This window comes from Micromonospora coxensis (genome assembly GCF_900090295.1).
Lineage (GTDB): Bacteria > Actinomycetota > Actinomycetes > Mycobacteriales > Micromonosporaceae > Micromonospora > Micromonospora coxensis.
On the sequence record NZ_LT607753.1, the window covers coordinates 2,159,901 to 2,217,181 of the forward strand.

The window sequence follows — 57,281 nt, forward strand, 5'->3', positions numbered from 1 at the left end:
TCGAGCCGACGCCGGACGGCACCCGGGTCGACCCCGAGCCGCCGCCCGCGCCCCGCTGGAGCGGCTCCGCGCCGGTGCCGCCCCCGCCGCCGCGCCGCCGTGGCTGGGGCGAGTCGGCCGAGCCCACCCCGGTCCCGCCGCCGGCCCCGACCGACCTGCCCGAGCACCGCGCTCCGGTCGACCCGTGGGCGGGCGCGGACACCGGCTCCTGGGAGCTGGACCACCCGCTCCCTCCGCTGCCGCCGACGCTGTCCTACCCGGCGCCCCCGGCCACCCGCCCCTACCAGGCCACGCCGCACCACCAGGCCACACCGCCGCCCGCGCCGCACCACCCGGTGTCGCCGCCCGCGCCGCACCGGCCGACCCCACCGCCGCCGCCCCGACCGGCGCCGGCACCGACCCGGCCGTACCCGGTCCCGCCGGTGGCCCGTCCGGTCTCCCCGCCGCCCCGGCCGGCGCCCGCCCCTCCCGCACCGCCGGCGACCCGGCCGCCGAAGCAGCGCAAGGCCCGCCGTCCGGAGCCGACCACGCCGCCGCCGGGCTGGCAGGCCCCCAAGGGGTACGTCCCGGTACGCAAGCGGCGGCGCTGGCCCTGGGTGCTGCTGCTCAGCCTGGCCTGCTGCTGCGGCTGCCCGGCATGGTTCGGCAAGCCGATGTGGGAGCAGTACCCGGTCGACGCCGCCCTGCCCGGCCAGGTGGCCGACCTGACGCTGCGCGACGACACCGGCAGCGCGGCGACCGTCAAGCGCCTCGAGGCCGAGGTGCGCGGGGCGCACCTGATCTCCGAGGACGTCTTCGCCGGGGTCTACCGCACCGGCGACGGCAAGCGGGTGACGGTGTTCGGCGCGACCGGCTTCCGGATCACCCCGGAGTCGGACGCCGACGACGAGATGACCCGGCTCACCGGCACGTACGGGCTGGGCAGCCCGGAGCAGGTGGACACCGGCGTACGCGGCCGGCACGGCCGCTGCGCGACGGGCCGCGCGGACGGCGACGACGTGGTGGTCTGCACCTCGGTCGACCACGGCAGCATCACCACGGGCGTGTTCACCCGGCTCTCGGTCGACGACAGCGCCCGCCTGCTGGACACCCTGCGCGCCGAGATCATCGCCCCGAGCCAGGGCTGACCGGGTCGGGTCAGGAGGGGGACTCGCCCGGGGTGGGCTCGCCGCGCCGGGGCGCGTAGCGGTGGACGTACTCCTGGCCGGTGAGCTTCTGGATCTCGGCCATGAGTTCGTCGGTCATCGCCCGCAGCGAGGTGCGGTCGTCCGGACGGCCGGTGAAGTCCAGCGGCTTGCCGAACCGCACGATGATCTTCGCTCGGCCCGGTCGCGGCACCCGCGCGCCGATCGGCTGGGCCCGGTCGGTGCCGATCATGCCGACCGGGATGATCGGTACGCCGGCCGCCACCGCCAGCCGGGCCGCGCCCGTGCGCCCCCGGTACAGTCGCCCGTCCGGGGAGCGGGTCCCCTCCGGGTACACGGCCACCAGATCGCCGCCCCGCAGCGCGGGGATGGCGGCGTCGAACGCGGACAGCGCCGCGCGGCCGCCGGCCCGCTCGACCGGGATCGCGCCGAGGCCGGTGAGGACGAACTTGGAGAACGCCCCCTTGGGCCCGGTGCCCTTGAAGTACTCCGACTTGGCCCAGAACGCCAGGTGCCGGGGGACCACCGTGCCGAGGAAGAGTTCGTCGGCGACGGAGAGGTGGTTGCCGGCGAAGATCGCTCCCCCGGTCTCCGGGATGTGCTCCAACCCCTCCACGGTCGGACGGAAGGCCAACCGGAGCGCGGGCGCCACGGTGAGCTTGCCGATGGTGTAGAGCAGGGGCACTGGTCCTCCGGCGGTCGTACGTGAACAGGCGGTGTCACGGTAGCGGACGGGCGCGCCCCCTACCGAGGGGGTGGCGCGGGATCACAGCAGGTGGTCCGGCGGCGCGGACGCCACCGGACCACCTCGCTCAGCAGGTCATACCCGCCGGACGGCCACCGTCACCCGCTCGCCCTCGCCGACCTCGCCGGCGAAGCCGTCGACGCCCTCGGCGAAGTCGACGGTGTCGGCCAGCACCTCCCGGGCCACGAAGTCCCGGTACGCCGACACGGCGGCCCGGACCTCCTCGGAGCCGGACAGCGCCACCACGATCCGGTCCGAGACGTCGAGGTCGGCGTCGCGGCGCGCCTGCTGCACCACCCGGACCACGTCGCGGGCCAGCCCCTCGGCGGCCAGCTCCGGGGTGACCTCGGTGTCCAGCACGACCACGCCCTCGCCGCCGGGCAGCGGCGCGGAGTGCTCGGCGTCGGCGGCGACCAGGCGCAGCTCGTACTCACCCTCGGCGAGGGTGACCCCGGCGGCGACCGGGGCGCCGTCGACCAGCTCCCACTCCCCCGCCTTGACCGCCTTGATGACCTGCTGCACCTGCTTGCCGACCCGGGGGCCGAGCGCGCGGGGCACCACGGTCAGCACCTGCTGGCAGTAGGTCTGCACCTGCTCGGAGAAGTCCACCGCCTTCACGTTGACCTCGTCGGCGACCACGTCGGCGAAGGGACGCAGGGTCGCCGCGACCGGCGAGGCCACGGTCAGCTTCGACAGCGGCAGCCGCACCCGCAGCCCCTTCGCCTTGCGCAGCGACAGCGCCGCCGAGCAGACGTCGCGCACCGCGTCCATCGCCGCCACGAGCTCGTGGTCGGCGGGGAACTCCTCGGCGGACGGCCAGTCGGTCAGGTGCACCGACCGCTCGCCGGTGAGGCCGCGCCAGATCTCCTCCGCGGTCAGCGGCGCCAGCGGCGCCAGCACCCGGCAGAGCGTCTCCAGCACCGTCCACAGCGTGTCGAACGCCTCCGCGTCGCCGGACCAGAACCGGTCCCGGGAGCGGCGCACGTACCAGTTGGTCAGCGCGTCCAGGTAGGACCGGACGCTGGCGCAGGCGCCGGAGATGTCGTACGCGTCCATCTGCGCGCCGACCGTCTCGACCAGTTCACGCGTCTTCGCCAGCACGTACCGGTCGAGCAGGTGCGTCGAGTCGGTGCGACGGCGGGCGGTGTGGCCGTCCGCGTTGGCGTAGAGCGAGAAGAAGTACCAGACGTTCCACAGCGGCAGCAGCACCTGCCGCACGGCGTCCCGGATGCCCGCCTCGGTCACCGGCATGTCGCCACCGCGCAGCACCGGCGAGGACATCAGCATCCAGCGCATCGCGTCCGAGCCGTACGCGTCGAAGACGTGGTACACGTCCGGGTAGTTACGCAGGCTCTTGGACATCTTGCGCCCGTCGGAGCCGAGCAGGATGCCGTGGCTGAGGCAGTTGCGGAACGCCGGCCGGTCGAACAGCGCGGTGGCCAGCACGTGCATGGTGTAGAACCAGCCGCGGGTCTGTCCGATGTACTCGACGATGAAGTCGCCCGGGTAGTGGTGCTCGAACCAGTCGCGGTTCTCGAACGGGTAGTGCACCTGGGCGAACGGCATCGAGCCGGACTCGAACCAGCAGTCCAGCACCTCCGGCACCCGACGCATCGTCGACCTGCCGGTCGGGTCGTCCGGGTTGGGGCGGACCAGGTCGTCCACCGCCGGCCGGTGCAGGTCGGTCAGGCGTACGCCGAAGTCCCGCTCGATGTCGGCCAGCGAGCCGTACACGTCGACCCGGGGGTAGGTCGGGTCGTCGGACCTCCACACCGGGATCGGCGAGCCCCAGAACCGGTTCCGGCTGATCGACCAGTCCCGGGCGTTGGCCAGCCACTTGCCGAACGAGCCGTCCTTGATGTGCCCCGGGGTCCAGTTGATCTGCTGGTTCAGCTCGACCATCCGGTCCTTGAACTGCGTCACCGCGACGAACCAGGACGACACCGCCTTGTAGACCAGCGGGGTGTCGCAGCGCCAGCAGTGCGGGTACGAGTGGGTGTAGGTGTCCTGCTTGAGCACCACCCCCCGCTCCTTCAGCTCCCGGATCACCGGCTTGTTGACGTCGAAGACCTGCTCACCCTGGTACGGCGGGACCAGCGCGGTGAACCGGGTGTGGTCGTCGACGGTCACCACGGTCGGGATGCCGGCCGCGTTGCAGACGTTCTGGTCGTCCTCGCCGAAGGCCGGGGCCAGGTGGACGATCCCGGTGCCGTCCTCGGTGGTGACGAACTCCGCGCCGAGCACCTGGTACGCGTTCTCCCCGGCCTGCTCGACGAGGAAGTCGTAGAGCGGCGTGTAGCGGCGGCCGACCAGGTCCCGGCCGAACACGGAACCGACCTGCTCGTACCCCTCCAGCTCCTTGGCGTACGCGGCCAGCCGCGCGGCGCCGACGACGTGGCGGTCCCCGTCGCGTTCCAGCACCGCGTACTCGATGTCCGGGCCGACGGCGAGCGCCAGGTTCGACGGCAGGGTCCACGGCGTGGTGGTCCAGACGCCCAGCTTCACCGGGCCCCGGACCAGCTCCGGGGCGGTGTCGTCCGGGGTCAGCCCGAACCACACCGTCAGCGTCGGGTCGTGCCGGTCCCGGTAGACGTCGTCCATCCGGGTCTCGGTGTTCGACAGCGGCGTCTCGCAGCGCCAGCAGTACGCCAGCACCCGGAAGCCCTCGTAGACCAGACCCTTGTCGTGCAGGGTCTTGAAGGCCCACATGACGCTTTCCATGTAGTCCAGGTCGAGGGTCTTGTAGTCGTTGGCGAAGTCGACCCAGCGGGCCTGCCGGGTGACGTAACGCTCCCAGTCCTGGGTGAACTCCAGCACGGAGGTGCGGCAGGCCTCGTTGAACCGGGCCACGCCGAGGTCGAGGATCTCCGCCTTGCTGGTGATGCCGAGCTGCTTCTCGGCGACCACCTCGGCGGGCAGGCCGTGACAGTCCCAGCCGAAGCGCCGCTCGACCCGCCGCCCGCGCATGGTCTGGTAGCGCGGCACCACGTCCTTGACGTAGCCGGTGAAGAGGTGGCCGTAGTGCGGCAGGCCGTTGGCGAACGGCGGGCCGTCGTAGAAGACGTACTCGTCCTTGCCCTGGTCACCGGCGGGACGGGCCTCGACGCTGGCCTCGAAGGTCTTGTCGGCCGTCCAGTGCTCCAGCACCCGGCGCTCGACCGCGGGCAGGTCCGGGCTCGCCGGGACACCGGCGGCAGTCGGGTCGTGCAACGGATAGGCCATCGGGGGTCGCTCTCCTCAGCAGCTCTCACGGTGTCGTGGGTCTGCGAGGACGAGCCGTTTCCGGGTACGCCGTCCGGCGCCCCCGGGGCAGGCCCGCGGTACCACCCCGCTTGGCGGTCAGGATCGACCGCCCGCTCGTTGGCCGGCTGTGACGGGCCGGACCCGTCCGGTTCTACTGGGCCGGTCACCCGGCTGTTCTTCCGGAGGCTCACCGGTGATGGCCGGGTCGTCGCCTGTGCGATCCAGGGTACTCGACCGGGTGGTCGGCCCGCCGCCGAGTATCGCCGGGACACACCCGCCCCGGAGGGTGGCCGGAGCCCGCGACGCTGTCGATCCGGCCCGCACCGGCGGTAGCCTCCCCGGGTGATCCGGATCCACCTGGACGACGCGACGGTGGCCCGTACCCGGCTCGCGGTCAGTCCGCTGTGGGAGATCCAGACCGGCTTCTGGATGCTGTGCCGCAACCCGGGCGAGCTGCCGTGGCCGTACACCGAGTGGGCCCGTCAGGCCCGGCGGGTGCTGGCCGGGCTGCCGGCGTCGGCGCCGATCCGGGTCTATCTCGACGCCGGGGCGGACCTGCCGGACTTCCTCAGCCCGCTCCCGCCCACCGCCGCGCCCAGCCTGGACGAGGAACTCACCGCGCTGCGGGAGACCCCGGAGGAACTGGTCGCGGAGCAGCTGCGCCGGCACTGGCCGGACGGCGGCCCGGCGTGGCTGCGCCCGTACGCCACCGATCCGCGCGGCACCCTCGACCGGGTCGCCGACGAGCTGCTCGCCTGGTGGGACGCGACGCTCGCGCCCTGGTGGCCGGCGATGCGGGCGGCCCTGGACGAGGAGGTGCTGCACCGGGCCCGGTCGCTGGCGGCCGACGGGCCGGATGCGCTCCTGGCCGACCTGCACGTGATGGCCCGGTGGGAGCGGCCGGTGCTCACGGTGGCCAAGTCGTGGGAGCAGGAGGTGCACGCCGTCGACCGACGACTGCTGCTCGTCCCGCTGATCTTCTCCGGTACCGGACTGGGCCTCTACACCGACCACCCGGGCGTGCTGGCGGTGTCCTACCCGGCCCGGGGGGCCGGGGTGCTGGCCGGCGGGTCGGCCGACGCCCCGGGGGCCGGTTCCGACCGGCTGGCGCTGCTGCTCGGCCGGGGCCGGGCCACGGTGTTGCGGGCACTGGTCCGCCCGGCCACCACCGCCGGCCTGGCCGGTGCCCTCGGGCTGGCCCCGAGCACCGTCTCCGAGCATCTGTCCGCGCTGCTCGCCGCGGGCGTCGTGCACCGCCGCCGGGTCGGCCGCCGGGTGCTGTACGGGTTGGAACCCGCCGGGACCGCGCTGCTGGGTCTGCTCTCCGGCGAGCAGGTCCGGACCACCGCCTGAGGATTCGGCCGCTCCCGAATCGATGGCGTCGCCCGGCGGTGGTGCCTAGCGTGGTTCGCGCAGCACCGCCCGCCCGGTGGCCGCCCCGCGTCCGCCCGGGCCGGCCCGTCGCGTGGAGCGGGAGCGGTCCGCAGCGTCGGCACGGCCGACACGGGGAGCTGCCCGGCCCGTTCCCGCCCTCGCCCGGGCGCGACCTATGACCATCGTCACCGCCCGGGGCCGTCACGCCTGCCGTCGCCGCCCCGTCTGGTCCCTGTCCGAGCCGAACAGGGAGGTTGTCATGCAGCGGATGAACATGGCCGAGGTGGCGCCGGAGGCGTTCCAGGCCGTGCTGGGGCTGGAGAAGTACGTCCGGGCAACCGTCGAGCACGGCGTGCTGGAGCTGGTGAAGCTGCGGGCGTCGATGCTCAACGGCTGCGCGTACTGCGTCGACATGCACAGCCGTGACGCGCTGGCCGCCGGCGAGTCGAGCCGGCGGCTGTTCGCGGTGTCGACGTGGCGCGAGGCGCCGTTCTTCGACGAGCGGGAGCGCACCGCGCTGGCGTTGACCGACGCGGTCACCCGGCTCGGCGAGCACGGCGTGCCGGACGACGTGTGGGACGCCGCCGCGAAGGTCTGGTCGGAGAAGGAGCTGGCCGACCTGGTGACGGCGATCGCCACCATCAACGTGTGGAACCGGATCGCGGTCACCTGCCGCACGCAGCCTCCGGCGCAGGGCTGACCGCCCGGGCGCACGGGGCTTTCCTCTCCCGTGGGATGTCCTAGAGTCGCTTGCGGACACGCCGACGGGGGAGGAAGCGCGTGCGTACCCGATCGATCTCCGCTGCCCTGGTGCTGGCTCTCACGCTCACCGGCTGCGGTTCGCGCACGCCGTCCACGGCGACGGCCACCGCCGACCCGTCGCCCAGCCGCTCGCCCGAGCCGGTCCCCGAACACGACGACACGGCGGTCGCCGACGCGGTCCGCCGAGCCGCGGGCGGCCTGGGCCCGGTCAAGGAGGTGACCGCGCCCGGGTACGTGCCCGACTCCACGACGGTGGTGCAGCTGGCGCTCTGCGACCCGCCGCGACCGCTCAACGGCGGCTACGGCACCCCGGTCGAGGTCCGGTCCTTCTTCCGGGTCGACGCCAGGACCCGACCGGTCGGGTACCGCTCCGGCGGCCAGCGGGCCGAGGCGATCGGCGAACTGACCGTCGCCCCGGTACGGCCGGACGCCACCGGCGGGCCGCAGCGGGTGGAGCGCTACTTCGACACGCTACGGGCGCAGAAGTGCACCGGCGGCGCCGTGCACAGGGTCGACGTGCCCAGCCCGGGCACGATCGGGTACCGGTCCGCCAGCGACACGGCACGGCTCGGCGGCGGCACCGCGGCGGTGGCGACCATGAGCGTCGACGCCGACGAACTCGACGCGGACGGCAGGTACCCCCTGCTCGGGCACGCGCGGGTGATCACCCGCCATCGCGGATACCTCGTCGAGGCGTCCGTGCTCTGCGCCCGCCCCGGCCGTCCCGAGGACGGACGGAAGATCACGGCGGAGGCCCGCACGCGGGCGCTGGCGATGGCGCAGCGCACCATCCGGGAACTGGACAAGCTCCCTGCCCGGCCCGCCCCTTCGGCCACCGGCTGACCCGGGGACCGTCGACCGGCGGCACGATCGGACCGCCGGTCGACCGGAACGGTTCAGCCCAGCTCGGGGAACCAGAGCGCGATCTCGCGCTTGGCGCTGTCGGTGGAGTCCGAGGCGTGCACCAGGTTCTCCCGGTTGGACAGGGAGAAGTCACCCCGGATGGTGCCGGCGGCGGCCTTGCGGCCGTCCGTCGCGCCGATCATGGCCCGGACCACCTCGATCACCTGGTCGCCGGCGAGCACCAGCGCGACCAGCGGTCCACCGGTCATGAACGCCTTCAGCGGCGGGTAGAACGGCTTGTCCACGTGCTCGGCGTAGTGCTGGTCGGCGAAGCCCCCGTCCAGCGTCCGCGTCTGCATGGCGTCGATCCGCAGGCCCTTGCGCTCGAATCGGGAGATGATCTCGCCGACCAGACCGCGGCGGACCGCGTCCGGCTTGATCAGTACGAGCGTGCGCTCGTCCGGGCTGCTGCTGGACACGCTGGGTTCCTCCTGTGCGCGGAAGGCGGCCGGGCTGGGTACGGTCAGCCTAGCGACCCGGTCCCGGCGTCGGCGCGGCGGCTGCGCCTTCCCTCGGCTGCCGATCCGGCCTAGCCTGGCCCTGACCCCTGGGAGGTCCACTGTGGCGAATGGCGGGAACCGACCCATCGCGCCGGTCCGCAAGCTGATCGCCGCGGTGCTCGGCACCGTGGCGACGTTCGTCGTGCTGTTCGGTCTCGGCATGACGAGCTGGGCGATCGTGGCCCTCGGCGTGGCCCTGCTGGTGCTGGCCGTCGCCCTGGCCACCGTGCGCGGCGGTGGACGCACCTGGGTGATCGGTGTCGGGCACGTGCACAGCGCCTCCGAGCCGCCCACCCAGTACGCCTTCGGCCGGTGCGAGCTGCAACTGGTGATCGACGCGCCGGGTCTGCCACCCCGCTCGAAGAAGATCATCGAGCCGCGGGTGCCGGTGGCGAAGTGGCCGTCGCTGGGGCAGACCCTGCCGATCCGGGTGGCGTTGGACGACCAGCGGCACATCCGGGTCCTCTGGGACGAGGTGCCCACCCACTCCGAGTCCGCCGCCATGACCGACCTGCCCCCCGAGTACGCCGACGCCGAACCCGTCGAGGAGGTGCTGATCGCCCAGGAGGCACCGCCGTGGGCCGGTCGCAGCGCCGACGACGACTTCCACGACGACCTGCGCGACGACTTCCGCGACCCGCCGCCGGCCGACCCGCTGGGCGACCCGGTCGGCGACCCGGTGCTCACCGAGGAGCGGGAGCCCGTGGTGGTGCACCAGCGTCCGGGCGGCCCGGTCGTCCTGGAGGGCATCGTCGTCGAGCAGCCGCAGGCCGGGGGCACGCTGCCCCGCCGGGCCACCCCCGCGCCGCGCCCGCCCGCCGAGGAGCGCTTCGACGCCGCGCCGGTCGACCCGATCGACGTCCCGTTGGACGACCCGCAGCCGGCCGACCGGATCAACCCCGACGAGCTGGACGAGGCGATCTTCGGCTACGACCCGGAGACCGTCGCGGACGCCGACGACGAGAGCGCCCCGATCAGCGGCGTCGGGCTGACCCTCCTGGTCACCGACCTGTCCCGCTCGCTCGACTTCTACCGGTCGCTCGGCTTCACCGAGGTGGACCGGGGCTCCGGCAACGCGGTGCTCGCCTCCGGCAGCACCCGCCTGGTGCTGCGGGAGATCACCGAGGCCGCCCCGATCAGCCGCCGCCTGGTGCACGTCAACCTGGAGGTGGACGACATCGACGCGGCCTACCGGCGGCTCAGGGAGTCCGGCGTCAAGTTCACCTACGCGCCCCGAGTGGTCAACCGGGGCAGCCGCCTGGAGGTCTGGGCTGCCGCCTTCCGCGACCCGGACGGGCACGGCATCGCCCTGACCCAGTGGCGGGAGCGCGCCGAGGCCTGACCGCGCCGGGTCAGCCGAGGATGACCCGGCGGACGTGCAGCGCGTACGCCCACACCAGGGCGAAGATGATCCCCAGCACCAGCAGCGACCAGTGCAGCAGGCCGGCGAGCATCAGCAGTCCCTGGAGCACGGTGCCGCCGTGCCACGCCCAGGACCGACCCATCTGGCCGGCCAGCACCACGCAGGCGACCGCGAGGGTCACGATCACCGCGACGGCGCCGCCGCCCAGCTCCCCGCCGACCACCCGGATCGGCTGGATGGCGAGCAGCAGCACGACCGCCTCCAGGGCCAGCGTCCCGGCGCCGAGGCCCCGGACCGCCTTCACCGGGTTGCGCAGCCCGGAACGCCGCCGCCCCGGCTGCTCGCCACCGGTCCCCTCGTCGCCGACCCGCTCGGGGCCGGTCCGCGCGTCGCCGGTCCGCTCGGGGCCGGTCCGCGCATCGCCGGTCCGCTCCGGGCCGCCGGTCTGCGGCGCGGAGTCCCGGTTCGCGGGCCCGACGCCGGGGCCGTCCTCCACCGGGCCGGTCATCGCTTGAGCAGCCGTCGGGCGTCGGCCACGGTCACCACCGAACCGGTGATCAGGACGCCCACCCCGGCCAGCTCGCCCGGGACGTCCGACTCCGCCTCGGCGACGGCCGCCTCGATCGCGTCCGGCATCTCGTCGGTGACCTGCACCCGCTCCGGCCCGAAGACCTCCCGGGCCAACTCGGCCAGCTCGTCGGCCGGCATCGCCCGGGGCGAGCTGTTGCGGGTCACCACGATCGAGTCGAGCACCGGCTCCAGCAGCTCCAGCAGGCTGGCGGCGTCCTTGTCCGCCAGTACGGCGAGCACCCCGACCAGCTTGCTGAACGCGAACTCCTCCTGCAGGGCGGTGACGGTGGCGCTCATCCCGTGCGGGTTGTGCGCCCCGTCGAGCAGGACCGTCGGCGCGGTGCGCACCTTCTCCAGCCGGCCGGGCGAGCTGGCGGCGGCGAAGCCCTCGCGGACGGCCTCGATGTCGAGCTGCCGCCGCGCCCCCGCCCCGAGGAACGCCTCGACGGCGGCCAGCGCCACCGCCGCGTTCTGCGCCTGGTGCGCCCCGTGCAGCGGGATGAAGATCTCCTCGTACACCCCGCCGAGGCCCTGGATGGTCAGCACCTGGCCGCCGACGGCGACGGCCCGGCGCAGCACGCCGAACTCGGAGCCCTCCCGGGCGACGGTCGCGCCGACCTCGGCGCACCGCTCCAGGATCGGCCGGGCGGCCTCCTCCTCCTGCGCCGCCGCGATCACGGTCGCGCCCTGGTGGATGATGCCCGCCTTGTGCAGGGCGATGTCCTCCAGCGTGTCGCCGAGCCACTCGGTGTGGTCGAGGCCGATCGGGGTCAGCACCGCCACCCCGGCCTGGAGCACGTTTGTGGCGTCCTCGGCACCCCCGAGCCCCACCTCGACCACCGCCACGTCGACGGGCGCGTCGGCGAAGGTGGCGAACGCCAGCGCCGTGGTCATGTCGAAGTAGGTCAGCGGCTCGGACGAGCGCTGGTCCACCAGCTCGGCCAGCGGCGCCACCTCGCGGTACACGGTGACGAAGCGGTCCTCGCTGACCGGCTCACCGTCCAGGCTGATCCGTTCCCGGACCGACTCCAGGTGCGGGCTGGTGTAGCGGCCGGTGTGCAGGCCGAACGCCCGCAGCAGCGAGTCGATCATCCGGGCGGTCGAGGTCTTGCCGTTGGTCCCGGTCAGATGGATCGACGGGTACGCCCGCTGCGGGCTGCCGAGCAGGTCGAGCAGGGACTCGATGCGGTCCAGCTCGAACACCATGCGGGTGAAGCCCCGGGCGGCCAGCTCGGCGTCGACGGCGGCGAAATCGGTACGGTCGGTCACGAGGACAGCGCCTCCAGGGCGGCGTCGATCCGGACCAGGTCCGCTTCGGCCACCGCCAGCCGTTCGCGGATCTTGGCGACCACCGGCTCCGGGGCCTTGCCCACGAAGGCCGGGTTGTCCAGCTTCGCGCGGGCCTGCGCGGCCTCCTTCTCGGCGGCGGCGCGGTCCTTGGTCAGCCGGGCCCGCTCCGCCGCGACGTCGATCGAGCCCCGGGTGTCCAGCTCGACGGAGACCTCGCCGGGCATGGCGAGGGTGGCGCTGGCCTGGAAGCCGTCGCCGGGGGCGTCGAGTCGGACCAGGGAGCGGATCAGCCGCTCGTGGGCCGCGACGCCGGCGACGGTCAACCCGTCGAGCCGGGCGGCGACCCGCTGGGTCGGGCGCAGGCCCTGGTCGGAGCGGAACCGCCGGATCTCGGTCACCACCCGCTGCACGGTGCCGATCTCCCGCTCGGCGGCGTCGTCGATCCCGCCCCGGTCGGCGACCGGCCAGGCCGCCGTCATGATCGTCTCGCCGCCGGTGAGCGCGGTCCACAGCTCCTCGGTGACGAACGGGATGACCGGGTGCAGCAGCCGCAGCAGCTGGTCCAGCACGTGTCCGAGCACCCGCCGGGTGGCCTCGGCCGCCGGACCGCCCTCGGCGAGCACCGGCTTGCTCAGCTCCACGTACCAGTCGCAGACGTCGTCCCAGGCGAAGTGGTAGAGCAGGTCGCAGACCTTCGCGAACTCGTACGCCTCGAACTGTTCGTCCACCTCGGCGGTGACGTGCGCCAGCCGGGACAGGATCCACCGGTCCACGGTGGAGAGGTCCGTCGGCAGCGGCCCGTCGGTGTGCGCGCCGTTGAGCAGCGCGAACCGGGTGGCGTTCCAGAGCTTGTTGCAGAAGTTGCGGGAGCCCTGGCACCAGTCCTCGCTGACCGGCACGTCCCCGCCGGGGTTCGCGCCGCGAGCCAGGGTGAAGCGGGTGGCGTCGGCGCCGTACCGGTCGATCCAGTCCAGCGGGTCGACCACGTTGCCGAACGACTTGGACATCTTCTTGCCGTGCTGGTCGCGGACCATGCCGTGCAGGGCCACCGTGTCGAACGGCTGCCGGCCGTCCATCGCGTACAGGCCGAACATCATCATCCGGGCGACCCAGAAGAAGAGGATGTCGTACCCGGTGACCAGCACGCTGGTCGGGTAGAACTTCGCCAGGTCCGGCGTCTGCTCGGGCCAGCCCAGGGTGGAGAACGGCCACAGCCCGCTGGAGAACCAGGTGTCCAGGACGTCCTCGTCCTGACGCCAGCCCTCGCCGCTGGGCGGCTGCTCGTCCGGACCGACGCAGACGATCTCGTCGTTCGGGCCGTACCAGACCGGGATGCGGTGGCCCCACCAGAGCTGGCGGGAGATGCACCAGTCGTGCATGTTGTCGACCCAGGCGAAGTAGCGCTTGGCCAGCTCCGCCGGCTCGATCTTCACCCGGCCGTCGCGGACCGCGTCACCGGCCGCCTCGGCCAGCGGGGCGGTGTTGACGAACCACTGCAGCGACAGGCGCGGCTCCACCGTCGTACGGCAACGCGAGCAGTGCCCGACCGCGTGCACGTACGGCCGCTTCTCGGCCACGATCCGGCCCTGCTCGCGCAGCGCGGCGACGATTGCCGGCCGCGCCTCGTACCGGTCCAGGCCCTGGAACGGGCCGTGCGCGGTGATCACGCCGCGCTCGTCCATGATCGTCAGGGACGGCAGGCCGTGCCGCTGGCCGATCTCGAAGTCGTTCGGGTCGTGCGCCGGGGTCACCTTGACCATGCCGGTGCCGAACGCCGGGTCGACGTGCTCGTCGGCGACGATCGGGATCCGCCGGTCGGTCAGCGGGACGGCGACCTCCGTGCCGATCAGGTGCCGGTACCGCTCGTCGTCCGGGTGCACGGCGACCGCGGTGTCACCGAGCATCGTCTCGGCCCGGGTGGTGGCGACGACGACGTCGTCGCTGTACCGGATCGAGATCAGCTCGCCCTCGTCGTCGGTGTGCTCCACCTCGATGTCGGACAGGGCGGTGAGGCAGCGCGGGCACCAGTTGATGATCCGGTTGGCCCGGTAGATCAGCCCGTCGTCGTAGAGCTTCTTGAACATGGTCTGCACCGCGCGGGACAGGCCCTCGTCCATGGTGAAGCGCTCACGGTCCCAGTCGACGGAGTCGCCGAGGCGGCGCATCTGGCCGAGGATCGCGCCGCCGGACTCGCCCTTCCACTGCCAGACCCGCTCGACGAACTTCTCCCGGCCGAGGTCGTGCCGGGACAGCCCCTGGCCGGCGAGCTGCCGCTCGACGACGTTCTGGGTGGCGATGCCGGCGTGGTCCATGCCGGGCAGCCAGAGCGCCTCGAAGCCCTGCATCCGCTTGCGGCGGACCAGCGCGTCCTGGACGGTGTGGTCCAGCGCGTGGCCCATGTGCAGGGAGCCGGTGACGTTGGGCGGCGGGATGACGATGGTGAAGGGGGGCTTGTCGCTCTCCGCCGACGCCCGGAAGTGGCCGGCGGCTACCCACTGCTCGTACCGTCGCTGCTCTACCTCGCCGGGCTGGTACTGGCCGGCAAGGGTCGGGGCGTCGGGGCGTCGGGCATCCAGTCTCTCGGTCACCCTGAAAGTCTACGGAGCGCTTCGGCGGACCTGACGTGCGCCACCTGTCATTCGCGTACGGTGGCGGACATGTCCGACGCACATCTCAGCGAGCGTGAGCTCATCGAGGGGCCCGAGCCGGTCGACCTGACCGACGAGCCGATCCGCCTGAGCAACCACGACCCGGCGGTCGACCCGGACGCCGGCACCCGGCCGTCGCGCCGTCGGCGGATCGCCCTGACCGTGGCGCTCGTGGTGGGTCTCGCCGGCGCCGCCGCCCTCGGTACGGCCGGCTGGCGCATCATGGAGCAGAAGGACACCCGGCTCAGCACCCCGGACAGCGTCGCCGGGCTGGTCCGCGACGACTCGGACCGGGCCCGCAGCACCGCCGAGTACCTGCGCGACGGTTTCGCCGCCGACATCGACCTCGACCGCAGCTTCGGCACGGTCTACCGCGACCCGGCGCGCGAGGACCGGCCGGCCCTGGTCTTCGGCGGCACCACCCTGCTGTGGCAGCCGGAGCGTGACCTGGACAGCCTCTTCGGGCTGATGGCCGACGAGACGGGCCGGGTGGCCGGCCTGCGCACCGTGTCCGCCGGCCGCTTCGGCGGCGTGATGAAGTGCGGCACGACCCGTGGCGACGGTGGCGACTTCGCGATCTGCGGCTGGGCCGACCACGGCAGCGTGGCGATGGCGATGTTCCCCAACCGCCCCGTCGACGACGCGGCGCGGCTGTTCCGCGAGATCCGCGAGACCATCCAGACCCGGGGCTGACCGGCCCCGTCCGGGCCGCGGCCACCACAGCCCTCCCCGGGGTACGCGCACCCTTGGCTGTCACACCGATCGCCGGCTCCTGGCCGGCGATCGGGTGCTGGCTGATCCGATGACCTGGGGGCCCAGCGCCAGCGGCGTCACCGCCGCCCGCTGGAGGCCGAACTGACCCGGCGCTCACCGCCGAATCTTCGATCCGAACGGGATCTGACCCGCTGATTCCGGCTGCCGAAAGATCTGGGAATGCAGTTAGGGCCACCCCGTGTGGGGTGGCCCTAACTGAATGGATGTCCGGCGGTGTCCTACTCTCCCACACCCTCCCGAGTGCAGTACCATCGGCGCTGGAGGGCTTAGCTTCCGGGTTCGGAATGTTACCGGGCGTTTCCCCTCCGCCATGACCGCCGTAACTCTATGAACATGTCAAAACAACCCGTGGGTGTTTGCGTGTTCAGAGTTGCACAGTGGACGCGTAGCAGCTTCGTAGTCAAGTCCTCGGCCTATTAGTACCGGTCAACTGAACCCGTTACCGGGCTTACATTTCCGGCCTATCAACCCAGTCGTCTAGCTGGGGGCCTTACCCACTCAAAGAGTGGTGGGATACCTCATCTTGAAGCGAGCTTCCCGCTTAGATGCTTTCAGCGGTTATCCCTTCCGAACGTAGCTAACCAGCCGTGCCCCTGGCGGGACAACTGGCACACCAGAGGTTCGTCCGTCCCGGTCCTCTCGTACTAGGGACAGCCCTTCTCAAGTATCCTACGCGCACGGCGGATAGGGACCGAACTGTCTCACGACGTTCTAAACCCAGCTCGCGTACCGCTTTAATGGGCGAACAGCCCAACCCTTGGGACCTGCTACAGCCCCAGGATGCGACGAGCCGACATCGAGGTGCCAAACCATCCCGTCGATATGGACTCTTGGGGAAGATCAGCCTGTTATCCCCGGGGTACCTTTTATCCGTTGAGCGACACCGCTTCCACTCGCAAGTGCCGGATCACTAGTCCCGACTTTCGTCCCTGCTCGACCTGTCAGTCTCACAGTCAAGCTCCCTTGTGTACTTGCACTCAACACCTGATTGCCAACCAGGCTGAGGGAACCTTTGGGCGCCTCCGTTACCCTTTAGGAGGCAACCGCCCCAGTTAAACTACCCACCAGACACTGTCCCTGAACCGGATAACGGTCCGAAGTTAGATACCCAAATCAACCAGAGTGGTATTTCAAGATTGCCTCCACCCATACTGGCGTATGGACTTCACCGGCTCCCACCTATCCTACACAAGCTAATTCGGATACCAATGTCAAGCTATAGTAAAGGTCCCGGGGTCTTTCCGTCCTGCCGCGCGTAACGAGCATCTTTACTCGTACTGCAATTTCGCCGGGCCTGTGGTTGAGACAGTGGGGAAGTCGTTACGCCATTCGTGCAGGTCGGAACTTACCCGACAAGGAATTTCGCTACCTTAGGATGGTTATAGTTACCACCGCCGTTTACTGGCGCTTAAGTTCTCCGCTTCGCCCCGAAGAGCTAACAGGTCCCCTTAACGTTCCAGCACCGGGCAGGCGTCAGTCCATATACATCGAATTACTTCTTCGCATGGACCTGTGTTTTTAGTAAACAGTCGCTTCCCCCTGCTCTCTGCGGCCATACAACGCTCCACCCGCGCGGGGCTTCACGTCTCCGGCCCCCCTTCTCCCTAAGTTACGGGGGCAATTTGCCGAGTTCCTTAACCACAGTTCGCCCGATCGCCTCGGTATTCTCTACCTGACCACCTGTGTCGGTTTGGGGTACGGGCCGCTCAGAACTCGCTAGAGGCTTTTCTCGGCAGCATAGGATCACTGACTTCACCTGAATCGGCTCGGCATCACGTCTCAGCCTCCATGCACCACGGATTTGCCTATGGTGCGGCCTACACGCTTACCCCGGCACAACCACCGGCCGGGATCAGCTACCTTCCTGCGTCACCCCATCGCTTGACTACTACCCGCCAGGTTCCCACGCTCCCCAACCTCGACCCGAAGGTCTCGGCTGGTTCGGGTGGTTAGCACAACGAGGTTCATCAGGGTCGCTCTTTCGCGGGTACGGGAATATCAACCCGTTGTCCATCGACTACGCCTCTCGGCCTCGCCTTAGGTCCCGACTCACCCAGGGCGGATTAGCCTGGCCCTGGAACCCTTGGTCATCCGGCGGAAGGGTTTCTCACCCTTCTTTCGCTACTCATGCCTGCATTCTCACTCGTGCCGCGTCCACAACTAGGTCACCCCGTTGCTTCACCCCCGGCACGACGCTCCCCTACCCATCCACACACCTGCACAAGGAATCAAGTCCAAGCGAGGTTGAAATGTGAATGCCACAGCTTCGGCGGTGTGCTTGAGCCCCGCTACATTGTCGGCGCGGAACCACTTGACCAGTGAGCTATTACGCACTCTTTAAAGGGTGGCTGCTTCTAAGCCAACCTCCTGGTTGTCTATGCGACCCCACATCCTTTTCCACTTAGCACACGCTTAGGGGCCTTAGCTGGTGATCTGGGCTGTTTCCCTCTCGACTACGAAGCTTATCCCCCGCAGTCTCACTGCCGCGCTCTCACTTACCGGCATTCGGAGTTTGGCTGATTTCGGTAAGCTTGTGGGCCCCCTAGACCATCCAGTGCTCTACCTCCGGCAAGAAACACGCGACGCTGCACCTAAATGCATTTCGGGGAGAACCAGCTATCACGGAGTTTGATTGGCCTTTCACCCCTAACCACAGGTCATCCCCCAACTTTTCAACGTTGGTGGGTTCGGCCCTCCACGCGGTCTTACCCGCGCTTCAGCCTGCCCATGGCTAGATCACTCCGCTTCGGGTCTAGGACATGCGACTCGATCGCCCTATTCAGACTCGCTTTCGCTACGGCTCCCCCACACGGGTTAACCTCGCCACATGCCACTAACTCGCAGGCTCATTCTTCAAAAGGCACGCCGTCACCCCGCAAGGCTCCGACGGATTGTAGGCGAACGGTTTCAGGTACTATTTCACTCCCCTCCCGGGGTACTTTTCACCATTCCCTCACGGTACTCGTCCGCTATCGGTCACCAGGAAGTATTTAGGCTTACCAGGTGGTCCTGGCAGATTCACGGCAGATTTCAGGGGTCCGCCGCTACTCGGGAACACCCACAGAAGGTCAGCAACTTTCACCTACCGGACTCTCACCGCCTACGGTCAGCCATTCCAGACTGTTCGGCTAGCCACTGACTTTATAACTCCTCGAACAAGTGTCAGCTTGTTCAGCGGGGTCCCACAACCCCGACCACGCAACCCCTGACAGGTATCACACGCAGCCGGTTTAGCCTCAATCCGCTTTCGCTCGCCACTACTCACGGAATCACTAAATTTGTTTTCTCTTCCTACGGGTACTGAGATGTTTCACTTCCCCGCGTTCCCCCCACACACCCTATGTGTTCAGGTGCGGGTGACACCACATGACTGGTGCCGGGTTTCCCCATTCGGACACCCTGGGATCACAGCTTGGTTGACAGCTCCCCCAGGCCTATCGCGGCCTCCCACGTCCTTCATCGGCTCCTGGTGCCAAGGCATCCACCGTTCGCCCTTGACAACTTGACCACAAAGATGCTCGCGTCCACTGTGCAATTCTCAACAAACAACCAACCCACAACCCACAGCGCGACACCAAACCCGACCACCGCCGGCGGTATGCCACACCAGGTCATGCCTGGCAACCGTCCCCCACCACAGTGGGGTCATGGTTCTGAAAGACAACCCTCGGGTTGTTCCTTCAGGACCCAACAGGGTGCTTAGCGCCTCTTCCCAGCCGCATCAGGAGCCAACCGTTCCCACCACCGAAGTGGCTGTACTAGGCGCCCCCGACCGTTGCCGAGGAAAAACTGGCCAGTGTCTCCGCCATTGAGCACCCCACCATCACGTTCGGATGGCGTGGGCTCCATACCGTCTTTCGACGGATGGTGCTCCTTAGAAAGGAGGTGATCCAGCCGCACCTTCCGGTACGGCTACCTTGTTACGACTTCGTCCCAATCGCCAGCCCCACCTTCGACGGCTCCCTCCCACAAGGGGTTGGGCCACCGGCTTCGGGTGTTGCCGACTTTCGTGACGTGACGGGCGGTGTGTACAAGGCCCGGGAACGTATTCACCGCAGCGTTGCTGATCTGCGATTACTAGCGACTCCGACTTCACGGGGTCGAGTTGCAGACCCCGATCCGAACTGAGACCGGCTTTTTGGGATTCGCTCCACCTCACGGTATCGCAGCCCATTGTACCGGCCATTGTAGCATGCGTGAAGCCCTGGACATAAGGGGCATGATGACTTGACGTCATCCCCACCTTCCTCCGAGTTGACCCCGGCAGTCTTCGATGAGTCCCCGCCATAACGCGCTGGCAACATCGAACGAGGGTTGCGCTCGTTGCGGGACTTAACCCAACATCTCACGACACGAGCTGACGACAGCCATGCACCACCTGTGACCGCCCCCGAAGGACCTCACATCTCTGCGAGTTTTGCGGCCATGTCAAACCCAGGTAAGGTTCTTCGCGTTGCATCGAATTAATCCGCATGCTCCGCCGCTTGTGCGGGCCCCCGTCAATTCCTTTGAGTTTTAGCCTTGCGGCCGTACTCCCCAGGCGGGGCGCTTAATGCGTTAGCTGCGGCACAGGGAACCGGAGAGGCCCCCCACACCTAGCGCCCAACGTTTACAGCGTGGACTACCAGGGTATCTAATCCTGTTCGCTCCCCACGCTTTCGCTCCTCAGCGTCAGTATCGGCCCAGAGACCCGCCTTCGCCACCGGTGTTCCTCCTGATATCTGCGCATTTCACCGCTACACCAGGAATTCCAGTCTCCCCTACCGAACTCTAGCCTGCCCGTATCGACCGCAGGCTTGGGGTTGAGCCCCAAGTTTTCACGGTCGACGCGACAAGCCGCCTACGAGCTCTTTACGCCCAATAAATCCGGACAACGCTCGCGCCCTACGTCTTACCGCGGCTGCTGGCACGTAGTTGGCCGGCGCTTCTTCTGCAGGTACCGTCACTTACGCTTCGTCCCTGCTGAAAGAGGTTTACAACCCGAAGGCCGTCATCCCTCACGCGGCGTCGCTGCATCAGGCTTCCGCCCATTGTGCAATATTCCCCACTGCTGCCTCCCGTAGGAGTCTGGGCCGTGTCTCAGTCCCAGTGTGGCCGGTCGCCCTCTCAGGCCGGCTACCCGTCGTCGCCTTGGTAGGCCATCACCCCACCAACAAGCTGATAGGCCGCGAGCCCATCCCAGGCCGAAAAACTTTCCACCACCAACCATGCGATCGGAGGTCATATTCGGTATTAGCCCCGGTTTCCCGGGGTTATCCCAAAGCCTAGGGCAGGTTGCTCACGTGTTACTCACCCGTTCGCCGCTCGAGTACCCCGAAGGGCCTTTCCGCTCGACTTGCATGTGTTAAGCACGCCGCCAGCGTTCGTCCTGAGCCAGGATCAAACTCTCCAACAAAAACTTGTCGAACAGCAAACCCTGACAACAAAAGTGTTGCCAAAGGAATCCCCACCAGCCAGACCACAGCCTGACCAGCACGGGGTATAAATCAAATTGGCACTGGCTTATCAAGCACCCTGTTGAGTTCTCAAAGAACAACCACACACCGCCCAGAACCCCACAACCGTGGAGCCCCGACCCGGGGCAACCTCTCTAACTTACCCGGTCCGACTTCCGCCGTCAACCTCGTATCCGAGGTGATCAACTTGGTTCGGTCCGTTCCACGCTGACGCACGCCGTATCCGGCGGTCGTTTCTGTCGTGGGAAGCGGCAGACCGGCCGATCGCCGCTCTCACGGCCATCCGCCCGGCTCCCTGCCGGCTTTCGAACTCTACCCGGCCGGCTTCGCGATCGCAACTCCGTCTTCCGGAGTGTGTCGCACCGCCCGATCCTCAGTCTCGCTCGGCGTCTCCGCCACGAGCCTGGTGCCCGCTCTCGGCCGGTTTGTCCGGCCTCCCGCGTGCAGAGAGAAAGTTACGCGGACGGCCCCCAGAAGGCAAATCAATGATCGTCATTGCGATGCGACGAGGGTTCCGCCACCCGGTCCGCGTGTCCCACCGCGATGGGCGGCTCGGTGGCGCCGGCGGCGTGCCAGAGTGGCTGCCATGGATGACGTGTCGCGGTCCCCGGTGGTCCCCCTCGCCGAAGAGGCACTGCTCGGACTGCTGCTGCCCTTCTGGCAGCTGGTGATCGGCGCCGTCGTGCTCGTCGTCGTCCTGTTGTCCCTGGCGCGCCTGGCGCGGCGCGGACGGTCACGCATGGGCACCGCCCTGCTGGTGACCGCCACCGCGATCGTCGGACTCACCGTGCTCGGCGTGCTCCTGCAGGACTAGGACGTCGGCGCCTGGTCCGCCCGGGCGACCGCTCCACGAGGACATGTTCGGGCACCACACCGGACTCCGGGCTCGCCGCCCGACGCTGCCCGGACTCCGTCCGGCGTCGACCGGGCACGCCGGCGCCCCGCCCTGGGGGCGTAGCTACAGCCGGCGGTTGGCCAGGCTGGGCAACTCCGCCCGGATGGTGCGCAGCCGGTCGAGGTCCAGGTCGACGACGGTCAGCCCGGGGCCGTCCGGCACCTGGCCGAGCACCGTCCCCCAGGGGTCGACCACCATGCTGCGCCCGAAGCACGTCCGACCCGGGTCGTGGTCGCCGGTCTGTCCGGCGGCGGCCACGAAGCACTGGTTCTCGATCGCCCGCGCCCGCAGCAGCACCTCCCAGTGGTCCCGGCCGGTGTGCGCCATGAACGCCGCCGGCACGACGAGCAGGTGTGCTCCCCCGTCGGTGGCGAGCTGCCGGTAGAGCTCGGGAAAGCGCAGGTCGTAGCAGATCGACAGGCCGACCCGCACCCCTTCGACGTCGACCACCACCGGCTGGTCGCCCGGTGCGACGGTCGCCGACTCCAGGTAGGAGACCCGGCCGGGGATCTCTACGTCGTACAGATGGATCTTGCGGTAGCTGGCGGCGAGAGCGCCGGATCGGTCGAAGACCAGCGACGTGTTCCAGGTGTGCTCGGGATCCGGGCCGGCCTCGTGGAAGGAACCGGCGACGACCCAGATGCCGAGCCGGGCCGCGACGCCTCCGAAGAACGTCCCCACCGTGCCGTCCACCGGCTCCGGTGCCGGCATGCCCGCAGCGTGGCCGAGGTAGTCGACGTACTCGGGAAGGACCGCGAGATCGGCGCCGGCCGCCGCGGCCCTGACCAGCAGGGCCTCCGCGGCGGCCAGGTTGGCCGCACGGTCGTCGCGGGCGTTGAGCTGGCAGACGGCGACACGCATGGCGATCAGCGTACGACCGGAGCCCGGCCGGCGACAGCGTCAGGTGCGCCCATCGGCTGGGGAGCCGCCGACGGAGGTCGCCCGGGAAGAGACGGGAGCACGGCCCCTGCGCGGTGGCCGTGCTCTCGTCGTCAGCGTCTGCGGTGGTGGCCGGTCAGGCCGACTTCTCCTCGCGATCCCGGCGGGCCCGGCGACCGGTGAACTCGCGCGGGACGATCGTCGGGTTGACGTTCTCCAGGACCACCTCGCGGGTGATCAGCACGCGGGCGGCGTCCGGGTTGCTGGGCACCTCGTACATCACGGAGAGGAGGACCTCCTCCATGATGGCGCGCAGGCCACGAGCGCCCGTGCCGCGCAGCATCGCCTGGTCGGCGATCGCCTCCAGCGCCGGCGGCTCGAACTCCAGCTCCACCCCGTCCAGCTCGAAGAGACGCTGGTACTGCCGGACCAGCGCGTTGCGGGGCTCGGTGAGGATGCGCACCAGGGCGGTGCGGTCCAGGCTGCGCACGTTGGTGATCACGGGCAGCCGGCCGATGAACTCGGGGATCAGCCCGAACTTGAGCATGTCCTCCGGCATGACCTGGCTGAAGATGTCGTCGGTCGAGCGCTCGGAGACCGACCGGAGCCGGGCGCCGAAGCCGGTGCCGCCGTGACCGGTGCGGGCCTCGATGATCTGGTCGAGGCCGGCGAAGGCGCCACCGCAGATGAACAGCACGTTGGTGGTGTCGATCTGGATGAACTCCTGGTGCGGGTGCTTGCGCCCGCCCTGCGGCGGCACGTTCGCCACCGTGCCTTCGAGCATCTTCAGCAGCGCCTGCTGCACGCCCTCGCCGGAGACGTCCCGGGTGATCGACGGGTTCTCCGACTTACGGGCGATCTTGTCGACCTCGTCGATGTAGATGATGCCGGTCTCGGCGCGCTTGATGTCGTAGTCCGCGGCCTGGATCAGCTTGAGGAGGATGTTCTCCACGTCCTCGCCGACGTACCCGGCCTCGGTGAGGGCGGTGGCGTCGGCGATCGCGAACGGCACGTTGAGCATCCGGGCCAGGGTCTGCGCCAGGTGGGTCTTGCCGCAGCCGGTCGGGCCGAGCAGCAGGATGTTGGACTTGGCCAGCTCGACGCCGTCGTTGCCGGAGCCCGGCGCGCCGGCCGCCTCGGCCTGGATCCGCTTGTAGTGGTTGTAGACCGCGACGGCGAGCGCCTTCTTGGCCTGTTCCTGCCCGACGACGTAGTTGTCGAGGAACTGGCAGATCTCCATCGGCTTGGGAAGCTCTTCCCACTTCACCTCGCCGGACTCGGCCAGCTCCTCCTCGATGATCTCGTTGCAGAGATCGATGCACTCGTCGCAGATGTAGACCCCTGGGCCCGCGATGAGCTTCTTGACCTGCTTCTGGGACTTGCCACAGAAGGAGCACTTCAGTAGGTCGCCGCCGTCACCGATCCGTGCCACCTACGTTCTCCCTGCACTCGTCGGCCGGAGCCCGGCCCTGACCTGCGGGCGCGCCGGGCGCCCGTCCGTCTGAATCCCTGCCGCCGGTCCGACCCGGCACAGCGGTACGGACCCGACGTTACCCGCTGGCGGAGGTTTCTCCGACCCCCAAAACGGGTGTGTCAGAGGTCGGCCGGGAACGACGCGCCGACCGACCTCCGACCCGGTCTGGCTCAGCTCGCGGCGTTCGCCGCGAGCAGGCCCTTCTTGCGGCTGGTCAGGATCGTGTCGACCAGCCCGTACTCCTTGGCCTCCTCGGCCGTCATGATCTTGTCCCGGTCGATGTCCTTGCGGACCTTCTCGATCGGGCGGTTGCAGTGCCGGGAGAGCATGTCCTCCAGCTGGGTCCGCATCCGCAGGATCTCCCGGGCCTGGATCTCGATGTCCGAGCCCTGGCCGTAGCCGCCCTCGGTGGCCGGCTGGTGGATGATGATCCGCGAGTTCGGCAGCGCCATCCGCTTGCCCGGGGTGCCGGCCGAGAGCAGCACGGCCGCCGCGCTCGCCGCCTGGCCCAGGCAGACGGTGGAGATGTCCGGCCGGACGTACTGCATGGTGTCGTAGATCGCCGTCATGGCGGTGAACGACCCACCCGGCGAGTTGATGTACATGATGATGTCGCGGTCCGGGTCGGTGCCCTCGAGCGTCAGCAGCTGCGCCATCACGTCGTTGGCGGACGCGTCGTCCACCTGGACGCCGAGGAAGATGATCCGGTCCTCGAAGAGCTTGTTGTACGGGTTCGACTCCTTGACCCCGTACGACGTGCGCTCCACGAACGACGGGAGGACGTAGCGGTTGTGCACGGCCGCGAACTGGGGCGGCAGGCTCAGGTCGGTCATCGTCAGCTCCTCGGTCAGCTCAGGGTCCCGGCGCCTTCCGGAACCTGTGCGGCTCCGGTGATCACCTTGTCGATGAAGCCGTAGTCCATGGCCTCCTTGGCGGTGAACCAGCGGTCGCGGTCCGAGTCCGCCTCGATCTGGGCCTGGGTCTGGCCGGTGTGGAACGCGACCCGCTCCTGGAACATCCGCTTGGTGTAGAGCATCTGCTCGGCCTGGATCGCGATGTCCGAGGCGGTGCCGCCCATGCCGCCGGACGGCTGGTGCATCATGATCCGCGCGTGCGGCAGGGCGTACCGCTTGCCCTTGGTGCCCGCGCAGAGCAGCAGCTGGCCCATCGAGGCCGCCATGCCCATCGCCACGGTCGACACGTCGTTGTCGATGTACTGCATGGTGTCGTAGATCGCCATGCCGGAGTAGACCGAGCCACCCGGCGAGTTGATCCAGAGGAAGATGTCCCGGTCCGGGTCCTCCGCCGCGAGCAGCAGCAGCTGCGCGCAGATGCGGTTGGCCACCTGGTCGTTCACCTCGCTGCCCAGGAAGATGATGCGCTCCTTGAGCAACCGGTTGTAGACCGAGTCGTCGAGGTTGCCAATTGAGTCGCCACCGCGGGCTTCGATCGCCCGGAGCGGCTTCGCTGGGATGTGCATGTCGGTCATGGCAGCCCTTCGCTCTCCGTACCGTCGTACCCGACACTAACCGCTCAGCCGGGTGATCGACTCCCGGTCGGGACAGTGTTCGCTATCAGCGCAGCTGTCCTCGGGACGTACCCGGAAAAGGGTTTCGGCCGCCGTCCACCGCAACGGGCGGACGGCGGCCTACCAGGGACGGTCAGTGCTCGTGGTCGTGGTCGTGCGCCTGCTCGCTCTCGGCGCGCAGCGCGTCGAGGGTGACCTCGTTGCCGGCGGTGTCCTTGATCTTGATCTTCTCCATCACGGCGGCGAGGGCCTTGCCGCGACGGACGTCGCCGAAGACGGCGCCGGCGGCGCCGGAGCGCACCAGCTGGTCGTAGTACTGCTGCGGGGCCATGCCGGCGCGCTGCGCCCGGTGCACGATCTCGTGGCCGAACTCGTCGTCGGAGACCTGGACGTCCTCGGCGTCGGCCAGGGTGTCCAGCAGGAGCTGGATCTTGACGCCCTCGGTCGCCGCCTCGTTCAGCTCGGCGTCGATCTGCTCCTCGGTCTTCTCCTCGGCGGCGAGGTACTCCTCCAGGGAGGCGCCGATCCGCTCAAGCTGGTCGATCATGGCAGCCTTGCGGCTCTCGACCTCCTCGCGGACGACACCCTCCGGCGCCGGCACCTCGGCGGCGGCCACCATCTGCTCCAGGGCCTTGTCCCGGGCGGCGTAGATCTGCTCGACCCGCTTGCCCCGGGTGACCCGCTCGCGCACGTCGGCGCGCAGCTCCTCGATGGTGTCGAACTCGCTCGCCATCTGCGCGAAGTCGTCGTCCAGCTCCGGCAGCTCCTTCTCCTTGACCGTGCGGACGGTCACCGCCACCTCGGCGTCACGGCCGGCGAAGTCGCCGCCCACGAGCTGGGTGGTGAAGGTGGTGCTCTCCCCGGCGGCGAGGCCGACCAGGGCCTCGTCCAGCCCCGGCAGGAGCTGCTTGCTGCCGACCTCGTGCGAGATGTTGCTCGCCTGGCCGCCCGGCACGTCCTCGCCGTCGACGGTGGCGTTCAGGTCGATCTGGACGTAGTCGCCCTCCTGGGCGGCGCGCTCGACGGTCTTGAGGGTGGCGAACCGCTCGCGCAGGCCCTTCACCTGCTCGTCGATCTCGCTGTCGTCGATCTGCAGCTCGTCGACGGTCACCTCGACGGTGGCCGGGTCCGGCAGGGTGATCTCCGGGCGCACGTCGACCTCGGCGGTGAAGTTGAGCGAGTCACCGTCGTTGAACTCGGTGATGTCGACCTCTGGGCGACCCAGGGTCTTCAGGTCGTGCTCCCGGACCGCGGCGAGGATGTTCTGCGGGATGGCCTCCTGGATCGCCTCGTTGAGGACGGTCCCCCGGCCCACCCGCTGGTCGATGACGGCGGCCGGCACCTTGCCCCGGCGGAAGCCGGGAACCTGGACCTGCTGGCCGATCTCCCGGTACGCCTTCTTGAGGCTCGGCTCGAGCTCGACGAACGGCACCTCGATGGCGAGCCGCACGCGCGTCGGGCTCAGAGTCTCGACGGTGCTCTTCACAGGCGTACTCCTTGACGGATCTCAGTTGAGTCTGGGCGTGATTCAGCCCATCGAGTGTAGGCGAGCCGGCCGGACGCTCCGGCAGCGCCCGGGCAACCGCGCAAACAGCGATGCCCCGGCGCCCGGCCGCGGACGACAGTCGGGGTGGCGGGATTTGAACCCACGGCCCCTCGCTCCCAAAGCGAGTGCGCTACCAAGCTGCGCCACACCCCGTGGCGACGAGAAGTGTATGCCTTGGGGACCGGTGCGAGGTGTCGGGGCGGGCTCCAACGCGCCGAACCGGCAGCAACCGGGCGCCCTCCCGCGCCGCGCCCACGACCGTCGGGGCCCCGTTGCCGGGCCGGACCCCGGGCCGTCGGGGCGTCGGGGGCGGGCGCGGCGCGTGGGAGAAGCCTTTTGCGCGTCCGGTGGGCGGACCGGGTAGGCTGTCGGCGCGTCCCGGCGGTGTCGGGGCGTACGCGGGCGTAGCTCAATGGCAGAGCTTCAGTCTTCCAAACTGACGGTGCGGGTTCGATTCCCGTCGCCCGCTCCAACAGCCTCCGGCCCAGGTCAGCGGCTGCATCCCGCGATCCTGGGCCGGTCGGCCACTCCTCCGCTTCGATCTTGTGGGCCATCCGTGGGCCATTAGCTGCTCTGGCTGCCCTTGCCTCGGGTCTGCCGGGCGATCCGCCGGTCCATGGCCGAGGCGATCTCACGGTCCCGCTCGCTGGTCGCGTGCTGGTAGATCAACGCCGCACGCATGCTCGCGTGCCCCATTCGCTGGATCAGTTCGCGAGTGCTCGCGCCAGAGGCTGCGGCGAGGATGTTGCCGGTATGGCGCAGGTCATGGAAGTGGAAGCCGGGCAGCCCGAGCGCTGCGACCGTCCGCGTCCACTTGGCCGCACGGCCGAAGTTGCCGGATCGCAGCAGCGCGCCCTTGTCGCCGGTGAAGACCGGGGCGTCAGCGTCGACGGCAGTGAACTCGGCCAGATGCGCCCGCAGGGCTTCCACGGTGGCGGCCGGCAGGGCGACGACCCGGACCCCGGCCGCCGACTTGGGCGGCCCGAATTCCAGGTGACTCCGGAGGGAGCGACTGCCCAGCCGATCGAGCGCCGGTCACTGCGCGAGGAGACCACCAACGGAGTCCTCCGGGACCAGGCCGTCGAGGTACTGCACAAGTGGGCCGACATCCTGCCGTCGCCCGTCGAGCCCAAGTTCTGAGGCAAGTCCGACGTCCTCCGTCGACTGATGGGCGACACTCGTCCGCCAACTGATCTGCGACACCTCAGCACGCTGATCGCGGTAGATGCGGAAGAACCCTGGTGCGCCATGTAGCGGCCGACTCCGTTCTGCCCCTAGCGTGCCCCTGTGGGCGAGGGTCAGAAGAGCCGGAGCATACGTCTATCCAAGATCAAACGCCCCGGAGGCATCTTCTGGTTCGACCTGGAGCCGGTCCGTCAGGACCGTGACGGAACCTGGCTGCGAGGCCTGGCTGGTTCACCATGGGGTGCTCCGCATGACAGTGGCACTCTTCCGATACCGGTCGTGGTTCTCCTCACCGCGGGCCGCCCCTGGGTGGCGTGGTGGGTCGGGGACCCTACTGATCGGCGGCTTGAGATCGACGTCTGCCTCCCGCCGGAGCAGACCGCAGCAGGCTGGCGGTATATCGATCTCGAACTGGACCCAGTGCTCCACGAGCGAGATTCGCGTGTCGAGATCGAAGACTGGGACGAATACGAACAGGCGTGCCGCGACGGCTGGATGAGCGCGGATGACGCCAAGCTCGCACAGTCCACGGCCGAAGATCGGGCCGAGGCACTCCGGCGCCGTGACGAGCCCTGGCAGGAGCGCGGATGGCAGTTGCTCTCTCAGCAGAGGTGAGGACCCGCATGGCGCAAGCTCACCGGCGTGACAGCACCTTGCGTCGGCGGCCATCCTGTCGCCCCTAGCGTGCTGGATCTGTCGCACATCACCTGGCGGAACTGCGTCGCACATCAGCTGTCGGATCACACTGAGGCAAGTCCGAGCACTGCCGAATTCCGCTCTATCACATCAAGGCGGCCCGCAAGCGGGCCGCGCCGGCCCGGCCCCGGCCTGCTGGCGACCTCCGGCCGGCATCGGCCGGGCCGGCCGGCCACGCTTGGGACGACCAGGACTCTGAAGACCTCGGGGCTCTGCCCCGAACCCCGGCCCTCCTCAGAGATCGGCCGGGCGGATCCCCTCATCGGGCACCACAAGGGCTACCAGCCTCCCTGGACGGTCTGGCGACTGCCCGACGAGGAGATCCTCAGCAAACCGGTTGTGCCCTTGTCGATTCGCTGTCCCATCCATCAGGCAGGCCTGGGCTGGGCCAGGAAGGATCCGAGCGAAAGTTGACGTAGGTCCCGTCGAATGGATAAGCACCTTCCTCGGCCAGCTTGATCAAGCGCATGCCTTCCTGCCGCGCGGCATCCGCTGCCTCGGCATCGGGGTAGAGAGGGTGACCGATGCGAGCGGCAAGCTCGTCTTCATCCTTCCACTGCCGGTTGCCACGCGGATCTATGACGACGTCAAGCAGCAGGTCGGTCGTGTCCACGCTGCTGTCACGCCGAAAGTAGGGCGTCTCAACGTTGACATACCACCCCACGAAGGCGCTTTCCTTGTAGAACCACCAGATCGAGTGCCAGGCTCCGGGTGGCATCAGCACCAGGATGTCGTAATCACGCCAGGCCTTGCGTACGAGTTGAGGCTGGCGCATCTGATCGACGGGCAGCTGATGTTGTGTCTTCCCATCGGCGTCAACCAAGGTGGCAAACTCGCTGCCGACGGGCTTCCAGAGCAGCAGCCCCGCGTCGTCATCGCTGACGACCCGCATTGGCTGGACGTGGGTACAGAGGTTGGCCCGCACATGCCTACGAAGCAGAGTCTGACCGTAAGTGAAGGGCATCCGGGACTGTAGTCCCGGAGTCCGCACGGGCCATCTGTGGGCCAGTAACCGTGGCGCGCAGCGGTCACGACCGGGCACGAGAAGCAGCCCGGACGGCCGCCGGTGGCAGGCGTTTCGGACATCGCGACCGGTCGAGGACGCTCTTCCAAACTGACGGTGCGGGTTCGATTCCCGTCGCCCGCTCCACGAACTCCGGCCCAGGCGATCGGCGCTCCCGCCGAGCCTGGGCCGCTCTCGTTCCTCGGGTGGTCGGCGGACGTCGAGGACGGGGTGATCGGTGCCGCGCCGGCGGGCGCGGGCTGCGTACGATGCGCTGCGGCATCCCTCGTCGACGTGGAGGTATCGACCGGTGGCAGACCAGCAGGACGGGTTCGCCCTCGGCGTCGACCTCGGCACGTCCAACACGGTGGCGGTGCTGCGCCGGCCGGACGGCCGGACCCGGCCGCTGCTGGTGGACGGGCACCCGATCCTCCCCTCCGGGGTGTACGCCGACGCCGACGGCCGGCTGCACGTCGGCCGGGACGCGCAGCGGCTGGCGCAGGTCGACCCGGCCGGCTACGAGCCGAACCCGAAGCGCCGGGTGGACGACGAGACCGTCGAGCTGGGCGGCCGGGCGTACCCCCCGGCGGAGCTGCTGGCCGCGACGCTGCACGTGGTGGCCGAGTCGGCGGTGGCGACGACCGGTTTCCTGCCCCCGGCGGTGGTCACCTACCCGGCGGCCTGGTCGGCCCCGCGCCGGCAGGTGCTGCACGAGGCGCTGGCGCTGGCCGGCTGGCCCACGGCGGCCGAGCACACCCTGTCCGGGCCGATCGCGCCCGGCACCCGCCTGCTGCGCGAGCCGGTGGCCGCCGCCCGCTACTACACCCAGGTGCTGCGCCGGCCGGTGCCGGTGGGCGGAGCGGTCGCGGTGTTCGACTTCGGCGGCGGGACCCTCGACGTGGCGGTGGTCCGCAACGAGGGCGCCGACCCGTGGGGCGACTCCGGCTTCACCGTCGTCGCCGACGGCGGCGTGCCCGACCTCGGTGGGCTGGACCTGGACGCCGCCCTGGTGCAACGGCTCGGCGAACTGGTCGCCCCGGCGCACCCCGAGCGGTGGGCACGGCTGACCGACCCCGGGACCACCACCGACCGGCGGGACCGGCAGCAGCTCTGGGACGACGTACGCGGGGCGAAGGAGATGCTCTCCCGGGCCGAGGTCGCGCCGGTGGCCGTACCGGGGGTGGCGGCGGCGTTCCGGTTGACCCGGGAGGACCTGGAACGGCTCGCCGCTCCCCTGCTGGCCCGGGCCGTCGCCGCGACCCGGGACGTCGTCGCCGCGGCCGGGCTGACCCCCGGGCAGCTGGCCGGGCTCTTCCTGGTCGGCGGATCGTCCCGGATGCCGCTGGTGGCCCGGATGCTGCACGCCGAGCTGGGCGTCGCGCCGACCGTGCTGGAACAGCCGGAACTGCCGGTCGCCGAGGGGGCGTTGACCGACCTGCCGCTGCCCCGGCAGGCCCGCCCGGCGGGCGCGATCCCGCCGCCACCCGTGGTGCCGCCGCCCGCCGCCCCGCCCGGCACTCCGCCCGAGCTCGCCCCCGGCCCGCACGGCACCCGGCCCGAACCGGCCGCCGGGCCGCACGGCACCCGGCCGGAGCCGGTGCCCGCCGGACCGCACGGCACCCGGCCCGAGCCGGTGCCCGCCGTCGGCCCGCAGGGCACCCTGGCCGCCGTGCCCGGCCACACCCTGGCCGCCGCGCCCGCGGGGCACGTCCCGCCGGCGCCGACCGCCGGGGCCGCACCGGGGTACGCCGCACCGCCCGCCGGGAACGTGCCCGGCTGGCACCCGCCCGCCTCGGCGCCGCCGGCGTCACCCGGGCACGGCGCGCCGGGCGTACCCGCTCAGGGCGGCCCGGGGCGGCCCGGCGTACCCGGGTCGGGGTCGCCGGTCTCCCCCGTGGCCGGCGCGACCCGACGCGGCCGGCGGGGTCTGTGGATCGCGGCCGGCGCGGGCCTCGCGCTGGCCGGTGTGGTGGCCGCGACGGTGCTCTGGGTGATCCGGGACCGCTACCCGGCGCTGGAGTTCCGCACCCTGACGGAGGTGGCCCGGCCGGCGGCGGGGGCGGAGCGGCCGACGGCGATGTTCACCTCGGTGCTCGACGACCGCGCCTACCTCGCCCACCAGCGCGACGACGACCGGCTGGAGGTGGTGTCGGTGGACGCCGACACCGGCCGGCAGCGCTGGCGGGTGGACACCCGCACCGGCGCGGACCGGTGGGACGGCATCCGGGCCCTGCCGGGTGCGGTCGCGCTGCTCGCCGACGCCAACGGCGACAGCACCCCGCGCGACCTGGTGGTGCTCGACGCCGGCTCCGGTGAGGAGCGCTGGCGGCACAGCGTCCGGGGCGACGACGAACTGTTCCTCGGCCGGGACACGGTGGTGTGGCTGGACCGGACCGGCGGCCGGCTGGTCGGGCTGCGGCTGAGCGACGGCACGCAGCGGTGGCACCAGGACAACCCGCGCACCGACTACGGCGCCCGTACCCGGGTGCTGCCGGTCGGCACCGAGGAGGCGCTGGGCGGCCCCGCCGACGTCGGCGGCGCGCCCCGGGCCCCCTGGCTCGGCGACACGGCCCGGCTGGTGCAGGTGGGCGCGGACCGCTCGGTCCGGGTGATCGACATGGACAGCGGCAAGGTGCTGCGCAGCCGACCGAACGTCGCCGACGTCGACGACCCGGTGGCGGCCCGCGACGACCGGCTGTACGTCACCGAGGACACCCGGCTGCTCTCCTACGACCTCGGCAACCTCGGCGAGCCGTCGGTGCTCTACACCGCGCCGGACGACCGGCGCCGGGTGAAGACGCTGGTCGCCTGCGGCGAGCACCGGGCCTGCCTGCTGGAGTCGCCGTCCGGCGAGGCGGAGCGGACCGAGGTGGTGGTGGCCACCGAGGGCAAGGGCAGCCGGCGCTGGGCCGCGCCGAAGGCCACCGGGCTCGTCCCGCTGGGCGAGCACCTGATCGCCGAGCGGGACTACCCGCGCACCTTCACCCTCTTCGACGCCGACGGCAGGGCGCTGCTGCGCGACCGGGACGGCGTGGCGGGCCGGGTGGACGCCGGGAACCTGCTGGTCTTCGCCGACGCGCCGAGCAGCGTCGAGGACGACCGCAGCCTCGCCGGGGTGTCGGCGGCGGGCGCGCTGACCGAACTGGGCGAGCTCAAGGACGTCCGCAGCGAGTCCTGCTCGTGGAACACCGAGGTGATCGCCTGCGGCGCGAAGAAGGACTTCGTGCTGTACCGGTTCGTGGACTGAGTTCGTGGACTGAGCCGGGCTGCGCGGGGCGGCCGGCGGCACGTCACCCGGCGACGCCGAGGTCGCGGAAGACCGCCAGGGCCGAGGGGTCGTCGATGGTGGCGGGCACCGGCTCGTCGCGCCCCTCCACCAGGCCCCGCATGGTCCGGCGCAGGATCTTGCCGGAGCGGGTCTTCGGCAGGGCCGGCACCACGGTCACCCGGCGGAACGCGGCCACCGGCCCGATCCGCTGCCGCACCAGCGCCACCAGTTCGGCGGCGAGGGTGTCCGGGTCGACGTCGACGCCCGCCTTGAGCACCACGTACCCGCTGGGCACCTGGCCCTTGAGCTGGTCGGCGACGCCGATAACCGCGCACTCGGCCACCGCCGGGTGCCCGGCCAGCACCTCCTCCATCGCCCCGGTGGAGAGCCGATGCCCGGCCACGTTGATCACGTCGTCGGTGCGGCCCATCACGTACAGGTAGCCGTCGGTGTCGAACCGGCCGCCGTCGCCGGTGAGATAGCAGCCGGGGAAGGCGCTCAGGTAGGAGCGGACGTACCGCTCGTCGTCGCCCCAGAGGGTGGGCAGGCAGCCCGGGGGCAGCGGCAGCCGGATCACGATCGCGCCGTCCGTGCCGGCCGGCACCGGCGCTCCCCGGCCGTCCACCACCCGGACGTCGTAGCCGGGGACGGGCACCGAGGGCGAGCCGGGCTTCAGCGGCATCGGCTCCAGCCCGCGCAGGTTCGCCGCGACCGGCCAGCCGGTCTCGGTCTGCCACCAGTTGTCCACCACCGGCACGCCGAGCCGCTGCGACGCCCAGGCGAAGGTGTCCGGGTCGAGCCGCTCACCGGCGAGGAAGAGGGTGCGCAGGCTCGACAGGTCGTACCGGCCGATCAGGTCGCCGGCCGGGTCCTGGCGGCGGATCGCCCGGATCGCGGTGGGCGCGGTGAACAGCGCGGCGACCCGGTGCTGGGCCACCACCCGCCAGAGCGCCCCGGCGTCCGGGGTGCCGACCGGTTTGCCCTCGTAGAGCACGGTGGTGGCGCCGGTGAGCAGCGGCCCGTAGACGATGTAGGAGTGGCCGACCACCCAGCCGACGTCGGAGGCGGCCCAGAAGACGTCGCCCGGTGAGATGCCGTACACGTTCGTCATCGACCAGCGCAGCGCCACCGCGTGCCCGCCGTTGTCCCGGACCACGCCCTTCGGCCGGCCGGTGGTGCCGGAGGTGTAGAGCACGTAGAGCGGGTCGGTCGCGGCGACCGGGACGCAGTCGACGGGTTCCGCCCCGTCCAGCGCCTCGTCCCAGGTGAGGTCCCGGCCCGGGGTGAGCGGGGCGGGGTGCTGCGGGCGCTGCACGATCACGCAGTGGGCGGGGCGGTGCTCCGCCTCCTCCAGCGCGGCGGCGAGGATCGGGTGGTACGGCACGATCCGGTCCACCTCGATGCCGCAGGAGGTGGCGACGACCACCGTCGGGCGGGCGTCGTCGAGGCGTACCGCCAGCTCGTGGGCGGCGAAGCCGCCGAAGACCACCGAGTGGACCGCGCCGATGCGGGCGCAGGCCAGCATCGCGACCACCGCCTCGGGCACCATCGCCAGGTAGAGCAGCACCCGGTCGCCGCGCCCCACGCCGAGCCGGCGCAGCGCCCCGGCGAACCGGGCCGTGGCGTCACGCAGTTCGGCGTAGGTGTACGTGCTGACCGTGCCGGTGACCGGGCTGTCGTGGATCAGCGCCGGTTGGTCGCCCCGGCCGGCGGCCACGTGCCGGTCCAGCGCGTTGTGGCAGGTGTTCAGCTCGGCGTCGGGGAACCACCGGTACAGCGGCGCCGTGCTGTCGTCGAGGATCCGCCGCGGTGGCCGGTGCCAGTCGACGTCCGCCGCCGCGTCCCGCCAGAAGCCCTCCGGGTCGGCGATGCTCCGCTCGTACGCCTCTCGATACGCGCCCATGGCGACATGCTCGACGCCCCGGGCGGGCCGGCACGACGGCCGGTCGGTCCCGCTGCGCCGGAAGGACCGCTGGCGTCGCCGAGCGGCGGGTGCCGCGTCGTTTTCACCCGGTACGTCAGGGGTACCGCTGGGTTCATGGAGACGAACACGAAGGCGTACCTGGTCGGTGGTCCCTGCGACGGCAGCAGCCGGGAGGCGGGCGACGCCCTGCTGGAGGTCGAGCTGGACGGCATGATCCACCGCTACGTGCGCACCACGAAGCAGCACGGTGACGACGGCACGGTCTACAACTACGACGGCATGGTCGCCCCGGGCGGTGGCGAGCCGGGCGTCGAGGACCCGGCGGCCCGGGTGGCCTCCCCGAAGGCGGACGCGGAAGGGCACGACGCCCGCTCCTGACCGGGCGGGACGGGCGCGGACGCGCGGGACCGGTGCGCCGGCGACGGAGTGACCGTCGGTGGCGCACCGGTCCGTTTCGCGCGCCCCGGCCGTCGGGGCGGCCCGGCGGGACGGGCGCGACCGGCCGGGGCGGGCGGCTCAGCCGCCGAGGCTGGCGGCGGCCGAGGCGATCTGCGGGGCGAAGGTGCTCACCTGGGTGTAGACGCCCGGGTAGTTGGGGCGGGCGCAGCCGTTGCCCCAGCTGACGATGCCGACCTGGATCCACGCGTTGTTGGCGTCCCGGCGGAACATGGGGCCACCGGAGTCGCCCTGGCAGGTGTCCACCCCGCCGCCGGCGTAGCCGGCGCAGATCTCCTCGGCCGGGATGAGGTCCCCGCCGTACGAGGCGGCACAGCTCGCGTCGCTGACGAACGGCACGTTGGCCTTGAGCAGGTACCGCTGCTGCGCGCCGCCCTCGCGGGCCGCGCCCCAGCCGGCGACGGTGAAGGTGCCGCTGTCGTACGCGGTGGTGGTGGCGATGCGCAGGGTGGACAGGCTGGTGACCGGGGTGGCGAGCCGGATGAGCGCCCAGTCCTTGCCGCTGCCGTTGTAGCCGGGGGCCCGGTAGACGTAGTTGGACCGGACCTGGATCCGGCTGCTCGACTGGAGGTCGACCACGCCGAGGGTCGCGGTGATGCTGGTGTTCGTCCCGGTGCGGCCCACGCAGTGGGCGGCGGTGAGCACCAGGCGGGGGCTGTAGAGGGCCCCGCCGCACCCCATCGAGAGCCGGACCATGAACGGGAACTCGCCCTGCGCGGCCCGGGTGCCGCCGACGACGTACGGGGTGACGTCGCTGGTGGGCGCGGCGGTGGCCGGGGCGGCCAGCACCAGGGATCCGGCGGTCACCGCCACCATCGCGGCGGCCATCCGGCCGATGAGTCTGCGCCAACGGTTCACTGGGGGCCTCCAACCTTCGGCGGCGCACCCGGGGAAGCGCGCCGGTTCGTTGGCGGGAGCCTAGAACCGGACATCGACGAACTTCAACATACTGTTGTGATCATACGACGGCCGCCGCAGCCGGCGGGTCGACCGGCCCGGACACGGATGAACCTGCTCCGGCGGGGTATGACAGCCGCCGCCCTGGAGGAGAACGACCGGCGTCGCGGCAGACCCGCGACCGGACGCGCGGGCGGGCCCGGCACACGCCGACCCGCCCGCCCGTACCGCCGGCGGCGGAGCGTCAGCTGCCGGTGATGAAGTTCCAGAAGCGGACGACCCACGCGGTCTGCTGCAGGTAGGCGACCCCGACGCCGACCAGGAAGACCGCCGTCACCAGGTGCGCGCCGCGCGCGCTGCGCCGGATCCGCCCGAGCTGCCGCTCCCAGATCACTCGGCCCAGCAGCCGGGCGAGGAAGAACAGCCCGACCGCGACGAGCAGGCTCAACACGAAGGTCAGCAGCGGCGCGCCCAGGTTGCCCCGGCCGGAGATGGCCCAGATCCCCCAGCACACGAACGCGAAGAGCGCCCCGGCGACGCTCCACTCCCGGCCCTGCCGCCACTGGGCGACGTACCAGCTCATCGGCCGGCGGGGCGACTCGGACCCGGACCAGGCGTGCTCGTCGTGCCCCACCGCCGGGAACTGCTCGGTACGGGGCGTGCGACGCTGCCCGACCGAGGCGACGCCCCGGCGGAACGCGTCCCGCTGCGGCGGCACCCCGACACCGGGCTGCGGCGGCACCTCGACGGTCCGCTCGGCCCACGGCTGTGTCTGGTCTGCCATCTCGTCGTCCTCCCCCTGACCGGTACCGGCCTCCGCCTACGAGGGTAGCCAGCCGGCAAAGGGGTCGCCGTCCCCACGATGATCGGATAGACAGGTCCGGTGACCGACCCCGCACCCACCGTGGTGGTACCCCGGCCCGACGACTTCGACGACATCGCCGAACTGCTCGGCGACGCCTTCCACGATCCCTACGACCCCGAGTCGCGCGAGGCCGCCCGGGGTGTCTTCGAGCCGGACCGGGCACTGCTGGTCCGCGACGCGGGGACCGCCGTGGCGCACGCCGCCGCGTTCACCCGCACGCTCAGCGTGCCCGGGGCGACCGTGCCGGCCGCGCACGTGACCATGGTGGCGGTGGCGACCACGCACCGCCGCCGGGGCCTGCTCCGCACGCTGATGCACCGGCAGCTGCGGGAGCTCCACGACGCCGGCCGGGAACCGGTCGCCGTGCTCTGGGCCAGCGAGGGGCGGATCTACCCCCGGTTCGGCTACGGCCTGGCCGTGCAGCGCCTCACCCTGGACTGCCCGGCCACCACCGAGCTGCGGCTGCCGGAGCCGACGTCCGCCGCGGGCACGCTGCGCCTGGCCGCGCCGGCGGCGGTGCAGCCCGAGCTGGCCCGGCTGTACGACCGGCTGCGCGTCGAGCGCCCCGGCTGGTCGGACCGGGACGAGCGCTGGTGGCGGTACGTGCTCTGCGACCCGCCCGGTGCGCGTGACGGCGCGACCGCGCGCCGGGCGCTGCTGTACGAGGGGCCGGACGGGCTGGACGGGTACGCGCTCTGGCGCAGCAGACCGGAGTGGCAGCGGACCGGGCCGACCGGGCTGGTCCAGGTCGACGAGGTGGTGGCCGCCGACCCGGACGCGTACCTGGCGATCTGGCGGACGCTGCTCTCGGTCGACCTGACCCGGCGGCTCTCCTACTTCCGGGCCGCCGTGGACGACCCGCTGCTGCGCCTGGTCAACGAGCCGCGCCAGCTCGGGCCACAGCTGATGGACGCGCTCTGGGTACGGCTGGTCGACGTCCCCGCCGCGCTGGCCGCCCGCCGGTACGCCACGGCGGTTGACGTGGTGGTCGAGGTGACCGACCCGCTGCTGCCGGAGAACACCGGCCGCTGGCGGCTCACCGGCGGTCCGCAGGGCGCGGCGTGCGCCCGCACGGACGACCCGGCGGAGCTGGCCTGCGACGTGCGCTGCCTCGGCGAGCTCTACCTCGGCGGGGCCGGGCTGACCGCGCTGGCCGCCGCGGGCCGGGTGCGGGAGCTGCGTCCCGGCACGCTCGCCGCCGCCGGCCCGGCCTTCGGCTGGCACCGCGCCCCGGCGCCGATGGACATCTTCTGAGCCGGGCCCGACCCCGGGGCGGTACGGTCGGCTGATGGCGGATGTGGAGCGCCGGCGACGCCGGCTGCGGCACCAGCCCGACGCCGCGACCGGGGAGGGCGACGGCCCGAGCGCGGTCACGGCCGAGGTGCACGACCAGACGCCCGCCCCACGGGCCCGCCGGGGCCCGACGGGCGACGAGGGCGAGCGGGGGCTGCGGGGCCTGGTGGGCTCCGGGTCGTCGCAGGTGGGCGTCCGCGCGGCGATGCGGGCCCGGGACGCCGCCCGGCCGAGCGAGGAGGACCTGGCCGAGGCCGAGGCCCGACTGGTGATCATCCGACGGAACTGGGTGCCCCGGGAGGAGCTGCCCCGCTCCGGTCGGTGACCCGACCGGCCCCGGGGGGCCGGCCGGGTCGCGGGGTCAGGGCAGTTCGGGAAGCTCGCGGGTGCGCTCGTACGCGGCGACCTGCTCGATCCGGCGGGAGTGCCGCTCGTTGCCGGAGAACGGGGTGGTGAGGAACGCCTCGACGATGGCGGTCGCCTCGTCCAGGGTGTGCTGGCGGGCGCCGACGGCCACCACGTTGGCGTCGTTGTGCTCCCGGCCGAGCTGGGCGGTGTCGATGTTCCAGGCCAGCGCGGCGCGGACGCCGGCGACCTTGTTCGCGGCGATCTGCTCGCCGTTGCCGGAGCCGCCGATGACCACCCCGAGGCTGCCCGGGTCGTCGACCACCCGCTGGCCGGTGTGCAGGCAGAAGGCCGGGTAGTCGTCGTCCGGGTCGAAGGCGTGCGGGCCGACGTCGACCACCTCGTACCCCTGCTTGGCCAGATGGTTGGCCAGGTGCACCTTCAACTCGAAACCGGCGTGGTCGGATCCCAGGTAGACGCGCATACCGCGCAGTCTGTCAGGCCGTCTCCCGGCACGCCGAGCGGGCGGCGTGCCGGGGCGGATTCGTCACACGACTCAGCGGGACAGCTCGGCGACGACCAGGCCGCCGCGCGCCTTCGGGGTGAACCAGGTGCTCTTGCGCGGCATCTTCTCCCGCGCCAGGTTCACCGCGACGAAGTCGTCCACGGTCACCGGGGCGATGAGGACGGCCAGCTCGGCCCGGCCGGCGTCGACCTCACCGGTGAGCCAGCTCGCCGGGTAGTCGCCGCCGACGTAGGTGATCCGCTTGTCGCCCGGATCGAGGCCGAGCGCCTCGCGCAGCAGCAGCCGCTCGACCAGGGCGTGGTCGAGGTTCTCCAGCCGGCCGGCGCCGCCGTCGTGCGGCAGCCGGACCGCGTACCCCTGGCCGGCCAGGCGGAGGTGGACGGTGCCACCGGCCGCCGGGACCTCGACCGGGTCGTCGATCTCGGTGATCTGCGCGCCGGCGGCGCGGAGCCGGTCGAGCAGCTCGGCCGGGGTGGTGGTCAGCTCGCTGACCAGCCGGTTGTAGGGCTGGATCGCGACCGACGCCGGGGTGGTGACCACGGCGAGGAAGCGCGGCAGGCCACCGGTCTGCGCGGCCAGGCTGCGGTGGTTGCCGTCGGCGACCACCAGCTCGCCGCCACCGGCCAGCGCGGTCAGCGCGTCCTGCTCCGGGCCCGGACCGAGCAGCCAGATGGCGTGCGTGCGCCCGGCCTGGTCGGTGTCGGTCGCGGCCGGCGCCCCGGCCGCGTCGGTCGCCGCGGCGAGGGCGGCGTGCAGCTCGTCGCCCCGCCCGGTCTGCAGCAGGAGTACGGGCGAGAGCAGGTGCCCGAGCGCCTCGGCGAGCGCCACCCGCTCCCGGACCTTCGCGATGAAGACGTCCTCGTTGCGGATGACCAGGCCGGGCTCGTCGGCGCTGGTGGAGATCTGGTCGGTGTCGACCATCGCGAAGAGGCCGTACGCCGGCTCCTCCCCCGGCGCGCTGATCCGGTAGAGGACCACGGCCTGCTCGGCCGGGGTGTAGCTGCCGTCGGCCTTCGCCTCGGCGAGCCGGGCCACCGCGTCGGGGAGCGCGTCGAGGAAGGACTTCCCGAGGCTCTCCGGCGCCCGGTGGGGCATCTCGATGCCGAGGGCACTGTGCGGGTTCGCCTCGATGATCGCGGTGATCTCCGCGTCGTCGGCGAACTCGTCGTAGTTCTGCGCGCCGGTGCCGCCAGTGGTGATCCAGGCCCGGGCGATCGGATGCACGACCGTCATGGGAGGTGACGCTACCGGCGTCGGCCGCCCGGGCGACGCGGACCCCGCGCCGGGTCCACCAGATGAACCGCTCACCCGTGCTCGACCTGGTCCCTGCTGCGCCGGTGCCGCCCGGCCGGACCGGACGCCGGCCGGCGGACCGGGCCGGAGTGCGGCGGCCGGGCCGGCACGGTGGCGGGCGGGGTGGCGCGGGAGGTGATCGGGACCCGGGCGACGCCGACCACGATCGGCGGGGCGAGCAGGTGGACCATGTCGTCGGGCAGGTGCGGCCCGACCGTGGGCCAGCGGCAGTCGTCGACCGACCAGTACGTGGCGTCGCCGACCACCTCCTCCCCGGTCGGCAGGTCGTCAGCGGGCGGGCGGCGGTGCTTGGCCATCGGGTGTCAGCCTCCGGGTCGGCCGGATGCGGCCGCGGCGGGCCGCTGCGGGGGACACCGGGTCAAACGACCCCGCCACCGGTCGGGTGACGTGCGCGCCGGCGCCTGGAATCGGCACACCCGGGGCAGGAGCCGTGCCGGGGAGCCCGCCCGGGCGGAGAGTCACGCCCGACCGGGCGGGGCCACGTGCTCGCCCCGACGGTCAGTCGAACATCGGGCCGATCTCGCGGGAGCGCTTCAGCTCGTAGAAGCCGGGGGTGCCGGCGACCAGCAGCACGCCGTCCCAGAGCCGGCCGGCCGCCTCGCCCTTGGGCGCCGGGGTGATCACCGGGCCGAAGAAGGCCACCGTGCCGCCGTCCGGACCGGGGGCGTGCACGACCGGGGTGCCGACGTCCGTGCCGACCGGCCGCATGCCCGCCTCGTGGCTGGCCCGCAGCGCCTCGTCGTACGCGGTGGATCCGGCGGCGTCGGCGAACGAGGCGTCCAGCCCGACGTCGGTGAGCGCCCCGACGATCATCTCCCGGCCGAGCGGCTCCTTGCCGAGGTGGATCCGGGTGCCCATGGCGGTGTAGAGCTTCGCCAGCGTCTCGGCGCCGTGCGCCTGCTCCACGGCGATGCAGACCCGCACCGGGCCCCAGCCCTGGCGCATCAGGTCGACGTACTCCTCGGGCAGCTCCCGGCCCTCGTTGAGCACCGACAGGCTCATCACGTGGAAGCGGATCGCCACGTCCCGGACCTGCTCCACCTCCAGCAGCCAGCGGGAGGTGATCCACGCCCACGGGCAGAGCGGATCGAACCACATGTCGACAGTGGCACGCTCGGTCACGGTGAGGTCCCTTCACGACGGGAGCGCCGACGGCACCGACGCCCTCTGATTCCCGATCCTCACCCCGACAACCATCGACCGTTCAACGAATGAGAGCGTGACCTCGACCACCGAGGGGCGTCGGTGCATGGAAGACTCGGCTCGGGCCGGCCACCACGAGCGGCCGGCGGGCTGGCGCAGCCGCGAGGCGGCGAGAGTGGGATGGAGACGAACAGTGCCGGGAGTGCGCAACCTGACCCAGGTCGAGGCCACCGAGCGGGCCCGCCTGCTCGACGTGACCGGGTACGACATCAGCCTGGACCTGTCCACCGCGGTGCAGGCCGACGGCCGCACCTTCCGGTCGGTGACCGAGGTCCGGTTCCGTTGCACCGAGCCGGGCGCCAGCACCTTCATCGAGGCCGCCGCCGAGTCGGTGCGGTCGGCGACGTTGAACGGCGCGCCCGTCGACCTCTCCGGCTGGTCGGCCGAGAAGGGGCTGACCCTCACCGGGCTGGCCGCCGATAACACCCTCGTCGTGGACGCGGACTTCGCGTACTCCAACAGTGGGCAGGGCCTGCACCGCACGGTGGACCCGGTCGACGGGGAGACCTACCTCTACAGCCAGTTCGAGACGGCCGACGCGCAGAAGGTCTTCGCCTGCTTCGACCAGCCCGACCTGAAGAGCGTCTACACCTGGCACGCCACCGTCCCGGAGCACTGGCGGGTGGTGTCCAACATGCCGGTGGAGCGCGAGGAGCCGGCCGGCGAGGCGCTCAAGACCGTGCACTTCACCGAGTCGGCGCGGATGAGCACGTACATCACCGCGCTCTGCGCCGGGCCGTACCACGAGGTGCGCGACAGCCACGACGGCATCGACCTGGGCGTGTTCTGCCGGGCCTCGATGGCGCCGCACCTGGACTCCGACGACCTGTTCCTCATCACCAAGCAGGGCTTCGACTTCTTCCACGAGCAGTTCGGGGTGCGCTACCCGCTGCCCAAGTACGACCAGCTCTGGGTGCCGGACTTCAACGCCGGCGCGATGGAGAACTTCGGCTGCGTGACCCACGCCGAGTCGCACTACCTGTTCCGCTCGCAGGTCACCGACTTCGAGTACGAGCAGCGGGCCAACACGATCCTGCACGAGCTGGCGCACATGTGGTTCGGTGACCTGGTCACCATGCGCTGGTGGAACGACCTGTGGCTCAACGAGTCGTTCGCCGAGTGGGCCAGCCACTGGTGCAACACCCACGCCACCCGCTTCTCCGAGGCGTGGACGACGTTCCTGTCGATCCGCAAGAACTGGGGCTACCGGCAGGACCAGCTCTCCTCCACCCACCCGGTCTACTGCGAGATGCCGGACCTGGAGGCGGTCGAGGTCAACTTCGACGGCATCACGTACGCCAAGGGCGCCAGCGTGCTCAAGCAGCTCGTGGCGTACGTCGGCGAGGAGCCGTTCCTGGCCGGCCTGCGCGCGTACTTCGGCAAGCACGCCTGGGGCAACGCCACCTTCGACGACCTGCTCACCGAACTGGAGACCGCCTCCGGCCGCGAGCTGCGCAAGTTCGCCGCGCAGTGGCTGGAGACCGCGCAGGTCAACACGCTGCGCCCCGAGGTGACGATCGGCGCGGACGGCGCGTACGAGCGGGTGCTGGTGCGCCAGGAGGCGCCGGCCGGGCACCCGACGCTGCGTACCCACCGCATCGGCGTCGGCCTGTACGACCTGACCGACGGGCGGCTGGTCCGCCGGGAGCGGGTCGAGGTGGACGTCACCGGAGACCGGACCGAACTCTCCGTCCTGCACGGCAAGCCGGCCGCGGACGTGCTGCTGCTCAACGACGACGACCTGACGTACACGAAGCTGCGGCTCGACGAGCGGTCGATGTCCACGGTGGTGCAGCACATCGGCGGCTTCGAGTCGTCGCTGGCCCGGGCGCTGTGCTGGACGGCCGCCTGGGACATGGTCCGGGACGCCGAACTCTCCGCCCGCGACTACGTCGCGCTGGTGCTGGCCGGGCTGCCCGCCGAGACCGACATCAACCTGGTCACCGCGACCCTGCGCCAGGCGAGCACCACCCTCACCTACTACGCCGACCCGGAGTGGGCGCCGACCGGCTGGGCGCAGCTGGCCCGCACCGCGCGGGCGACGCTGGCGGCGGCCGAGCCGGGCAGCGGCTTCCAGCTCGCCTGGGCGCGCGCGTACGCCTCGGCGGCCCGCTCGGCGGAGGACCTGGCGACGCTGCGCGGCTGGCTGAACGGCAACGACGTGCCGGCCGGGCTGACCATCGACACCGAACTGCGCTGGACGATCCTCGAGGCGCTGGTGGCCAACGGGGCGGCCGGCCCGGACGAGATCGAGGCCGAGCTGGCCGGCGACCGGACGGCCAGCGGCGAGCGGGAGGCCGCGTACGCGCACGCGCTGGTGCCGACCCCGGAGAACAAGGCGGCGGTGTGGGCGCAGCTGACCGGGCCGGAGGCGCTGCCGAACTGGCGTAACCGGGCGCTGTTGCAGGGCTTCACCCACGCGGCGCAGGTGGAACTGACCGCGCCGTACCGGGAGCGGTACTTCGCCACCGTGGCGCAGGTCTGGGCGCAGCGCGACAGCGAGCCGGCGCAGGAGTTCGTGCAGCTCGCCTACCCCGCCTACCTGGTGGAGGAGGAGACGGTGGCGGCCACCGACGCCTGGCTGGCGCAGGACGGGCACCCGGCGTCGCTGCGCCGGCTGGTCGCCGAGGGCCGCGACGGCGTGGTCCGCGCGCTGCGCGCCCGCGCCCGGGACGCGCAGACCGCCTGACAGGGGTACGCGGCCGGGGCCGGCGTGGGCGGGAGCCCGCGCCGGCCCCGGCCGTTGTCGTGTGCTGAGGAGGTGGACGGCGGCACGACCGGTCGACGAAGCCCCCGCTCTACGCCGAGGCCGGCATCCCGCACGACTGGCGCGTCGAGCGGGGCGACTTCGGCGCCGTGGTCCACCGCTACGAACTGGTCAAGGACGTGCACCACAACCTCGTCGGCACGGTCGGGCCGGACGATCCGGTGCAGATCGACGCGCCGTGGCCGATGCGGCTCGATCCGAGCGCCTGGCCCCGCTGACCCGGGGGCACGAGGAAGCCCGGCCCGCGCGTGGCGCGGACCGGGCTCCGTCGTACGAGGTGTGCGGGCTCAGCCCTTGCCGGCGTGGCTGGCGAGCTGGTCGAGGCCCTGGATGATGCCGCCGGCCAGGTCGCCGCCGCCGAACGCCGCCACCATGGACAGCGCGGCGAGCTTGGCGTACGTGTCGGGGATCCGCTTGCGGGCCTGCCGACCGGTGACGATCTCCAGCTGGCGCTGGTTGGGCGACACGGCGACCAGCACCGACCGGTCCGGCTCGGCGAGCTGGCGGTGCAGCCGCTCGGCGTGCTCGCGGATCGGCTCGTCGAGGCCGCCGACGTAGACCGAGAAGACCAGGCCGGTGCCCTGGTCGGCCAGGCGCAGCGCCTCGTCGATGCGGAGCAGCTGACGGGTCGAGAACGGCCCGTCCAGCACCTCGGGCGGGGTCCCCGTCCCGGCCTCGGCCCGCTTCTCACCAACGGTCACTTGCGCCTCCGGTTCCACCGGCCGGCGCCTCGACGCCGGCCTGCTCCTGCTTGCGGCTGCTCAACGCCGGTGCCTGCGCGCCCGCGGCCAGCGCGGTGCCGGCCGAGTCGGCCAGCTGCTCCGGGCGACCCAGGAACCAGACCGGCGTGAAGTCGAACGGGCGACCCGGCCGGTAACGCTTGGCGCCGCCGCCGCTGCCGCGGTTGCCGGCGAAGACCAGCCCGGCGATCACCAGCACCACCGCCGCGGGGATGCCGGCGAAGATCAGCGCAGTCTCAGTGACAGACAATCCCAACGCCCCCAGGCGGAAAGAGAGACCAGAGCATCCGGTTCGGAAGGACGATCATGGCGTCGACCCCCCGACTCCGCTGCCATTCACGTTAGCGGAGTCGACGCCCCGCCAGATTGCGGGGTGCCGATCCCACCCGTCACTACAGTGTTCCAGTTGCGCGGCGGCAGCGATCAGCCGGGCGTCGTCGCCGTAGCGACCGGTCAACAGCACTCCGACGGGCAGGTCCGTCGCGGTCCGCCCGATCGGCAGCGAGACGGACGGCTGGCCCGTGACGTTGAAGACGGCGCAGAACGGCGAGAACCGCCGCTGCCGGTCGAAGTCGGCGGCCGGGTCGCAGGCGCCGGTGAACCAGCCCACCGGCGCCTGCGGCGCGGCCAGGGTGGGGCAGAGCAGCAGGTCGCAGCCGGCCGAGCGACGGGCGCCGACGCGTACCTGGGCCTGGATCTCGCCAAGGGTGGCCATCAGCGCGCCGGCGCCGACCGCCGCGCCCCGGGCCCGTAGGTGGCGGGTCAACGGCAGGAGCAGGGCCTCCCGCTCGGGCGGCACCGGGGCGAGCGCCAGCACGTACCAGAGGGTCTCGAAGAGCGGCCAGACCGCGGGGCCGAGGGGCGGGGGCACCTCGACCACCTCGTGGCCGGCGGCGGTGAGCAGGTCAGCGGCCCGGTCGACGGCGGCCCGGCAGTCGGGGTGGACCGGCTCGTCGGCGAGCATCGGCGCGGTGAACCGCCCGATCCGCAGCCGCCCGGGCGTGGCCCCGCGGGCGGCGGCGAGGTAGCCGCCGTCGGGTCGGGGCGGCGGCAGGTACGGCTCGCCGGGCACCGGCTCCGCCAGCACGTCCAGCAGCGCGGCGACGTCGGCGACGGTACGCCCGATCGGGCCGTTGGTGGGCAGGCCGAACGCGCCGAAGCCGACCGGCCCGCCGGAGACCACGCCCCGGCTGGGCTTGTAGCCGACCAGGCCGCAGAGGGAGGCGGGGATGCGCAGCGACCCGCCACCGTCGGAGCCCTGGGCGACCGGGACCAGTCCGCCGGCCACTGCGGCCGCCGCGCCACCGCTGGACCCGCCGGCGGTGCAGGCCAGGTCCCACGGGTTCCGGGCGGGCGGCGCGACCAGCCCCTCGGAGTAGAGCGAGCAGCCCAGCTCGGAGGTGGTGGTCTTGCCGAGGCTGACCAGCCCGGCGGCGGCCATCAGCCGGACCACGTCGGCGTCCAGCGGCGGGACGAAGTCGGTGAAGGCGGCCGAGCCGAAGGTGGTGCGCACCCCGGCGGTCAGGGTCAGGTCCTTGACCGCGGTCGGTACGCCGTGCAGCGGCCCGCGCCCCTCGGGTGGCGCCGCGTCGGCGGCGCGGGCGGCGGCGAGCGCGCGCTCCGGCGTGACGGTGACGAACGCGCCGAGGGTGTCACCGAGCGCGGCCACCCGGGCCAGGTGGTGGGTGACCAGTTCCACGCTGGAGAGCTCGCCCCGCGCGACGGCGGCGGCCTGCTCCAACGCGGTCAGGTCGTGCGGCTCGGCCATCCCGTCATCCTGCCGTCCGCGCGCCGGGTCGGCCGTGCGACACGACCGCCGGCAGCCCACCCATATCTCCCTGACATGACCCGGCCGGGATTGCCGGTCGCCCGGCGCGGCCCCGGACGATGACCACAGCGATCAACGTCGATCGATATCGATCCGGTGGTCCCGACGGCGGACCACCCGCCACCCACTGCCGCAGGGAGCAACCGACGTGCAACCCGTCCCCGCCTTCGATGCCCCCGAGGTCCGGCCCCGGCCGGACCGCCGACGCATCCGCCACGCCCTCCGGCCGCTGCTCGCCCTCGCCCTGGTCGGCGTCGGGCTCACCGCCGCACCGGCCGCCGGGACCGCCGCGCCCGACGTCGCCCCGGCCGCGCTCAACCCGTACCAGCGCGGCCCGAACCCGACCGTGTCCAGCATCGAGGCGACCCGGGGCCCGTTCGCCATCGCCCAGACGACCATCGCCGCCTCCAGCGTCAGCGGCTTCCGCGGCGGCACCGTCTACTACCCCACCAGCACCGCCGAGGGGACCTTCGGCGCGGTGGCGATCTCCCCCGGCTACACCGCGACCCAGTCGAGCGTCGCGTGGCTCGGCCCCCGGCTGGCCTCGCAGGGCTTCGTCGTCGTCACCATCGACACGCTGTCCCGCTACGACCAGCCGGCCAGCCGGGGCACCCAACTGCTGGCCGCCCTGGACCACCTGACCACCGCCAGCTCCGTACGCGCCCGCATCGACCGCAACCGGCTCGCCGTGATGGGCCACTCGATGGGCGGCGGGGGCAGCCTGTCCGCGGCGAACACCCGGCCGAGCCTGCAGGCGGCGATCCCGCTGACCGGCTGGCACACCGTGAAGAACTGGTCGTCGGTACGGGTCCCCACGCTGGTCGTCGGGGCCGAGAACGACTCGGTGGCCCCGGTCTCCTCGCACTCGGAGCCCTTCTACACCAGCCTGCCGGCCACCCTGGACAAGGCGTACCTGGAGCTGAACGCCGCCGGCCACTCCGCGCCCACCTCGACGAACGTGACGGTGGCGAAGTACAGCATCTCGTGGCTCAAGCGGTTCGTCGACGACGACACCCGCTACGAGCAGTTCCTCTGCCCGGCGCCCCGGGGCACGGCGATCCAGGAGTACCGGGACACCTGCCCGCACTCCTGAGCACCTGCTGGACCCGTCACCCGGGTGACGGGTCCAGCACCCGGACGACGCGCGCCACCGGCGAGCCAGGTGAGGTCAGGCGAGGGTGCCGGGTGGGGCGATCCACTCCGACCGGGGCCCGCCCACCTCGGCCAACAGGTCGAAGTCACGGTCGTAGTGCAGGACGGTCGCCGAGTACTCGGCGGCAGCGGCGGCGACCAACACGTCCACCGGACTGGCGGCGCGATGGTGCCCTCGGGACGTGAGCGCCAGTTGCAGGTCCCGCGCCCGGGTGGCCACCGCCGACGTGATCGGAAGATCGACCATCAGTTCCGCCCGACGCGCCCGCACCGCCATCGCGTCACGGAAGTCGCGGGCACTCCGCCCGTCCTCCAGATCGAGCGGTACGCAGGTCGCCGCGAGTCCCTCCTCGAGGATGGCCGCGATGCGCTTGCCCACGACGGGTTGCCGGAGTCGACCCCACGCCGACGTGTCTATCAGGTACAGCCCGGCAGGTGGGATCACGCCGCGTCCTGCTCACCCCGGGGAGTCTTGTCGTCCTCCAGCAGGCCGGTCCAGTCACGGTCGATCGAGAGCAGTTCACGGACCGCCTCGACCCGCTTGCTCCGCTCCGCCACCAATCGCAGGGCGGCATGAATGGTGTCCTTCTTGCTCTTGGTACCGAGTTCACGCCTGGCCCGTTCGAGCAGTTCATCGTCGAGATCAATGACAGTCTTCACCGCAGCAGTATATATCCCTGGCCGCTGGTTATATACCGTCCTTGCCGAGGAAGCGCAGCGCGTTGCCGCCGAGCAGCTGACCGCGCTGCGCGTCGGTGAGGAAGTCCGCCCGGTGCACCACCCGGCCCACCGGCCGCTCCCCCAGCGGGTACGGGTAGTCGCTGCCGAGCAGCACCCGGTCGACGCCCATCGTGTCGACCAGCAGCCGCAGCGCGGCCGGCTCGAAGACCACCGAGTCGACGCAGAACCGGTCCAGATAGGAGCTGGGCGGCGCGGCGGAGAGACCGCGTACCAGGTCACCGCGGCGGTGCCAGGCGTTGTCGGCCCGCCCCACCCAGAACGGGAAGCTGCCCCCGCCGTGCGCGAAGCAGATCCGCAGCGTCTCCGGCACCCGGTCGAAGACGCCACCGAGGATCATCGCCAGCACCGACAGGTGCGTCTCGGCGGGCATGCCGGTCAGCCAACGGGCCATCCAGCGGTCCAGCCGGGGCCCGCCCGGCATGTCCCACGGGTGCACGAAGACCGGCGCCCCCACCTGCGCGCAGTGGGTCAGGAACTGCACGATGCCGGCGTCGTCCAGGTCGCGGTCGCCGACGTGGTTGCCGATCTCCACGCCCGCGTGCCCCGCCGCCAGGCAGCGGTCCAGCTCGGCGCAGGCCGCGTCCGGGTCCTGCAGGGGCACCTGGCAGAACGGCACCAGCCGCCCGCCACCCGCCGCGGTGACCTCCAGGGTGAGGTCGTTGAAGATCCGGGCCACCTTGACCGCCTGGTCGGCGGGGCGGTCGTAGCCGAAGAAGACCGGGGTGGGCGAGACCACCTGCACGTCGACGCCGTCGGCGGCCATGTCGGCGAGCCGGGTGTCGGCGTCCCAGCACTGCGCGCCGACCGGGCGGAACTCCGACTCCCCCACCATGATCATGGCGGCGCGCTCGGAGTCCACCCGCAACCAGGGCCAGCCGGACCCGCCGCACGCCGCGGCGAGGTCCGGCCACCCCTTCGGTACGACGTGCGTGTGCACGTCCACCACCGGTGCGCCCATCAGCCCTTGCCCGGGTGCAACGCGCCGCAGGCGTCGCAGGTGCGGGCCTTCTCGTCGGCGTAGAACGCCTGGAACACCGGCGGCAGGTCGGCGGCGATGTCGCGGACCTGCAACTCCACCTCGTGCACCTGGTGCCCGCACTCCGGGCAGTACCACTGGAACTTCTCCAGCGTGCCCTCCTCGCGGACCCGCTCGACCACCACGCCGATCGAGCCGGCCTCCGGCCGCTGCGGCGAGTGCGGCGTGTTGCGCGGCAGCATCCACATCTGACCCTCGCGCACGTGCACCGTACGCGGCCCCTCCGGGGTCATCAGGTTGATGTGCATGTTGCCCTTGACCTGGTAGAAGAACTCCTCGTACGGGTCGACGTGGAAGTCGGTGCGCTGGTTGGGCCCGCCGACCACCATCACGATGAAGTCGTCCGAGCCCGGGAACATCTCCCGGTTGCCCACCGGCGGCTTGAGCAGGTGCTGGTTCTCCGCGATCCACCCGGGAAAGCTGAACGGCTCCGCGATCTCACTCACGACTGACCTCCTGACGGAAGAAGGGCCACGGCCTGGATCTCGATCAGCAGGTGCGGGTGCGGGAGTTGGTGCACCGCCACGGTGGTCCGGGTCGGGCCGGTGGCGTCGAAGAACTCCGCCCACACCTCGTTGTACCCCCCGAAGTCGTTCATGTTGACCAGGTAGGAGGTCACCTGGACGAGGTCGGTGAGGTCCGCGCCCACCGACCGGAGCAGGTCCCGGACGTTGCCGATGACGGCCCGGGTCTGCTCGCGGATGTCGAGGTCCGTGGTGCCGAACTCGTCCACCCGTACCCCGGCGAAGGTGTTGTCCGGCCGCCGCGACGACGTACCCGAGACGAAGACGAACCCGCCCGCGACCTTGACGTGCGGGAACGCCCCCCGCGGCACGGCCTTGCCGGCCACCACGCGCGCCTCGCTCCCGATCACGACGAGGCCCGCAGCGAGGCGGTGCCGAGCTTCTCCACGACGGCACGGACGTGGGCGCCGGGACGCAGCGGCACGGCGGCGGTGGCGGCCCCGGCCAGGAAGACCCAGCCCTGCCGCAGCCGCACCCCGTGCCGCCCGGCGAGCCGGATGCCCTCGTCGAGGGCCCGACGCGGGTCGCCGAGGATCGCCGCGGTGGAGCCGGTCTGCGCGACCCGCCCGTCGATCTCCAGCAGCACCCCGAGGTTGTCCAGGCCGTCCGGCACCGGCGACCACGGCCCCACCACGAAGGCGGCGGCCGAGGTGTTGTCGGCGATGACGTCCGGCAGCGAGAAGGTGAAGTCGGCGAACCGGGAGTCGATCAGCTCGATCGCCGGGGCGACCGCGCGGACCGCGTCGGTGAACGCGCCGACCGGCTCACCCGGGTCGGGGAGACGGTCCAGCAGGAACGCCACCTCCGGCTCGACCCGGGGGTGGATGAAGTCGCCGACGTCGACCGTGCCGCCGTCGGGCACCCGCATCACGTCGGTGAGCCGGCCCCAGATCACCTCGTCGACGCCGACCTGCGCCATCTTCGCCCGGCTGGTCAGCCCCATCTTGAGCCCGACCACCCGTTCGCCCCGGTCGACCCGGCGCTGGATCAGCGCCGTCTGCACCGCGTACGCGGCGTCGACGTCGAGACCCGTCTCGGCGGCGAGCTGCGGCACCGCGGTGGCGGTGTCGGCGGCCGCGCCCAGCTTCTCGGCGATGCCCGCGACGTCCGGCCCGATCACGGCGCCACCTCCGCCCGCGAGACCCCGTTCGGCACGGTCTTCCCGCTCACGTTCGCCTCCTCCTCGCGCCGACCGGCGAGGTCGAGCGCCACGTCCACGATCATGTCCTCCTGGCCGCCGACCATCCGACGGCGGCCCAGCTCGACCAGGATCGAGCGGACGTCCACCCCGTACTTCGCCGACGCCCGCTCGGCGTGGCGCAGGAAGCTGGAGTAGACGCCGGCGTACCCGAGGGAGAGCGTCTCCCGGTCCACCTGCACCGGCCGGTCCTGCAACGGGCGGACCACGTCGTCGGCGGCGTCCATCAGCGCGAACACGTCGCAGCCGTGCTGCCAGCCGTGCAGCTCGGCGACCGCCACGAAGACCTCCAGCGGCGCGTTGCCGGCCCCGGCGCCCTGCCCGGCCAGCGACGCGTCCACCCGGACGGTACGGCCGTGCGGCGCGTCCGGACCGGCCGGCCCGGCGCCGGCGATCCGGCCGTGCTCGACGGCGACGACGCTGTTGGCCACCCCCAGCGACAAATTGTGGTGGGCGTGGATGCCGATCTGCGTCTCCGGCCGGAGCACCTGCCGGTACGCGTCCACCCGCTGCGCCACGTCCGACATCAGCAGCCGTCCGCCGGAGTCGGTGACGTAGACGCAGTGCGCCCCGTACGACTCCATCAGCCTGGCCTGCGCGGCCAGCCCGGCCGGGTCGTTCATGTGCGACATCATCAGGAACCCGGAGACGTCCATGCCGTTCTCCCGGGCCCAGGAGATGTGCTGGGCGGAGATGTCGGCCTCGGTGCAGTGGGTGGCGATCCGGACGCTGGTCACCCCCAGCGCCTTCGCCGCCTTCAGGTCGGCGATGGTGCCGATGCCGGGCAGCAGCAGAGTGGTCAGCTTCGCGTTCGTCATCACCTCGGCGGCGGCGGCGATCCAGTCCGCGTCGCTGGCCGCGCCGTGGCCGTAGTTGACGCTGGAGCCGGCGAGGCCGTCGCCGTGCGCCACCTCGATCGCGGCCACCCCGGCCGCGTCCAGCGCGGCGGCGATGGTGCGGACCTGGTCGACGGTGTACCGGTGGGCGATGGCGTGCATGCCGTCGCGCAGCGTCACGTCCTGGATGTAGAGGTCGGTCATCGCACCGTCACCTCGGCCCGCAGGGCCACCAGCCGCTGCGCGGTACGCAGCGCGGCGGAGGTCATGATGTCCAGGTTCCCGGCGTACGCGGGCAGGTAGTGCCCGGCCCCGGAGACCTCCAGGAACACCGAGACCTGGAGCCCGGTGAGGTGCCGCCCCAGCGACGGCACGTACGTGTCGACCCGGTCGAACTGCACGTCCTGCTTGAGCCGGTAGCCGGGGACGTACTCCTGCACGGTCGCCACCATGTCCGCCACCGAGGCGGCGACGGCGGCCCGGTCGGCGTCGACGTCCGGGCAGAGGCAGTAGACGGTGTCGCGCATCAGCAGCGGCGGGTCGGCCGGGTTGAGCACGATGATCGCCTTGCCGCGCTCCGCGCCGCCGACCACCTCGATCGCCCGGGCGGTGGTCTCGGTGAACTCGTCGATGTTGGCCCGGGTGCCCGGCCCGGCCGACTTCGAGGCGATCGAGGCGACGATCTCGCCGTACGCCACCGGGGTGACCCGGCCGACGGCGGCGACGATCGGCACGGTCGCCTGCCCACCGCAGGTGACCATGTTGACGTTGCGCTCGTGCAGGTGCTCGTCCAGGTTGACCGGCGGCACCACGTACGGGCCGACGGCCGCCGGGGTCAGGTCGACCACGGTCCGGCCGTGCGCGCGCAGCACCGCGTCGTTGTGCCGGTGCGCGCCGGCCGAGGTGGCGTCGAAGACCAGCTCGACGTCGGCGAACTCGGGCAGCGCGACCAGCCCGTCCACCCCCTCGGCGGTGGTGGCGACGCCGAGGCGGCGGGCCCGGGCCAGGCCGTCCGAGGCCGGGTCGATGCCGGCCATGGCGACCATCCGCAGGCTCCCGCCCAGTCGCAACACCTTGATCATCAGATCGGTGCCGATGTTGCCCGACCCGATCACCGCCACCCCGACACTCATGCCGCACCCTCCTCGTCGGCGACCGCACGGCCCGCCGTCACGACAGCCCCTTGGAGAAGCAGGTCCGCACCGAGCCGAGCCCGGAGATCCGCGCCTCGTACGCCCCGCCCGGGACGACCGGCACCACCGGGCCCAGCGACCCGGAGAGGACCACGTCCCCGGCGCGCAGCGGGTCCCCGGCGCGGGCGAGCGTGCCGGCGAGCCATTGCAGGGCGATGAGCGGACTGCCCATGCAGGCCGCCCCGGCGCCGACCGAGACCGGCTCCCCCGCGTGCTCCAGGACCATGCCGGCCAGCCGCAGGTCGACGTCGGCCAGCCGACGCGGCGTGGTGCCGAGCACGTACATGCCGCTGGAGGCGTTGTCGGCGACGGTGTCCACGATGGAGATGTCCCAGCCCGCGATCCGCGAGTCGACGATCTCGATCGCCGGCAGCACGTGGTCGACCGCGCCGATCAGGTCGACGGTGGTGACCCGTTCCTCGGTCAGGTCGCGGCCGAGCACGAAGGCGACCTCCGCCTCCACCCGGGGCTGGATCAGCCGGTCGATCGGCACCTCGACGCCGTCGCCGACCGCCATCACGTGGGTCAGCAGGCCGAAGTCCGGCTGGTGGACACCCAGGCTGTCCTGCGCCGCCCGTGAGGTCAGTCCGATCTTCGCGCCCACCCGGCGCTCGCCCCGCCCCTGCCAGGCCCGCGCCTGGAGCTGCTGCACCCGGTACGCCGACTCGACGTCCCCCTCCGGCAGCAGCCGCCCGCGCAGCGGCGCGCAGGGCTTGCCGCTGGTCCGGGCCTCGGCCAGCTCCCGGTTGGCCGCCTCGATGTCGACTGTCATCCCCGCTCCTCGCTGCGCTCGCTCATGACGTCGTGCATTCTGCCCGCCGCGCGGGGTCACGACAGGTCCACACAGACGTTGGTGAGCTCGGAGTAGAAGTCGAGGGAGTGCACCCCGCCCTCCCGGCCGATGCCGGAGGCCTTCACCCCGCCGAACGGGGTGCGCAGGTCACGCAGGAACCAGGTGTTCACCCAGACGATCCCGGCGTCCAGCCGGGCCCCGGCCCGGTGCGCCCGGCCGACGTCGCGGGTCCAGACCGTCGCCGCCAGGCCGTACTCGGTGCCGTTGGCCAGCGCGTACGCCTCGTCCTCGTCGTCGAAGGGCGCCACGTGCACCACCGGGCCGAAGATCTCCTCGGTGTTGGTCCGGGTGTGCGGCCCGAGCCCGGTCAGCACGGTCGGCTGCACGTACGCGCCGCCGTCGCGGGCGTCGCCGAAGCGCGGCACCCCGCCCCCGGTCAGCACCTCGGCGCCCTCGGCGCGGGCCAGCCCGTAGTGGCCGAGCACCTTGTCCCGGTGCCCGTGCGAGATCAGCGGCATGTTCACCGTGGCCTCGTCGGCCGGCCAGCCGTACGCCAGCTCACCGGCCCGCTTCGCCAGCCGGGCGGTGAACTCCTCGAAGACCGGACGCTGCACGTAGATCCGCTCGGTGCAGAGGCAGACCTGCCCGCCGTTGGTGAAGCTGGAACGCACCGAGCCGGCGACCGCCGCGTCCAGGTCGGCGTCGGCGAAGACCAGCCCGGCGTTCTTGCCGCCCAGCTCGAAGCTGACCGCCTTCACGCCGTCCGCGGCGGCCCGCATGATCGCGCCGCCGGTGGCCGACTCCCCGGTGAAGGTGATCGCGTCGACGTCGGGGTGGCGGGTGAGGAACTCCCCGGCCGAGCCGGGGCCGAAGCCGTGCACCAGGTTGAACACCCCGTCGGGCACGCCCGCGGCGGCCATCACCTCGGCGAGCAGGGTCGCCGAGGCCGGGGTCTCCTCGCTGGGCTTGACCACCACCGCGTTGCCGCAGGCCAGCGCGGGGGCCACCTTCCAGGTGAGCAGCAGCAGCGGCAGGTTCCACGGCACGACCACCGCGACCACGCCGACCGGCTTGCGGACCGCGTAGTTCAGCGCCCGGCCGCCGGTCGGGGTGACCGTGGTGAACGACTCCGTCGGCGCGGTCGCCACGATCTCGGCGAAGGCCCGGAAGTTGGCCGCGCCGCGCGGGACGTCCAGGGTGCGGGCCTGCGAGATGGCCTTGCCGGTGTCGGCGACCTCGGCGGCGACCAGGTCGTCGAAGCGGCGTTCCAGCTCGTCGGCGATCCGGCGCAGCACCTCGGCGCGTTCCCGCTCCCCGGTGCGGCCCCACGGCCCGCGCAGCGCCGCCCGGGCGGCGGCCACCGCGTCGTCCACCGTGGACTGCGGGGCCTCGACCACCTCGAAGACCGGCTCACCGGTGACCGGGCTGCGCTTGGTGAACCGCGCCCCGGCGTCGACGAACTCGCCGCCGACGAAGTGGCGCAGCAGACCCGGCCCGTCCGGCGCGTGCCCGGCCATCAGCCGGGGATCCCAGAGACTCATCCGCGCCTGCCCCGACCGATCGCCGCGCCGACCGCACCGGCCAGCACCGCCGCCGTCCCGACGGCCACCGCCGCCAGCGCGCCGTACTGCCGGCGCACCCGCCGGCGCACCTCGGCGTACGGGGTGGTGGAGAAGGAGACCAGCTCGTACTGGGAGACGTACCGGCCGGGCAGGGCCCGTTCCAGCGCGTGCTCGATCTTCTTGCGGGTCTGGAACACCGGGGAGGCGACCTTGTCCCGCATCTCCACGAAGTTGGCCAACGCCATCCGGGCGATCGCCTCGGCGTTCTCCTGCCGCCGCCGCTGGTAGAGCGGGAGCGCGGCGGACCAGTCGTCGCCGGTGTCGTCCAGGCAGCGGTCCAGTTCCACCACGTCCTCGAAGGCGCAGTTCGCGCCCTGGCCGTAGAAGGGGACGATGGCGTGCGCGGCGTCGCCGATCAGGCCCACCCGGCCGTCGACCTGCCACGGCGCGCACCGGACCGTGCCGAGCACCCCGATCGGGTTGTGCCGGTAGTCGTCGACCAGGTTGGGCGCGAGCGGGAGCAGGTCCGGGTAGTGGGTGGCGAAGTGCCGTTCGATCGCCGCCGGGCTGCCCAGCGAGGCGAAGCTCGCGGTGCCGTGGGTGGGCCAGAAGAGCGTGCAGGTGAAGGAGCGGTCCGGGTTCGGCAGGGCGATCATCATCGAGGTGCCGCGCGGCCAGATGTGCAGCGCTGCCGGATCGAGGGCGAACTCGCCGCCGACCGGCGGGATGGTCAGCTCCTTGTAGCCGTAGTCGAGGAAGTCCAGGCTCTCGTCGAGCACCCCGTACCCGAGGAGCTGCCCGCGCACCGCGGAGCCGGCGCCGTCGGCGCCGAGCACGACCG

At 71.7% G+C, this 57,281-nt stretch carries 50 protein-coding genes, 2 tRNA genes, 3 rRNA genes and 1 pseudogene (2 of these 56 cut by a window edge); 17 read left to right on the forward strand and 39 right to left on the reverse strand.

What is annotated here, in order from left to right; all coding sequences use genetic code 11:
- On the forward strand, positions 1-1,127 hold the 3' portion of the coding sequence (locus GA0070614_RS31085; RefSeq protein ID WP_088975629.1) for a hypothetical protein. Its footprint begins 697 nt before the window's first position; the window shows 1,127 of its 1,824 coding nt (coding positions 698-1,824); the start codon falls outside the window, past its left edge; it ends in the stop codon at positions 1,125-1,127.
- A 10-nt stretch (positions 1,128-1,137) separates the two neighbouring features.
- Here the strand turns inward: GA0070614_RS31085 and GA0070614_RS09605 are convergent, their stop codons facing one another.
- Together GA0070614_RS09605 and ileS are read right to left on the reverse strand one after the other, a co-directional pair.
- Entirely contained in the window at positions 1,138-1,830 is a 693-nt protein-coding gene (locus GA0070614_RS09605; protein WP_088975630.1) for a lysophospholipid acyltransferase family protein, read from the reverse strand.
- 135 nt (positions 1,831-1,965) lie between these two features.
- Positions 1,966-5,112 (reverse strand): isoleucine--tRNA ligase, encoded by a 3,147-nt coding sequence (gene ileS / locus GA0070614_RS09610; RefSeq protein ID WP_088975631.1) that lies wholly within the window; start codon positions 5,110-5,112, stop codon positions 1,966-1,968.
- 363 nt (positions 5,113-5,475) lie between these two features.
- Between ileS and GA0070614_RS09615 the strand changes: the two genes are divergently transcribed.
- From GA0070614_RS09615 to GA0070614_RS09625, 3 genes are all read left to right on the forward strand, one after another.
- A complete protein-coding gene (locus GA0070614_RS09615; RefSeq protein WP_088975632.1) occupies positions 5,476-6,486 on the forward strand; it encodes an ArsR family transcriptional regulator in 1,011 nt (336 codons plus the stop codon).
- 280 nt (positions 6,487-6,766) lie between these two features.
- Positions 6,767-7,207 carry a carboxymuconolactone decarboxylase family protein gene (locus GA0070614_RS09620; RefSeq protein ID WP_088975633.1) on the forward strand — a complete coding sequence of 147 codons (441 nt, stop codon included), beginning with the start codon at positions 6,767-6,769 and terminating at the stop codon, positions 7,205-7,207.
- An 80-nt stretch (positions 7,208-7,287) separates the two neighbouring features.
- Complete coding sequence (locus tag GA0070614_RS09625; protein ID WP_088975634.1) at positions 7,288-8,112, forward strand: hypothetical protein; 825 nt, start codon at positions 7,288-7,290, stop codon at positions 8,110-8,112.
- Positions 8,113-8,165: 53 nt separating this feature from the next.
- Here GA0070614_RS09625 and ndk read toward each other — a convergent pair whose 3' ends face one another.
- On the reverse strand, positions 8,166-8,591 hold the full coding sequence (gene ndk / locus GA0070614_RS09630) for a nucleoside-diphosphate kinase (protein ID WP_088975635.1): 426 nt from the start codon (positions 8,589-8,591) through the stop codon (positions 8,166-8,168).
- Between the two features lie 142 nt (positions 8,592-8,733).
- Here ndk and GA0070614_RS09635 point away from each other — a divergent pair, with 142 nt between their 5' ends.
- Positions 8,734-10,014, forward strand: coding sequence for a VOC family protein (locus GA0070614_RS09635; protein ID WP_088975636.1), 1,281 nt, complete (start codon positions 8,734-8,736; stop codon positions 10,012-10,014).
- 10 nt (positions 10,015-10,024) lie between these two features.
- Here GA0070614_RS09635 and GA0070614_RS09640 read toward each other — a convergent pair whose 3' ends face one another.
- From GA0070614_RS09640 to GA0070614_RS09650, 3 genes are read right to left on the reverse strand one after another with little or no spacing between them, the layout of a single operon-like run.
- Positions 10,025-10,543: a DUF4233 domain-containing protein gene (locus GA0070614_RS09640; RefSeq protein WP_088975637.1), complete on the reverse strand. Its 519-nt coding sequence runs from the start codon at positions 10,541-10,543 to the stop codon at positions 10,025-10,027.
- A complete protein-coding gene (locus GA0070614_RS09645; RefSeq protein ID WP_088975638.1) occupies positions 10,540-11,874 on the reverse strand; it encodes a bifunctional folylpolyglutamate synthase/dihydrofolate synthase in 1,335 nt (444 codons plus the stop codon). The genes GA0070614_RS09640 and GA0070614_RS09645 overlap by 4 nt, the downstream gene beginning before the upstream one ends.
- Complete coding sequence (locus GA0070614_RS09650; RefSeq protein WP_088975639.1) at positions 11,871-14,483, reverse strand: valine--tRNA ligase; 2,613 nt, start codon at positions 14,481-14,483, stop codon at positions 11,871-11,873. Before GA0070614_RS09650 ends, GA0070614_RS09645 begins: the two co-directional genes overlap by 4 nt.
- A gap of 69 nt (positions 14,484-14,552) precedes the next feature.
- Here GA0070614_RS09650 and GA0070614_RS09655 point away from each other — a divergent pair, with 69 nt between their 5' ends.
- Positions 14,553-15,236 (forward strand): hypothetical protein, encoded by a 684-nt coding sequence (locus GA0070614_RS09655; protein ID WP_088975640.1) that lies wholly within the window; start codon positions 14,553-14,555, stop codon positions 15,234-15,236.
- A 286-nt stretch (positions 15,237-15,522) separates the two neighbouring features.
- Here GA0070614_RS09655 and rrf read toward each other — a convergent pair.
- From rrf to GA0070614_RS09670, 3 genes are all read right to left on the reverse strand, one after another.
- A 5S ribosomal RNA gene (gene rrf, locus GA0070614_RS09660) occupies positions 15,523-15,639 on the reverse strand.
- 74 nt (positions 15,640-15,713) lie between these two features.
- Positions 15,714-18,825: ribosomal RNA gene (locus tag GA0070614_RS09665) — 23S ribosomal RNA — on the reverse strand.
- A gap of 370 nt (positions 18,826-19,195) precedes the next feature.
- Positions 19,196-20,712, reverse strand: a 16S ribosomal RNA gene (locus GA0070614_RS09670).
- The 16S, 23S and 5S rRNA genes sit together here, the layout of an rRNA operon.
- Before the next feature lie 647 nt (positions 20,713-21,359).
- On the opposite strand from GA0070614_RS09670, the gene GA0070614_RS09675 reads away from it, so the two are divergent.
- Complete coding sequence (locus GA0070614_RS09675) at positions 21,360-21,587, forward strand: hypothetical protein (protein WP_088975641.1); 228 nt, start codon at positions 21,360-21,362, stop codon at positions 21,585-21,587.
- A 144-nt stretch (positions 21,588-21,731) separates the two neighbouring features.
- On the opposite strand, the gene GA0070614_RS09680 is transcribed toward GA0070614_RS09675, so the two are convergent.
- The 6 genes from GA0070614_RS09680 to GA0070614_RS09705 form a co-directional block, all read right to left on the reverse strand.
- Complete coding sequence (locus GA0070614_RS09680; protein WP_088975642.1) at positions 21,732-22,529, reverse strand: carbon-nitrogen hydrolase family protein; 798 nt, start codon at positions 22,527-22,529, stop codon at positions 21,732-21,734.
- Between the two features lie 154 nt (positions 22,530-22,683).
- Positions 22,684-23,979: an ATP-dependent Clp protease ATP-binding subunit ClpX gene (clpX, locus tag GA0070614_RS09685; protein WP_088975643.1), complete on the reverse strand. Its 1,296-nt coding sequence runs from the start codon at positions 23,977-23,979 to the stop codon at positions 22,684-22,686.
- Between the two features lie 212 nt (positions 23,980-24,191).
- Positions 24,192-24,854: an ATP-dependent Clp protease proteolytic subunit gene (locus GA0070614_RS09690; protein WP_088975644.1), complete on the reverse strand. Its 663-nt coding sequence runs from the start codon at positions 24,852-24,854 to the stop codon at positions 24,192-24,194.
- Positions 24,855-24,868: 14 nt separating this feature from the next.
- Entirely contained in the window at positions 24,869-25,510 is a 642-nt protein-coding gene (locus tag GA0070614_RS09695; protein WP_088975645.1) for an ATP-dependent Clp protease proteolytic subunit, read from the reverse strand.
- Between the two features lie 172 nt (positions 25,511-25,682).
- Positions 25,683-27,035, reverse strand: coding sequence for a trigger factor (tig, locus tag GA0070614_RS09700; RefSeq protein WP_088975646.1), 1,353 nt, complete (start codon positions 27,033-27,035; stop codon positions 25,683-25,685).
- 139 nt (positions 27,036-27,174) lie between these two features.
- A tRNA-Pro gene (locus GA0070614_RS09705) sits at positions 27,175-27,248 on the reverse strand.
- Between the two features lie 245 nt (positions 27,249-27,493).
- Between GA0070614_RS09705 and GA0070614_RS09710 the strand changes: the two genes are divergently transcribed.
- Positions 27,494-27,567: transfer RNA gene (locus tag GA0070614_RS09710), tRNA-Gly, on the forward strand.
- A 92-nt stretch (positions 27,568-27,659) separates the two neighbouring features.
- Here the strand turns inward: GA0070614_RS09710 and GA0070614_RS31090 are convergent.
- Positions 27,660-27,776, reverse strand: a complete 117-nt coding sequence (locus tag GA0070614_RS31090) for an integrase (protein WP_231933803.1) — start codon at positions 27,774-27,776, stop codon at positions 27,660-27,662.
- A gap of 21 nt (positions 27,777-27,797) precedes the next feature.
- Positions 27,798-28,025: pseudogene (locus GA0070614_RS31095) on the reverse strand (site-specific integrase); the annotation flags it as partial.
- Between the two features lie 63 nt (positions 28,026-28,088).
- Between GA0070614_RS31095 and GA0070614_RS31100 the strand changes: the two are divergent.
- Positions 28,089-28,235, forward strand: coding sequence for a hypothetical protein (locus GA0070614_RS31100; protein WP_231933596.1), 147 nt, complete (start codon positions 28,089-28,091; stop codon positions 28,233-28,235).
- Positions 28,236-28,559: 324 nt separating this feature from the next.
- Positions 28,560-28,895, forward strand: a complete 336-nt coding sequence (locus tag GA0070614_RS09720; RefSeq protein WP_157744975.1) for a DUF402 domain-containing protein — start codon at positions 28,560-28,562, stop codon at positions 28,893-28,895.
- Between the two features lie 406 nt (positions 28,896-29,301).
- Here the strand turns inward: GA0070614_RS09720 and GA0070614_RS09725 are convergent, their stop codons facing one another.
- Positions 29,302-29,868, reverse strand: coding sequence for a DUF402 domain-containing protein (locus GA0070614_RS09725; RefSeq protein WP_231933597.1), 567 nt, complete (start codon positions 29,866-29,868; stop codon positions 29,302-29,304).
- A gap of 421 nt (positions 29,869-30,289) precedes the next feature.
- Between GA0070614_RS09725 and GA0070614_RS09730 the strand changes: the two genes are divergently transcribed.
- Positions 30,290-33,226, forward strand: a complete 2,937-nt coding sequence (locus GA0070614_RS09730; RefSeq protein ID WP_088975650.1) for an Hsp70 family protein — start codon at positions 30,290-30,292, stop codon at positions 33,224-33,226.
- Positions 33,227-33,269: 43 nt separating this feature from the next.
- Here GA0070614_RS09730 and GA0070614_RS09735 read toward each other — a convergent pair whose 3' ends face one another.
- Positions 33,270-35,150, reverse strand: coding sequence for a propionyl-CoA synthetase (locus tag GA0070614_RS09735; RefSeq protein ID WP_088975651.1), 1,881 nt, complete (start codon positions 35,148-35,150; stop codon positions 33,270-33,272).
- Between the two features lie 135 nt (positions 35,151-35,285).
- On the opposite strand from GA0070614_RS09735, the gene GA0070614_RS09740 reads away from it, so the two are divergent.
- Positions 35,286-35,549, forward strand: a complete 264-nt coding sequence (locus tag GA0070614_RS09740) for a hypothetical protein (protein ID WP_088975652.1) — start codon at positions 35,286-35,288, stop codon at positions 35,547-35,549.
- A 138-nt stretch (positions 35,550-35,687) separates the two neighbouring features.
- On the opposite strand, the gene GA0070614_RS09745 is transcribed toward GA0070614_RS09740, so the two are convergent.
- Positions 35,688-36,485: a S1 family peptidase gene (locus GA0070614_RS09745; RefSeq protein WP_088975653.1), complete on the reverse strand. Its 798-nt coding sequence runs from the start codon at positions 36,483-36,485 to the stop codon at positions 35,688-35,690.
- A 283-nt stretch (positions 36,486-36,768) separates the two neighbouring features.
- A complete protein-coding gene (locus GA0070614_RS09750; RefSeq protein WP_088975654.1) occupies positions 36,769-37,308 on the reverse strand; it encodes a hypothetical protein in 540 nt (179 codons plus the stop codon).
- Between the two features lie 99 nt (positions 37,309-37,407).
- Here GA0070614_RS09750 and GA0070614_RS09755 point away from each other — a divergent pair, with 99 nt between their 5' ends.
- Together GA0070614_RS09755 and GA0070614_RS09760 are read left to right on the forward strand one after the other, a co-directional pair.
- On the forward strand, positions 37,408-38,643 hold the full coding sequence (locus GA0070614_RS09755; protein WP_088975655.1) for a GNAT family N-acetyltransferase: 1,236 nt from the start codon (positions 37,408-37,410) through the stop codon (positions 38,641-38,643).
- Between the two features lie 34 nt (positions 38,644-38,677).
- The gene (locus GA0070614_RS09760; protein WP_088975656.1) at positions 38,678-39,007 is read left to right on the forward strand and encodes a hypothetical protein; all 330 of its coding nucleotides are present in this window, start codon (positions 38,678-38,680) and stop codon (positions 39,005-39,007) included.
- Between the two features lie 36 nt (positions 39,008-39,043).
- Here the strand turns inward: GA0070614_RS09760 and GA0070614_RS09765 are convergent, their stop codons facing one another.
- From GA0070614_RS09765 to GA0070614_RS09780, 4 genes are all read right to left on the reverse strand, one after another.
- Positions 39,044-39,511, reverse strand: coding sequence for a ribose-5-phosphate isomerase (locus tag GA0070614_RS09765; RefSeq protein WP_088975657.1), 468 nt, complete (start codon positions 39,509-39,511; stop codon positions 39,044-39,046).
- 72 nt (positions 39,512-39,583) lie between these two features.
- Positions 39,584-40,786 carry a DUF1015 family protein gene (locus tag GA0070614_RS09770; RefSeq protein WP_088975658.1) on the reverse strand — a complete coding sequence of 401 codons (1,203 nt, stop codon included), beginning with the start codon at positions 40,784-40,786 and terminating at the stop codon, positions 39,584-39,586.
- 71 nt (positions 40,787-40,857) lie between these two features.
- Complete coding sequence (locus GA0070614_RS09775) at positions 40,858-41,163, reverse strand: hypothetical protein (protein WP_088975659.1); 306 nt, start codon at positions 41,161-41,163, stop codon at positions 40,858-40,860.
- A gap of 202 nt (positions 41,164-41,365) precedes the next feature.
- Entirely contained in the window at positions 41,366-41,965 is a 600-nt protein-coding gene (locus GA0070614_RS09780) for a mycothiol-dependent nitroreductase Rv2466c family protein (protein WP_408630764.1), read from the reverse strand.
- A gap of 247 nt (positions 41,966-42,212) precedes the next feature.
- Here GA0070614_RS09780 and pepN point away from each other — a divergent pair, with 247 nt between their 5' ends.
- Positions 42,213-44,759 carry an aminopeptidase N gene (gene pepN, locus GA0070614_RS09785; RefSeq protein WP_088975661.1) on the forward strand — a complete coding sequence of 849 codons (2,547 nt, stop codon included), beginning with the start codon at positions 42,213-42,215 and terminating at the stop codon, positions 44,757-44,759.
- A 167-nt stretch (positions 44,760-44,926) separates the two neighbouring features.
- Positions 44,927-45,055: a hypothetical protein gene (locus GA0070614_RS31410; RefSeq protein WP_269459479.1), complete on the forward strand. Its 129-nt coding sequence runs from the start codon at positions 44,927-44,929 to the stop codon at positions 45,053-45,055.
- A 69-nt stretch (positions 45,056-45,124) separates the two neighbouring features.
- Here the strand turns inward: GA0070614_RS31410 and GA0070614_RS09795 are convergent, their stop codons facing one another.
- Genes GA0070614_RS09795 through GA0070614_RS09805 form a run of 3 tightly spaced genes read right to left on the reverse strand, consistent with a single transcriptional unit; the run spans position 45,125 to position 47,345 of the window.
- Complete coding sequence (locus tag GA0070614_RS09795; RefSeq protein WP_088975662.1) at positions 45,125-45,538, reverse strand: DUF5130 family protein; 414 nt, start codon at positions 45,536-45,538, stop codon at positions 45,125-45,127.
- Positions 45,525-45,827 carry an aa3-type cytochrome oxidase subunit CtaJ gene (gene ctaJ / locus GA0070614_RS09800; RefSeq protein ID WP_088975663.1) on the reverse strand — a complete coding sequence of 101 codons (303 nt, stop codon included), beginning with the start codon at positions 45,825-45,827 and terminating at the stop codon, positions 45,525-45,527. Before ctaJ ends, GA0070614_RS09795 begins: the two co-directional genes overlap by 14 nt.
- Positions 45,828-45,881: 54 nt before the next feature.
- Positions 45,882-47,345 (reverse strand): amidase, encoded by a 1,464-nt coding sequence (locus GA0070614_RS09805; protein ID WP_088975664.1) that lies wholly within the window; start codon positions 47,343-47,345, stop codon positions 45,882-45,884.
- Positions 47,346-47,613: 268 nt separating this feature from the next.
- Here GA0070614_RS09805 and GA0070614_RS09810 point away from each other — a divergent pair, with 268 nt between their 5' ends.
- Positions 47,614-48,498: a poly(ethylene terephthalate) hydrolase family protein gene (locus GA0070614_RS09810; protein ID WP_157745142.1), complete on the forward strand. Its 885-nt coding sequence runs from the start codon at positions 47,614-47,616 to the stop codon at positions 48,496-48,498.
- A 75-nt stretch (positions 48,499-48,573) separates the two neighbouring features.
- On the opposite strand, the gene GA0070614_RS09815 is transcribed toward GA0070614_RS09810, so the two are convergent.
- The 11 genes in view from GA0070614_RS09815 to GA0070614_RS09865 are tightly spaced (at most 56 nt apart) and all read right to left on the reverse strand, a layout consistent with a single transcriptional unit that may run on beyond the window.
- A complete protein-coding gene (locus GA0070614_RS09815) occupies positions 48,574-49,002 on the reverse strand; it encodes a PIN domain-containing protein (RefSeq protein ID WP_157744976.1) in 429 nt (142 codons plus the stop codon).
- Positions 48,999-49,217: a type II toxin-antitoxin system VapB family antitoxin gene (locus GA0070614_RS09820; RefSeq protein WP_088975667.1), complete on the reverse strand. Its 219-nt coding sequence runs from the start codon at positions 49,215-49,217 to the stop codon at positions 48,999-49,001. Before GA0070614_RS09820 ends, GA0070614_RS09815 begins: the two co-directional genes overlap by 4 nt.
- Before the next feature lie 28 nt (positions 49,218-49,245).
- On the reverse strand, positions 49,246-50,256 hold the full coding sequence (locus tag GA0070614_RS09825) for an amidohydrolase family protein (protein WP_088975668.1): 1,011 nt from the start codon (positions 50,254-50,256) through the stop codon (positions 49,246-49,248).
- Positions 50,256-50,780, reverse strand: a complete 525-nt coding sequence (locus tag GA0070614_RS09830) for a 3-hydroxyanthranilate 3,4-dioxygenase (RefSeq protein ID WP_088975669.1) — start codon at positions 50,778-50,780, stop codon at positions 50,256-50,258. Before GA0070614_RS09830 ends, GA0070614_RS09825 begins: the two co-directional genes overlap by 1 nt.
- Entirely contained in the window at positions 50,777-51,205 is a 429-nt protein-coding gene (locus GA0070614_RS09835; protein ID WP_088979341.1) for a RidA family protein, read from the reverse strand. Before GA0070614_RS09835 ends, GA0070614_RS09830 begins: the two co-directional genes overlap by 4 nt.
- Positions 51,205-51,978, reverse strand: a complete 774-nt coding sequence (locus tag GA0070614_RS09840; RefSeq protein ID WP_088975670.1) for a 2-keto-4-pentenoate hydratase — start codon at positions 51,976-51,978, stop codon at positions 51,205-51,207. The genes GA0070614_RS09835 and GA0070614_RS09840 overlap by 1 nt, the downstream gene beginning before the upstream one ends.
- Positions 51,975-53,096 (reverse strand): 4-hydroxy-2-oxovalerate aldolase, encoded by a 1,122-nt coding sequence (gene dmpG, locus GA0070614_RS09845; protein WP_231933598.1) that lies wholly within the window; start codon positions 53,094-53,096, stop codon positions 51,975-51,977. Before dmpG ends, GA0070614_RS09840 begins: the two co-directional genes overlap by 4 nt.
- Positions 53,093-54,025: an acetaldehyde dehydrogenase (acetylating) gene (locus GA0070614_RS09850; protein ID WP_088975671.1), complete on the reverse strand. Its 933-nt coding sequence runs from the start codon at positions 54,023-54,025 to the stop codon at positions 53,093-53,095. Before GA0070614_RS09850 ends, dmpG begins: the two co-directional genes overlap by 4 nt.
- Positions 54,026-54,062: 37 nt before the next feature.
- Positions 54,063-54,857 carry a 2-keto-4-pentenoate hydratase gene (locus tag GA0070614_RS09855; protein ID WP_088975672.1) on the reverse strand — a complete coding sequence of 265 codons (795 nt, stop codon included), beginning with the start codon at positions 54,855-54,857 and terminating at the stop codon, positions 54,063-54,065.
- Between the two features lie 56 nt (positions 54,858-54,913).
- The gene (locus GA0070614_RS09860) at positions 54,914-56,395 is read right to left on the reverse strand and encodes a 2-hydroxymuconic semialdehyde dehydrogenase (protein ID WP_088975673.1); all 1,482 of its coding nucleotides are present in this window, start codon (positions 56,393-56,395) and stop codon (positions 54,914-54,916) included.
- Positions 56,396-56,415: 20 nt separating this feature from the next.
- On the reverse strand, positions 56,416-57,281 hold the 3' portion of the coding sequence (locus tag GA0070614_RS09865) for an FAD-dependent oxidoreductase (protein WP_088975674.1). Its footprint extends 469 nt past the window's final position; the window shows 866 of its 1,335 coding nt (coding positions 470-1,335); its start codon lies off the right edge, out of view; it ends in the stop codon at positions 56,416-56,418.

Coding starts and splice junctions, on each gene's coding strand:
- GA0070614_RS09765 (WP_088975657.1), bottom strand. CDS start 39,511: ATGCGCGTCTACCTGGGATCCGACCACGCCGGTTTCGAGTTGAAGGTG.
- GA0070614_RS09735 (WP_088975651.1), bottom strand. CDS start 35,150: ATGGGCGCGTATCGAGAGGCGTACGAGCGGAGCATCGCCGACCCGGAG.
- GA0070614_RS09655 (WP_088975640.1), top strand. CDS start 14,553: ATGTCCGACGCACATCTCAGCGAGCGTGAGCTCATCGAGGGGCCCGAG.
- GA0070614_RS09740 (WP_088975652.1), top strand. CDS start 35,286: ATGGAGACGAACACGAAGGCGTACCTGGTCGGTGGTCCCTGCGACGGC.
- GA0070614_RS09750 (WP_088975654.1), bottom strand. CDS start 37,308: ATGGCAGACCAGACACAGCCGTGGGCCGAGCGGACCGTCGAGGTGCCG.
- GA0070614_RS09780 (WP_408630764.1), bottom strand. CDS start 41,965: ATGTGGTTCGATCCGCTCTGCCCGTGGGCGTGGATCACCTCCCGCTGG.
- GA0070614_RS09855 (WP_088975672.1), bottom strand. CDS start 54,857: ATGACAGTCGACATCGAGGCGGCCAACCGGGAGCTGGCCGAGGCCCGG.
- GA0070614_RS09620 (WP_088975633.1), top strand. CDS start 6,767: ATGCAGCGGATGAACATGGCCGAGGTGGCGCCGGAGGCGTTCCAGGCC.
- GA0070614_RS09760 (WP_088975656.1), top strand. CDS start 38,678: ATGGCGGATGTGGAGCGCCGGCGACGCCGGCTGCGGCACCAGCCCGAC.
- ileS (WP_088975631.1), bottom strand. CDS start 5,112: ATGGCCTATCCGTTGCACGACCCGACTGCCGCCGGTGTCCCGGCGAGC.
- GA0070614_RS09850 (WP_088975671.1), bottom strand. CDS start 54,025: ATGAGTGTCGGGGTGGCGGTGATCGGGTCGGGCAACATCGGCACCGAT.
- GA0070614_RS09640 (WP_088975637.1), bottom strand. CDS start 10,543: ATGACCGGCCCGGTGGAGGACGGCCCCGGCGTCGGGCCCGCGAACCGG.
- GA0070614_RS09860 (WP_088975673.1), bottom strand. CDS start 56,395: ATGGCCGGGCACGCGCCGGACGGGCCGGGTCTGCTGCGCCACTTCGTC.
- GA0070614_RS09775 (WP_088975659.1), bottom strand. CDS start 41,163: ATGGCCAAGCACCGCCGCCCGCCCGCTGACGACCTGCCGACCGGGGAG.
- GA0070614_RS09690 (WP_088975644.1), bottom strand. CDS start 24,854: ATGACCGACCTGAGCCTGCCGCCCCAGTTCGCGGCCGTGCACAACCGC.
- GA0070614_RS09725 (WP_231933597.1), bottom strand. CDS start 29,868: ATGCGGGTCGTCAGCGATGACGACGCGGGGCTGCTGCTCTGGAAGCCC.
- GA0070614_RS09805 (WP_088975664.1), bottom strand. CDS start 47,345: ATGGCCGAGCCGCACGACCTGACCGCGTTGGAGCAGGCCGCCGCCGTC.
- GA0070614_RS09770 (WP_088975658.1), bottom strand. CDS start 40,786: ATGACGGTCGTGCATCCGATCGCCCGGGCCTGGATCACCACTGGCGGC.
- GA0070614_RS09675 (WP_088975641.1), top strand. CDS start 21,360: ATGGATGACGTGTCGCGGTCCCCGGTGGTCCCCCTCGCCGAAGAGGCA.
- GA0070614_RS09825 (WP_088975668.1), bottom strand. CDS start 50,256: ATGGGCGCACCGGTGGTGGACGTGCACACGCACGTCGTACCGAAGGGG.
- GA0070614_RS09695 (WP_088975645.1), bottom strand. CDS start 25,510: ATGACCGACATGCACATCCCAGCGAAGCCGCTCCGGGCGATCGAAGCC.
- GA0070614_RS09680 (WP_088975642.1), bottom strand. CDS start 22,529: ATGCGTGTCGCCGTCTGCCAGCTCAACGCCCGCGACGACCGTGCGGCC.
- dmpG (WP_231933598.1), bottom strand. CDS start 53,096: ATGACCGACCTCTACATCCAGGACGTGACGCTGCGCGACGGCATGCAC.
- GA0070614_RS31090 (WP_231933803.1), bottom strand. CDS start 27,776: ATGCGTGCGGCGTTGATCTACCAGCACGCGACCAGCGAGCGGGACCGT.